This is a genomic window from Methylobrevis albus (assembly GCF_015904235.1).
GTDB classification, from domain to species: Bacteria; Pseudomonadota; Alphaproteobacteria; order Rhizobiales; family Pleomorphomonadaceae; genus Methylobrevis_A; species Methylobrevis_A albus.
The window spans coordinates 1-57,211 of the sequence record NZ_JADZLT010000050.1 but is presented as its reverse complement, the minus strand read 5'-3'; the positions used below and the strand labels follow the sequence as shown (position 1 = coordinate 57,211).

49 protein-coding genes and 1 pseudogene (1 of these 50 cut by a window edge) are annotated in these 57,211 nt (G+C 70.2%); 21 read left to right on the top strand and 29 right to left on the bottom strand.

Annotated features, from left to right (window positions below; genetic code table 11):
* Positions 1–284 carry the 3' portion of a F0F1 ATP synthase subunit B gene (locus I5731_RS10015; protein WP_197311248.1) on the top strand. Its footprint begins 280 nt before the window's first position, so 284 of the gene's 564 nt are visible here — the last part of the coding sequence; its start codon lies off the left edge, out of view; its stop codon occupies positions 282–284.
* Positions 285–298: 14 nt separating this feature from the next.
* Complete coding sequence (locus tag I5731_RS10010; RefSeq protein WP_197311247.1) at positions 299–790, top strand: F0F1 ATP synthase subunit B family protein; 492 nt, start codon at positions 299–301, stop codon at positions 788–790.
* Between the two features lie 197 nt (positions 791–987).
* On the opposite strand, the gene I5731_RS10005 is transcribed toward I5731_RS10010, so the two are convergent.
* Entirely contained in the window at positions 988–1,710 is a 723-nt protein-coding gene (locus I5731_RS10005; RefSeq protein WP_197311246.1) for a ribonuclease HII, read from the bottom strand.
* Between the two features lie 329 nt (positions 1,711–2,039).
* Here I5731_RS10005 and I5731_RS10000 point away from each other — a divergent pair, with 329 nt between their 5' ends.
* From I5731_RS10000 to cydB, 3 genes are all read left to right on the top strand, one after another.
* Positions 2,040–2,900, top strand: a complete 861-nt coding sequence (locus tag I5731_RS10000; protein ID WP_197311245.1) for a uracil-DNA glycosylase — start codon at positions 2,040–2,042, stop codon at positions 2,898–2,900.
* A 191-nt stretch (positions 2,901–3,091) separates the two neighbouring features.
* Complete coding sequence (locus I5731_RS09995; protein WP_197311244.1) at positions 3,092–4,486, top strand: cytochrome ubiquinol oxidase subunit I; 1,395 nt, start codon at positions 3,092–3,094, stop codon at positions 4,484–4,486.
* A gap of 12 nt (positions 4,487–4,498) precedes the next feature.
* Positions 4,499–5,503, top strand: a complete 1,005-nt coding sequence (gene cydB / locus I5731_RS09990; protein WP_197311702.1) for a cytochrome d ubiquinol oxidase subunit II — start codon at positions 4,499–4,501, stop codon at positions 5,501–5,503.
* Between the two features lie 191 nt (positions 5,504–5,694).
* Here cydB and I5731_RS09985 read toward each other — a convergent pair whose 3' ends face one another.
* From I5731_RS09985 to I5731_RS09975, 3 genes and pseudogenes are all read right to left on the bottom strand, one after another.
* The gene (locus I5731_RS09985; RefSeq protein ID WP_197311243.1) at positions 5,695–6,588 is read right to left on the bottom strand and encodes a DUF1194 domain-containing protein; all 894 of its coding nucleotides are present in this window, start codon (positions 6,586–6,588) and stop codon (positions 5,695–5,697) included.
* A gap of 251 nt (positions 6,589–6,839) precedes the next feature.
* On the bottom strand, positions 6,840–8,516 hold the full coding sequence (locus I5731_RS09980) for an electron transfer flavoprotein-ubiquinone oxidoreductase (protein ID WP_197311242.1): 1,677 nt from the start codon (positions 8,514–8,516) through the stop codon (positions 6,840–6,842).
* A gap of 175 nt (positions 8,517–8,691) precedes the next feature.
* Positions 8,692–9,747 (bottom strand): annotated as a pseudogene (locus I5731_RS09975) (PA0069 family radical SAM protein); the annotation flags it as partial.
* A 254-nt stretch (positions 9,748–10,001) separates the two neighbouring features.
* Between I5731_RS09975 and I5731_RS09970 the strand changes: the two are divergent.
* Entirely contained in the window at positions 10,002–10,736 is a 735-nt protein-coding gene (locus tag I5731_RS09970) for a glycosyltransferase (RefSeq protein WP_197311240.1), read from the top strand.
* Positions 10,737–10,747: 11 nt separating this feature from the next.
* On the opposite strand, the gene moaB is transcribed toward I5731_RS09970, so the two are convergent.
* Positions 10,748–11,308: a molybdenum cofactor biosynthesis protein B gene (gene moaB, locus I5731_RS09965; RefSeq protein ID WP_197311239.1), complete on the bottom strand. Its 561-nt coding sequence runs from the start codon at positions 11,306–11,308 to the stop codon at positions 10,748–10,750.
* A gap of 122 nt (positions 11,309–11,430) precedes the next feature.
* On the bottom strand, positions 11,431–12,273 hold the full coding sequence (locus tag I5731_RS09960; protein ID WP_197311238.1) for a formate/nitrite transporter family protein: 843 nt from the start codon (positions 12,271–12,273) through the stop codon (positions 11,431–11,433).
* Positions 12,274–12,457: 184 nt separating this feature from the next.
* Between I5731_RS09960 and I5731_RS09955 the strand changes: the two genes are divergently transcribed.
* The gene (locus I5731_RS09955) at positions 12,458–13,105 is read left to right on the top strand and encodes a ceramidase domain-containing protein (protein ID WP_197311237.1); all 648 of its coding nucleotides are present in this window, start codon (positions 12,458–12,460) and stop codon (positions 13,103–13,105) included.
* A gap of 12 nt (positions 13,106–13,117) precedes the next feature.
* Here I5731_RS09955 and I5731_RS09950 read toward each other — a convergent pair whose 3' ends face one another.
* Positions 13,118–15,238, bottom strand: a complete 2,121-nt coding sequence (locus tag I5731_RS09950) for a putative bifunctional diguanylate cyclase/phosphodiesterase (RefSeq protein WP_197311236.1) — start codon at positions 15,236–15,238, stop codon at positions 13,118–13,120.
* A gap of 261 nt (positions 15,239–15,499) precedes the next feature.
* On the opposite strand from I5731_RS09950, the gene I5731_RS09945 reads away from it, so the two are divergent.
* Positions 15,500–17,785 (top strand): NADP-dependent malic enzyme, encoded by a 2,286-nt coding sequence (locus tag I5731_RS09945; protein WP_197311235.1) that lies wholly within the window; start codon positions 15,500–15,502, stop codon positions 17,783–17,785.
* A gap of 82 nt (positions 17,786–17,867) precedes the next feature.
* Here the strand turns inward: I5731_RS09945 and I5731_RS09940 are convergent, their stop codons facing one another.
* The 3 genes from I5731_RS09940 to I5731_RS09930 all read right to left on the bottom strand — a co-directional run bounded on the left by I5731_RS09940 (position 17,868) and on the right by I5731_RS09930 (position 21,187).
* Positions 17,868–18,359, bottom strand: coding sequence for an SRPBCC family protein (locus I5731_RS09940; protein ID WP_197311234.1), 492 nt, complete (start codon positions 18,357–18,359; stop codon positions 17,868–17,870).
* A 136-nt stretch (positions 18,360–18,495) separates the two neighbouring features.
* Positions 18,496–19,371: a 4-(cytidine 5'-diphospho)-2-C-methyl-D-erythritol kinase gene (locus I5731_RS09935; protein WP_197311233.1), complete on the bottom strand. Its 876-nt coding sequence runs from the start codon at positions 19,369–19,371 to the stop codon at positions 18,496–18,498.
* A 28-nt stretch (positions 19,372–19,399) separates the two neighbouring features.
* Positions 19,400–21,187, bottom strand: coding sequence for a tetratricopeptide repeat protein (locus I5731_RS09930; RefSeq protein WP_197311232.1), 1,788 nt, complete (start codon positions 21,185–21,187; stop codon positions 19,400–19,402).
* A 423-nt stretch (positions 21,188–21,610) separates the two neighbouring features.
* Between I5731_RS09930 and ppdK the strand changes: the two genes are divergently transcribed.
* The gene (gene ppdK / locus I5731_RS09925; protein ID WP_197311231.1) at positions 21,611–24,280 is read left to right on the top strand and encodes a pyruvate, phosphate dikinase; all 2,670 of its coding nucleotides are present in this window, start codon (positions 21,611–21,613) and stop codon (positions 24,278–24,280) included.
* A 48-nt stretch (positions 24,281–24,328) separates the two neighbouring features.
* Here the strand turns inward: ppdK and ald are convergent, their stop codons facing one another.
* Positions 24,329–25,447, bottom strand: coding sequence for an alanine dehydrogenase (gene ald, locus I5731_RS09920; RefSeq protein ID WP_197311230.1), 1,119 nt, complete (start codon positions 25,445–25,447; stop codon positions 24,329–24,331).
* A 196-nt stretch (positions 25,448–25,643) separates the two neighbouring features.
* On the opposite strand from ald, the gene I5731_RS09915 reads away from it, so the two are divergent.
* Positions 25,644–26,102, top strand: a complete 459-nt coding sequence (locus I5731_RS09915; protein WP_197311229.1) for an Lrp/AsnC family transcriptional regulator — start codon at positions 25,644–25,646, stop codon at positions 26,100–26,102.
* 67 nt (positions 26,103–26,169) lie between these two features.
* On the opposite strand, the gene I5731_RS09910 is transcribed toward I5731_RS09915, so the two are convergent.
* The 4 genes from I5731_RS09910 to I5731_RS09895 form a co-directional block, all read right to left on the bottom strand.
* The gene (locus I5731_RS09910) at positions 26,170–26,547 is read right to left on the bottom strand and encodes a hypothetical protein (RefSeq protein ID WP_197311228.1); all 378 of its coding nucleotides are present in this window, start codon (positions 26,545–26,547) and stop codon (positions 26,170–26,172) included.
* A 324-nt stretch (positions 26,548–26,871) separates the two neighbouring features.
* On the bottom strand, positions 26,872–27,507 hold the full coding sequence (locus I5731_RS09905; protein WP_197311227.1) for a histidine phosphatase family protein: 636 nt from the start codon (positions 27,505–27,507) through the stop codon (positions 26,872–26,874).
* A complete protein-coding gene (gene fabI, locus I5731_RS09900; protein ID WP_197311226.1) occupies positions 27,507–28,325 on the bottom strand; it encodes an enoyl-ACP reductase FabI in 819 nt (272 codons plus the stop codon). Before fabI ends, I5731_RS09905 begins: the two co-directional genes overlap by 1 nt.
* A 309-nt stretch (positions 28,326–28,634) precedes the next feature.
* The gene (locus I5731_RS09895) at positions 28,635–29,903 is read right to left on the bottom strand and encodes a cell wall hydrolase (RefSeq protein WP_197311225.1); all 1,269 of its coding nucleotides are present in this window, start codon (positions 29,901–29,903) and stop codon (positions 28,635–28,637) included.
* Between the two features lie 306 nt (positions 29,904–30,209).
* On the opposite strand from I5731_RS09895, the gene acuI reads away from it, so the two are divergent.
* On the top strand, positions 30,210–31,199 hold the full coding sequence (acuI, locus tag I5731_RS09890; protein WP_197311224.1) for an acrylyl-CoA reductase (NADPH): 990 nt from the start codon (positions 30,210–30,212) through the stop codon (positions 31,197–31,199).
* A gap of 221 nt (positions 31,200–31,420) precedes the next feature.
* Here the strand turns inward: acuI and glyS are convergent, their stop codons facing one another.
* Positions 31,421–33,520 carry a glycine--tRNA ligase subunit beta gene (glyS, locus tag I5731_RS09885; RefSeq protein ID WP_197311223.1) on the bottom strand — a complete coding sequence of 700 codons (2,100 nt, stop codon included), beginning with the start codon at positions 33,518–33,520 and terminating at the stop codon, positions 31,421–31,423.
* A gap of 216 nt (positions 33,521–33,736) precedes the next feature.
* On the opposite strand from glyS, the gene I5731_RS09880 reads away from it, so the two are divergent.
* Positions 33,737–33,946, top strand: coding sequence for a hypothetical protein (locus tag I5731_RS09880; RefSeq protein WP_197311222.1), 210 nt, complete (start codon positions 33,737–33,739; stop codon positions 33,944–33,946).
* 73 nt (positions 33,947–34,019) lie between these two features.
* Here the strand turns inward: I5731_RS09880 and I5731_RS09875 are convergent, their stop codons facing one another.
* The 5 genes from I5731_RS09875 to I5731_RS09855 form a co-directional block, all read right to left on the bottom strand.
* The gene (locus I5731_RS09875) at positions 34,020–34,973 is read right to left on the bottom strand and encodes a glycine--tRNA ligase subunit alpha (protein ID WP_197311221.1); all 954 of its coding nucleotides are present in this window, start codon (positions 34,971–34,973) and stop codon (positions 34,020–34,022) included.
* 149 nt (positions 34,974–35,122) lie between these two features.
* A complete protein-coding gene (locus I5731_RS09870) occupies positions 35,123–35,311 on the bottom strand; it encodes a hypothetical protein (protein WP_197311220.1) in 189 nt (62 codons plus the stop codon).
* 211 nt (positions 35,312–35,522) lie between these two features.
* Positions 35,523–36,380, bottom strand: coding sequence for a S49 family peptidase (locus I5731_RS09865; RefSeq protein WP_197311219.1), 858 nt, complete (start codon positions 36,378–36,380; stop codon positions 35,523–35,525).
* Positions 36,381–36,520: 140 nt separating this feature from the next.
* A complete protein-coding gene (locus I5731_RS09860; RefSeq protein ID WP_197311218.1) occupies positions 36,521–37,294 on the bottom strand; it encodes a tRNA1(Val) (adenine(37)-N6)-methyltransferase in 774 nt (257 codons plus the stop codon).
* A gap of 13 nt (positions 37,295–37,307) precedes the next feature.
* Positions 37,308–37,541, bottom strand: a complete 234-nt coding sequence (locus tag I5731_RS09855; protein WP_197311217.1) for a putative signal transducing protein — start codon at positions 37,539–37,541, stop codon at positions 37,308–37,310.
* Between the two features lie 283 nt (positions 37,542–37,824).
* On the opposite strand from I5731_RS09855, the gene I5731_RS09850 reads away from it, so the two are divergent.
* Together I5731_RS09850 and I5731_RS09845 are read left to right on the top strand one after the other, a co-directional pair.
* Positions 37,825–38,838, top strand: coding sequence for a polyprenyl synthetase family protein (locus tag I5731_RS09850; protein WP_197311216.1), 1,014 nt, complete (start codon positions 37,825–37,827; stop codon positions 38,836–38,838).
* Positions 38,839–38,948: 110 nt separating this feature from the next.
* A complete protein-coding gene (locus tag I5731_RS09845) occupies positions 38,949–39,578 on the top strand; it encodes an FkbM family methyltransferase (RefSeq protein WP_197311215.1) in 630 nt (209 codons plus the stop codon).
* Positions 39,579–39,728: 150 nt separating this feature from the next.
* On the opposite strand, the gene I5731_RS09840 is transcribed toward I5731_RS09845, so the two are convergent.
* The 4 genes from I5731_RS09840 to I5731_RS09825 form a co-directional block, all read right to left on the bottom strand.
* Positions 39,729–39,887: a DUF3309 family protein gene (locus I5731_RS09840; protein ID WP_197311214.1), complete on the bottom strand. Its 159-nt coding sequence runs from the start codon at positions 39,885–39,887 to the stop codon at positions 39,729–39,731.
* A 164-nt stretch (positions 39,888–40,051) separates the two neighbouring features.
* On the bottom strand, positions 40,052–41,284 hold the full coding sequence (locus I5731_RS09835; protein WP_197311213.1) for a class I SAM-dependent RNA methyltransferase: 1,233 nt from the start codon (positions 41,282–41,284) through the stop codon (positions 40,052–40,054).
* Complete coding sequence (locus I5731_RS09830) at positions 41,277–42,035, bottom strand: TlyA family RNA methyltransferase (RefSeq protein ID WP_328838550.1); 759 nt, start codon at positions 42,033–42,035, stop codon at positions 41,277–41,279. Before I5731_RS09830 ends, I5731_RS09835 begins: the two co-directional genes overlap by 8 nt.
* On the bottom strand, positions 42,032–43,330 hold the full coding sequence (locus I5731_RS09825) for an MFS transporter (protein ID WP_235981693.1): 1,299 nt from the start codon (positions 43,328–43,330) through the stop codon (positions 42,032–42,034). The genes I5731_RS09830 and I5731_RS09825 overlap by 4 nt, the downstream gene beginning before the upstream one ends.
* A 262-nt stretch (positions 43,331–43,592) precedes the next feature.
* On the opposite strand from I5731_RS09825, the gene I5731_RS09820 reads away from it, so the two are divergent.
* Positions 43,593–45,125 carry a tetratricopeptide repeat protein gene (locus I5731_RS09820; RefSeq protein ID WP_197311212.1) on the top strand — a complete coding sequence of 511 codons (1,533 nt, stop codon included), beginning with the start codon at positions 43,593–43,595 and terminating at the stop codon, positions 45,123–45,125.
* Between the two features lie 188 nt (positions 45,126–45,313).
* Here I5731_RS09820 and I5731_RS09815 read toward each other — a convergent pair whose 3' ends face one another.
* The 4 genes from I5731_RS09815 to I5731_RS09800 form a co-directional block, all read right to left on the bottom strand.
* The gene (locus I5731_RS09815) at positions 45,314–45,568 is read right to left on the bottom strand and encodes a helix-turn-helix transcriptional regulator (protein WP_197311211.1); all 255 of its coding nucleotides are present in this window, start codon (positions 45,566–45,568) and stop codon (positions 45,314–45,316) included.
* Positions 45,569–45,795: 227 nt separating this feature from the next.
* Positions 45,796–47,709 carry a 1-deoxy-D-xylulose-5-phosphate synthase gene (gene dxs / locus I5731_RS09810; protein WP_197311210.1) on the bottom strand — a complete coding sequence of 638 codons (1,914 nt, stop codon included), beginning with the start codon at positions 47,707–47,709 and terminating at the stop codon, positions 45,796–45,798.
* Between the two features lie 221 nt (positions 47,710–47,930).
* The gene (locus I5731_RS09805; protein ID WP_328838733.1) at positions 47,931–48,185 is read right to left on the bottom strand and encodes an exodeoxyribonuclease VII small subunit; all 255 of its coding nucleotides are present in this window, start codon (positions 48,183–48,185) and stop codon (positions 47,931–47,933) included.
* 124 nt (positions 48,186–48,309) lie between these two features.
* Positions 48,310–49,236 carry a histone deacetylase family protein gene (locus tag I5731_RS09800; RefSeq protein ID WP_197311208.1) on the bottom strand — a complete coding sequence of 309 codons (927 nt, stop codon included), beginning with the start codon at positions 49,234–49,236 and terminating at the stop codon, positions 48,310–48,312.
* A gap of 406 nt (positions 49,237–49,642) precedes the next feature.
* On the opposite strand from I5731_RS09800, the gene I5731_RS09795 reads away from it, so the two are divergent.
* From I5731_RS09795 to I5731_RS09770, 6 genes are all read left to right on the top strand, one after another.
* Positions 49,643–51,028 carry a uracil-xanthine permease family protein gene (locus I5731_RS09795; RefSeq protein ID WP_197311207.1) on the top strand — a complete coding sequence of 462 codons (1,386 nt, stop codon included), beginning with the start codon at positions 49,643–49,645 and terminating at the stop codon, positions 51,026–51,028.
* A gap of 378 nt (positions 51,029–51,406) precedes the next feature.
* Complete coding sequence (locus tag I5731_RS09790) at positions 51,407–51,907, top strand: hypothetical protein (RefSeq protein ID WP_197311206.1); 501 nt, start codon at positions 51,407–51,409, stop codon at positions 51,905–51,907.
* Between the two features lie 44 nt (positions 51,908–51,951).
* Positions 51,952–53,226, top strand: a complete 1,275-nt coding sequence (locus tag I5731_RS09785; protein WP_197311205.1) for an imelysin family protein — start codon at positions 51,952–51,954, stop codon at positions 53,224–53,226.
* Between the two features lie 168 nt (positions 53,227–53,394).
* Positions 53,395–54,888: a di-heme oxidoreductase family protein gene (locus tag I5731_RS09780; protein WP_197311204.1), complete on the top strand. Its 1,494-nt coding sequence runs from the start codon at positions 53,395–53,397 to the stop codon at positions 54,886–54,888.
* Positions 54,889–54,917: 29 nt separating this feature from the next.
* Positions 54,918–56,039 carry an imelysin family protein gene (locus I5731_RS09775; RefSeq protein WP_197311203.1) on the top strand — a complete coding sequence of 374 codons (1,122 nt, stop codon included), beginning with the start codon at positions 54,918–54,920 and terminating at the stop codon, positions 56,037–56,039.
* Positions 56,040–56,085: 46 nt separating this feature from the next.
* Entirely contained in the window at positions 56,086–57,201 is a 1,116-nt protein-coding gene (locus tag I5731_RS09770) for a DUF1513 domain-containing protein (protein ID WP_197311202.1), read from the top strand.
* Positions 57,202–57,211: the final 10 nt, after the last annotated feature.

The following is a 57,211-nucleotide window of genomic DNA, read 5'->3' as shown; positions in this document are numbered from 1 at the left end:
AACGGGCGCTGGCCGAGGCGCGCGAGAAGGCGCACGCGATCGCCAAGGAGACGACCGACAAGCTCTCCGCCGACGTCGCGGCGAAGCGCGCGGTCGTCGAGGCGGACCTCGCCGGCAAGCTCGCCGCCGCCGAGGAGCGCATCGGCACGATCAAGGCCGAGGCCCTGGCCGAGGTCGGCGCCATCGCGTCGGAGACGACGTCGGCCATCGTGTCGACCCTCGTCGACATCGACGTCGCCAAGGACGAAATCGACGGTGCGGTCGCAGCCGCCCGCGCCAGCTGAGGACGACGGCACCCATGGACGCCACATCCCTCGCATCGCTCTGGGCCTTCATCGCGCTGATCGGCTTCCTCGGCATCCTGTTCGTGAAGCGGGTGCACACGTCGGCCGCCGAAACGCTCGACGCCCGCGCGGCCCGCATCGCCCGCGAACTCGACGAGGCCCGCCGCCTGCGTGAAGAAGCGCAGTCGCTGCTCTCGGAGTACCAGCGCAAGGCGCGCGAAGCCGGCCGGGAGGCGGAGGACATCATCTCCAACGCCAAGTCGGAAGCGCTGCGCCTCACTGCCGAAGCCGAGACCTCGCTCGCCGAACTGATCGAGCGCCGCACCAAGGCGGTCGAGACCAAGATCGGCCAGGCCGAGACGCAGGCGATCGCCGAGATCCGCGCCCTCGCAGCCGACGTCGCCGTCGCCGCGGCCGGCAAGATCCTCACCGAGAAGGTCAAGGGCCCGGTCGCCGACGCCCTCGTCTCCAAGGGCATCGCCGACGTGAAGGCCCGCCTCAACTGAGGCTGTCCGGATCTGGTCCGGAGCCATCGATGACGAAAGCGGCCCGGCGGCCTGATCGCCGGGCCGCTTTCGCGTTTGGGGGTGCCGTTGGAGTCCCGGGAGGACCCACGAGGGGTGCCCTCGAAGACCCGGGCGAACCATTGCGTCCCGGAAGGACGGGACGACGCGGACGACACTCCGGTCCCGTCGCGCCGCGGTCACTCGGCGGCGGCGAACTCATCCGTAAGCGTCTCGAGAAAATGCGCCGCCGCCGGACTAGCGGCCGCCGACGGCACGAGCTCACGGATCGGCCGGAACGTCATCCGGTGCAATGGGCACGGTCCGAGCTTAGCGAGCGCCGCCTGGTGCTGCGCGGTGCCGTAGCCGACGTGCGCCTCGAAGCCGTAGCCGGGCCAGACCGCCGCCATGCGCCGCATCATCCGGTCCCGCGTTACCTTGGCGACGATCGAGGCGGCCGCGATGGCGGCGACGCGGCCGTCGCCCTGGATCAGCGCCTCGCCGGGGCAGGCAAGGCCCGGCGGCACGTCCTTGCCGTCGACGAGCACGCCGGCCGGCCGCACGGCGAGGGCGCTGACCGCACGCGCCATGGCGGCGAGCGTCGCGGCGCGGATGTTGATCCGGTCGATGGTCGCCGGCGAGGCGCTGGCGATCGCCACCGTGTGGCGGGCGCAGATCTCGTCGAACAGCGCCTCGCGGCGGGCGGCCGGGAGCTTTTTGGAATCGTCGAGGCCGTCGAGCGGATGGGCGGGATCGAGGATCACCGCCGCGCACACCACCGGCCCCGCCCACGGCCCGCGCCCCGCCTCGTCGACGCCGGCCACCAGTCCGTCGCGCCGGGCGGCGAAGTCGGCCTCGATGCGGCGGTCGCAGACGAAGGCGAGGGGCAGGGCGGGCGAATCGGGTGTGCTGCGACGGGCCATCTCGGCAGGATCGGCCGGGAGGGGCGTTGGCTCAAGGGGGATGAGGAGCGCTGCCGTGGGGCCTCCCCCTCCCTGTCCCTCCCCCGCTTCGCAGGAGAGGGGACGCAGGAGGTTAAGTCGCCTCGATTAACAGCGTTTCGCATCGGCGCGACCACCGTTTTACGAAAGCCCTCTCGCCCATCGTCCCCTCTCCTGCGAAGCGGGGGAGGGACAGGGAGGGGGGAAGCCCCGCGGCACGGCGTTCGCGCGCGCTGGCCGCAAAGCCGAACCTCTCACCCTTGCCTCCCACTCCTTCCCCTGCTTAGGTCGATCCGCAACCGGAGTGTCCCATGCCCCCCGCCGCCGACCTGATCGATCTCGATCCGGCCGACCTCGCCGCTCTGATCCAGTGGTATGAGGCGATGGGCGTCGACGTGGCACTCGGCGAGGAGGCGGTGGACCGCTTCGCGGCGCCGGTGCGCGCGCCGATGGCGGCCGCCGCGGCGGGGCAGGGGCGGGCCCGCGCCGAGCCGCCGGCACCCGCCGGTCCCGCCCGTTCCCCCGCGCCGCCGCCCACCGCGCTGCCCGCGGCTGCCCCCTCCGACGATCCGGTGATGGCCGCGCGCGCGGCTGCTGCCGCTGCGACGTCGCTGGACGAGCTCCGCGCCCTGCTCGAACGCTTCGAGGGCTGCGGCCTGTCGAAGACCGCGAAGAACCTCGTGTTCGCCGACGGCAACCCGGCGGCGAAGCTGATGCTGGTCGGCGAGGCGCCGGGCCGCGACGAGGACATTGCCGGGCGGCCCTTCGTCGGCCGCTCCGGGCAACTGCTCGACAAGATGCTGGCGGCGATCGGCTTCGACCGCAAGTCGGCCTACATCGCCAACGTCGTCTACTGGCGCCCGCCCGGCAACCGCGAGCCGAGCGACCTCGAAGTGTCGATCTGCCGGCCGTTCATCCTGCGCCAGATCGAGCTCGTCGGCCCCGCCGTGCTGGTCTTCCTCGGCAACCAGCCCTCGAAGGCGCTGTTCGGACGCGAGGCCGCCGTCGGCATCCGCAAGTTCCGCGGCCGCTGGAAGAGCTTCGAGACCGGGGGTCTCACCGTGCCGACGCTGCCGACCTTCCACCCGGCCTACCTCTTGCGCCAGCCCGCCGAAAAGCGGCTCGCCTGGCAGGACTTCCTCGAGATCCGCCGCCGGCTGGCCTCGGGGTGAGGCCGGTGAAACAGCGAGCGGATTTTGTATTTTAGTGAATGCGAAAATAAATCGATTTTGGACCGAATGTCCCGTTTACGCCGGGGGCGGGGCGCGCTAGGTCGGACTGCGTGGGACGGCGCCCCCGGGCGCCTCCCGCCGCGGGCCGGCGTTCCGGCCCCGAATGCCGTCGATCGGCAGAGGAGCACTCCATGGATCTCGATCCGGTGCTGCTGGCACGCATCCAGTTCGCCTTCACCATCGTGTTTCACATCGTCTTTCCGGCGTTCACGATCGGCCTCTCGGCCTGGATCGCGACCCTGCACGGCATGACGCTGTGGACGAAAGACCCGCATCACGCCGACCTCGCCGCCTTCTGGACCAAGATCTTCGCCGTGTCGTTCGCGATGGGCGTCGTCTCCGGCATCGTGTTGACCTATCAGTTCGGCACCAACTGGAGCGGCTTCGCGACGCTCGCCGGCAACGTCGTCGGCCCGTTGATCGCCTACGAGGTGCTGACGGCCTTCTTCCTCGAGGCCTCGTTCCTCGGCATCCTGCTGTTCGGCCGCGACCGCGTGCCCCCCGCGCTGCATTTCACCGCCGCGGTGCTGGTCGCCGTCGGCACGGCGATCTCGGCGTTCTGGATTCTCTCGGCCAATTCGTGGATGCAGGCCCCCGTCGGCTACGAGATGCGCGACGGCGTCGCCTTCCCGACCGACTGGATGGCGATCATCTTCAACCCGACCTTCCCGCTGCGCCTCGCCCACATGCTGGTCGCCGCCTACATCACCACCGGCTTCGTCGTGCTGGCGATTGGCGCGCGCTACTGGATCGCCGGCAAGCACATCCGCGAGGCCGAGACCATGGTGAAGATGGCGCTCGGCATGCTGATCGTGCTGACGCCGCTGCAGATCCTGATCGGCGACCAGCACGGGCTCGACACGCTGGAGCACCAGCCCGCCAAGATCGCCGCGATCGAGGCGCACTGGGACGGCGAGCACGCCGCGCCGCTGGTGCTGTTCGCGATCCCCGACCAGTCCGGCGAGAAGAACGACTTCGAGATCGCGATCCCGAACATCGCCAGCCTGATCCTCACCCACGACTGGAACGGCCTGTTTCCCGGCCTGAAGAGCTTCGCCGCGGAGGACCGTCCGCCGGTGCTGCCGGTGTTCTTCTCCTTCCGCGTCATGGTCGGCATCGGCTTCCTGATGGCGGCGATCGCGCTCTGGGGCGGGCTCGCCTGGTTCCGCGGCAAGCTGTTCGAGGCCGGCTGGTACATGTCGGCGCTGCAGTACGTCTGGCCGCTCGGCTTCATCGCCGTGATTGCCGGCTGGATCACCACCGAGATCGGCCGCCAGCCCTGGGTGGTGACCGGACTGCTGCGCACCGAAGATGCGATCTCGCCCGTCGGCGCGCTCAACATCCTCGTCTCGCTGGTGCTGTTCGTGCTCGTCTACGCCGTCGTCTTCGCCTCGGGCATCTTCTTCATCAATCGCCTGCTGGTGAAGGGACCGATGCGCCGCACCGCCCACGATGACGAGGGCGTCGCCAGCCGACCCATCTCCGCCGCCACCGAGGCGGGCCGCGAAGCCATCAAGGGGGCCTGAGCCATGACCGGCATGGAACTCTATCTTCCGGTGATCTGGGCGGCGGTGATCGCCGTCGCCGTCGTGCTCTACGTCGTCCTCGACGGCTTCGACCTCGGCCTCGGCATCCTGTTCCCGTTCACGAAGGACGAGCGCGAGCGCGACCAGATGATGAACTCGGTCGCACCGTTCTGGGACGGCAACGAGACCTGGCTCATCCTCGGCGGCGGCGGCCTCTGGGTCGCCTTCCCGACGGCCTATGCGGTCATCATGCCGGCGCTCTACCTGCCGGTGATCGCGATGCTTCTCGCCCTCGTCTTCCGCGGCGTCGCCTTCGAGTTCCGCTGGGTGGCAAAGCCCGACCACCGGCTCTGGGACATCGCCTTTACCGGCGGCTCGACCCTCGCCGCCTTCGCGCAAGGGGTGATCCTCGGCGGGCTGCTCGACGGCATCACCGTCGCCGACCGCCAGTTCGCCGGAGGACCGTTCGACTGGGCGACGCCGTTCGCGCTGCTCTGCGGCGTCGCCGTGGTGGTGGGCTATGCGCTGCTCGGGGCGACCTGGCTCAACATGCGCGTCACCGGCGCGCTGGAGATCAAGGCCCGCGGCTGGGCGCGGGGGCTGCTCGTCGCGGTGATGCTGTTCATGGGCGTCATCAGCCTGTGGACGCCGCTGCTGTTCGAGCGCATCGCGACGATCTGGTTCTCGATGCCGAACTTCCTCTACCTCGCGCCGGTGCCGCTGCTGGCGCTCGGCTGCGCGCTGATCGTCTGGCGCGGGCTCGACCACGGCAGTGCCGCGGCGCCGTTCTTCGGCACCGTCGGCCTGTTCCTGCTCGGCTTCATCGGCCTTGCGATCTCCAACTTCCCCTACCTCGTGCCGCCGTCGCTGACGGTGTGGGACACCGCCGCCGCGCCCGAGAGCCAGGTCTTCATGCTGATCGGCGTGGTCGCCCTGCTACCGGTCATCCTCGCCTACACGGCGTTCATGTACTGGACCTTCCGCGGCCGCATCCGGCCGGGGGAGGGGTATCACTGAGGGTAGGGGTGCCGGAAATTCGGCATAGAGAGGCTACCATCCCTTCTCCCCTCGCGGGAGAAGGTGGCCGCGCAGCGGCCGGATGAGGGGGGCGGCGCCGCGGCGAGCGCTGAACTTTCCGCGACGTCGCAACCCCTCATCCGCCCTTCGGGCACCTTCTCCCGCAAGGGGAGAAGGAAAGTCGCGCCCCCCTACGGGTCCATGTAGCGGCGCCAGAGCTGCTCGCCGATCATGCAGTCGACGTTGCTGGTCTCCTCGAACAGCATCTGCGCCGGGATCGCCACCGGGGCGGCGGCGGCGATCTCGAGCACCAGCTTGCGGCGCACCGCGGCGACGAGCTGGTCGGGCCCCTGCACCGGCACGATGAACGCCCCCGGCCCGCCGATGACGCACTTCTGGTAATAGGCGTCGAGGTTCGGGATCGAATAGGGGCTGTAGCCGGGCGCCTTCAGCATGATCGGCAGCCCGTTGATCACGATGCCCTTGGCGACCACCGCATCCCGCGCCGGCGCGACCGGGGCACCGCGATTGTTCGGCCCGTCGCCGGAGACGTCGATCACCTGGCGATAGGAGCGGTAGCCGCTGCTCTCGAACAGCGCCGCGGCAGCGAGCAGGCCGGCGGAGATCGAGGTGCCGCTCGCGGTGCCGATCGTCGCCCCGGCCACCTTGTCGGCGAAGTCCGCCGCCGACACCTCATCCTCGATGATCTGCCAGGGCACCGCGACGCGGTGCTGGCCCGGCCCGGCCCATTCGAAATAGGTGACGGCGATCCGCCCGAGCAGGCCGCTGCGGATCGCGGCCATCACCTCGGGATGCTTGAGCGCCTCGACATAGCCGCTGCGCTGCAGCAGTTGCTCGTCATAGTCCATGGAGCGGGAGATATCGACCGCCAGCACCAGCTCGAGGTCGACCTCGGTCTCGGCGCGGGCCGGCGCCGACGAGAGGCCGACGGCGGCGAGCGCGGCGGCGGCGATCCGTTTGAGCCGGTGGCCGTAGCCGGTCTCCGGCGTAATCCGGCCGGTTTCGAGGTGTCGCGCTGCGGCTTTACGGCCGAGCGGATGAACGGCGTGGCGACATGTCGTCATGGCCCCTCCTCGTTCCAAGGGGCATGACGCCGGCGAGGCATCGACCCCTTGAGATCGAGTTTGGGCGGTGACGGGGGGAGGTCAACCCGCGCCGGGGTCATAAATCGGTTATCGGGCACCGGCGGCGACGGTTGATTGTCGCACTATTGCTGCAATGCAACAGTTTGATGTCGCATCGCAACAAAGTGTCGCGCGGCGCCCTGCCGCAGTTCCGCCGGCGGACGGCGGGGCAGGAAACCCGCCTCCTAAAATTACATGTTCGGGTAGTTCGGCCCGCCGCCGCCTTCGGGCACCGTCCAGACGATGTTCTGATTCGGGTCCTTGATGTCGCAGGTCTTGCAGTGCACGCAGTTCTGCGCGTTGATCACGAAGCGCGGCCGCTGCCCCGCCTCCTCGATCCACTCGTAGACCCCCGCCGGGCAATAGCGCGTGGACGGCCCGGCGAAGATGTCGAGCTCCTGGCGCTGCACCGACGGATCCTTCAGCCGCAGATGCACCGGCTGGTCTTCCTCGTGGTTGGTGTTCGACAGGAACACCGAGGACAATCGGTCGAAGCTGATCTTGCCGTCGGGCCGCGGATAGGCGATCGGTTTGGCATGCCGCTTGGTGAAGGTCGCGGCATGGTCCGGCTTGCCGTGCTTCAGCGTGCCGAACAGCGAGAAGCCGAACAGCTCGTTGGTCCACATGTCGATCCCGCCGAGGCTGATGCCCGCCAGCGTGCCGAGCTTCGACCACAGCGGCTTGACGTTGCGCACCTTGTAGAGGTCGCGGCCGATCTCGCTCGAGCGCCAGCCGGCCTCGTAGTCGGTGAGTTCGTCCTGCGCCCGGCCGGCGGCGAGCGCCGCGGCGACGCTCTGGGCGGCCTGGATGCCGGAGAGCACCGCGTTGTGGCTGCCCTTGATGCGCGGCACGTTGACGAAGCCGGCCGCGCAGCCGAGCAGCGCCCCGCCCGGGAAGACGAGCTTCGGCACCGACTGCCAGCCACCCTCGGTGATCGCGCGCGCGCCGTAGGAGATCCGCTTGCCGCCCTCGAAGACGTCGCGGATCGCCGGGTGCGTCTTGAAGCGCTGGAACTCCTCGAACGGCGAAAGATACGGATTGGTGTAGTTGAGGTGGACAACGTAGCCGACCACGACCTGGTTGTCCTCGAGGTGGTAGAGGAACGAGCCGCCGCCGGTCGAGAAGCCGAGCGGCCAGCCGAAGGAATGCTGCACGAGACCCGGCTTGTGCTTGGCCGGATCGATCTGCCACAGCTCCTTCAGGCCGATTCCGTATTTCTGCGGCTCGGCGTTGCGGTCGAGGCCGAAGCGGGCGATCAGCTGCTTGGCCAGCGAGCCGCGCACGCCCTCGCCGATCAGCACGTACTTGCCGTGCAGTTCCATGCCGCGCTGGAAGTTCGGCCCCGGCGTGCCGTCGCGGTGGACGCCCATGTCGCCGGTGGCGACGCCCTTCACCCGGCCCTCGTCGTCGTAGAGCACCTCGGCCGCGGCAAAGCCCGGATAGACCTCGACGCCGAGCGCCTCCGCCCGGGCCGCCAGCCAGCGGCAGACGTTGCCGAGCGAGCCGACGTAGTTGCCGTGGTTCGACATCAGCTTCGGCATCGCGAAGTTCGGCAGCCGCACGCTGGCGGCCGGGCCGAGCACCAGGAACTGGTCGTCGGTCACCGGCGTCTTCAGCGGCGCGTCCGGGTCGTCGCGCCAGTCGGGCACCAGCTTGTCGAGGCCGCTCGGATCGATCACCGCGCCGGAGAGGATGTGCGCGCCGACTTCCGAGCCCTTTTCGAGCACGACCACCGAAATGTCCGCGCCGGTCTCGGCCGCGAGCTGTTTCAGCCGGATCGCGGCGGCGAGGCCCGCCGGCCCCGCGCCGACGATCACGACGTCGAATTCCATCGCTTCGCGTTCCGGCAGGTCCTGCGCCTCCAGCATCCGTCTCTCCTCTCGCGGGCGGGCGCCGCAGCGCCGCCGCCCGTTTCGACCGGTTCCAAACTCGCGCCGCACCTTAGCGGCGGGGCAAAGCCCGCGCAAAGCCAACCTCGCCGGCCCGGCGCCGCATTTTGGCGCATAAGCCTTTTGGCCCTGGCGCGCCGGCGCCGGTGGCGGCTCAGAACAGGGAGAGCTGCACGCCGCCGCCGGCCGGCTTCTGGAAGAGATCGGTGCGCAGCTTGGCGCGGTCGCGGTTGAGGCCGAGCCGGCGCGCCGCGATCTCGAAGCGGCGGCCGATCTGCCAGGCGTAGGGCCCGCTGCCGCGCATGCGCTTGCCCCATTCGGCGTCATAGTCCTTGCCGCCGCGCATGCTGCGCAAGACCGACATCACATGTCGGTAGCGATCCGGAAACAGCCTGAGCAGCCAGTCGCGGAAGATGTCGGAGACCTCGAGCGGCATCCTGAGCAGCACGTAGCCGGCCTCGCGCGCGCCCATCGCGCTCGCCGCCTCCAGGATGCGCTCGATCTCCGGGTCGGTCAGCACGGGGATCACCGGCGCCACCATGACGCCGGTCGGGATGCCGGCTTCCGCGAGCTGGCGCACCGCGTCGAGCCGGCGCGCCGGGGTCGAGGCGCGCGGCTCCATCGCCCGGGCGAGATGCCGGTCGAGCGTCGTCACCGACAGGGCGACCTTGGCGAGGCCGCGCTCGGCCATCGGGGCGAGAATGTCGATGTCGCGCGTCACCAGCGCCGACTTGGTGACGATGCCGACCGGGTGGTTGGTCTTCGACAGCACTTCCAGCACCGCCCGCGTCAGCCGGTACTCGCGCTCGATCGGCTGGTAGGGATCGGTGTTGGTCCCCATCGCGATCGTCTTCGGCTGGTAGGAGGGCGCGCCGAGCTCGCGCTCGAGCAGCTCCGCCGCATTCGGCTTCACGAACAATCGCGTCTCGAAGTCGACCCCGGGCGACAGCCCCATGTAGGCGTGCGACGGCCGCGCGAAGCAGTAGACGCAGCCGTGCTCGCAGCCGCGATAGGCGTTCACCGAGCGGTCGAACGAGATATCGGGCGATTCGTTGCGCGTGATGATGGTGCGCGCCTTCTCGACCTGCACGGTGGTCTTGAACGGCGGCAGTTCCTCGTCACTCGCCCAGCCGTCGTCGAAGCCGATGACGGCGGTCTTCTCGAAGCGACCGGACGGATTGATGCCGGCGCCGCGGCCGCGGCGCCGGTCGGGGGCGATGCCGTCGTCGCCGAGCCCGTCGGCGTGACGCGTGTCGGACAGCCCGGCGTCGGGTGCGGAGGCCGGGCGGGTGCCGGTCCGCGGGATCGCGGGCGAGGCGGCGGGGCGGGGTTTGAGCTGAGGTGCGGCCATGACGCGAACATAGCTCGATCACAGGAACAAAGAAAGAACAAATGCCGGTGATCGCTGCCGCACTGCGCAAACACGCTCGCAATTGCGGCAAAAATTCGCTAGTCGAAATAGGTATGCTGAGCGTCGTCATTCCTACGCGAAATTCGGAGCAGGGGCTCGCCCTGACGTTGTCGTCGCTGGTGTCCGCGGCGGCCGACGGGACCGTGCGCGAAGTCGTCGTCGTCGACGGCGGCTCGTCCGACGGCACCGAAATCGTCGCCGATGCGGCCGGTTGTGTCTGGCTCGACGGATCGGCGGCGCTCGGCGAGCGCCTGGCGCTCGGCGCCGCCACCGCGACGCGCGGCGAGTGGCTGCTGTTCCTGCGCCCGGGCATCGTGGTCGAGCCCGGCTGGCAGCGCGAGGTCGGCAGCCTGATCGAGCGCATCGCGCGCAGCGCCGACACCGGCAAGGGCCGCGATCACGTCATCGTCTTCCGCTACGCCCTCGACGACATCGGGCTCCGGGCGCGGTTGCGCGAACTGTCGGTGGCGATCGGCAGCCGGCTGGTCGGCGTGCCGCACCGGACGCAAGGGCTGCTGATCTCGCGCGCGCATTATCGCAGGATCGGCGGCTTCCGGCCGCTGCCCGTGCTCGAAGACGTCGATCTCTTCCGTCGCATCGGCCGCTTCCGCAGCCTGACGCTGCGCGCCCGCGCCAGCGTCGTCGCCTATGCGGAAGGTAACGAGGACGGGGCGCTGCGGCGGCTGCGCCGCTCGACCTGCCGGGCGCTCGCCGCCCTCTGGGTGCCGCCGCGCTACCTCGTGCGCCTGCACGGCCCCGGCCTCTCGACCGGCGACTTCCTGCGCTGAACCAGGTCGTGTCAGACCGGCGTCGTGCGCAGCTTGCCGCGCTTCAGGTGCTCGTCGAGGCGGGGCATGATCTCGACGAAGTTGCACGGCATGTGCCGGTAGTCGAGCTGCGATTCCAGGATCCCGTCCCACGCATCGCGGCAGGCGCCCGGCGAGCCCGGCAGCACGAAGATGTAGGTCGCGTGCGCAACGCCGGCGGTCGCCCGCGACTGGATCGTCGAGGTGCCGATCTTCTCGTAGGAGATGCGGTGAAAGATCGCCGAGAAGCCGTCCATGCGCTTCTCGAACAGCGGCTCGACCGCTTCCGGCGTGACGTCGCGGCCGGTGAAGCCGGTGCCGCCGGTGGTGATCACCACGTCGACGGACGGGTCCGCGATCAGCCGCTTCACGACCGACTGGATCGCCGGGATCTCGTCGAGGACGATCTCGCGCCCCGCGACCACGTGGCCCGCCGCCTCGATGCGGCTCGCCAGCGTCTCGCCGGAGCGGTCGTCGCCCGGGCCGCGGGTGTCGGACACGGTGACCACGGCAATCCGCAGCGGCACGAACTGGCGGTCGAGATCGAGCGTCATCGGGCATCTCCATCGCGGCGTGGTTCGCTGCGCCGCGTCCCCGCTATATGGACCCTCGATCTGCGCGGCGGAAGGGCAGGCGCCGCGTGGTCCCGGTCGGCTGCCCCGATCTGGCGCCTCCCTCAGCCGCCGCGGTAGATCGCCCGGTAGACGAGCGCGACGCCGCCGGCGCCGCCGATCATGTTGCCGACGGTGGCGATGAGCAGTTGCAGGATCGCGGTGCCGACGCTGCCCTCGGCGCCGAGTGCGAGGCCGGCGGGGATCAGGAACATGTTGGCGATCGAATGCTCGAAGCCCATCGTCACGAAGGCGGTGATCGGGAAGGTGATCGCGAGGATCTTGCCGGTCACGTCGCGCGCGGCGAACGTCAGCCAGACCGCGAGGCAGACGAGCGCGTTGCAGAGGATGGCGCGGGCGAAGGTCTCCAGCGGGGACAGCGCCAGCTTGCCCTCGGCAATGCGGATCGCCGTCGCTCCCACGGCGCCGCCGTCGAGGCTGTAGGTGCCGGCGGCGAGCACCAGCGCCACCATCGCCAGCGCGCCGACGAGGTTCGCCGTATAGACCACGACCCAGTTGCGCAGCAGCGCCCGCAGCGTGACGCGCCGGTCGACGAAGGCCATCACGATCATCGCATTGCCGGTGAACACCTCGGCGCCGCCGACGACGACCAGCACGAGGCCGAGCGAGAAGGCGACGCCGCCGAGCAGCCGTGCCGGCCCGAACGGCTCGTCGGCGACCCCGGTCATCACCACAGTGAAGAACAGCGCACCGAACGACAGGAACACCCCGGCGACGGTGCCGAGCATGAACAGCGGGCCGATGGCAAGCTCCGCCTTGGCGACGCCGGCCTCGTGCATCCGGCGCGCGATCTCGCGCGGGGTGTAGGCGTCGATGCCGGTGGGGTTGCCGCCGGGCACCGGCGCTGCCCCCGTCTCGCCGGGTCCGCGCTGCGGCCGATCGGTCATCGTGTCGACACGGCTCCTGTGCTTGGTTCGGGGAATGACCCGCGGCTGGCGGCCCGGATCGCCGGGCCGATGAAGCTAGCGTCCGGCGCGGCGCTCCGCACCTGCCAAATCGGCGCAGACGGTCCGGGGCGGAACGCCGGCGCGGCCGCCGGGTTGGAGAGAACGGGTAGCGGGAGGGCGCAGCGTGGACTGGAACGGCTTCATCGACGGCTATTGCGAGCGCCTCGCGCCGGGTCTGCTCGGCGAGCCGGTCAACGCCGTGACGAACCTCGCCTTCTTCGTCGCCGCCGCCTACGGCGTCCGCCTCGCACGCCGACACGGCGATCGCGGCGTTCTGGTCCTTGCCGGCATCGCCGCCGTCATCGGCACCGGCTCGCTGCTGTTCCACACGGCCGCGACGCGCTGGGCGCTGCTCGCCGACGTGATCCCGATCGCCGTCTTCATCGCGGTTGCCTTCGGCCTCGTGCTGCGCCGGCTGCTCGGTTTTTCTCCCCTTGTCGCGGCCGTCGGCGCGGCCCTCTTCATGGCCGCTTCGCCGGCGGTCGGCGCGCTCGTCGCGCCGCTGGTCGGCTCGGGGTCGGGCTATGTCGCGCCGCTGCTGGCGATGGCGGTAATCGGGGCGGGACTCGCCCTGCGCCACCGGCCCGGCGGCGGCCCGCTGCTTTGCGCCGCTGCGGTGTTCGCGGTGTCGCTGACGCTGCGCACTCTCGACGAGCCGCTCTGCAGCGCCTTCCCGCTCGGCACCCACGGCGGCTGGCACGTGCTCAACGCGGTGGTGCTGGCGCTGGTGATGCGCGCGCTCGGCGGGCGTGGCGCGGCCCGGGGCGGCTAAGCGCCGGGCGGCTCAGGCGCGCAGGCTGGAGTGCGCTCCGGTGGCGACGAGCCTCGCTGCGTCCGCCGCCGGCACCGGCCGGCTGAACAGGTAGCCCTGGCCCTCGTCGCAGCCCTGGCCGAGCAGCCAGTCGCGCTGTGCCTCGGTCTCGACGCCCTCGGCCGTGGTGCGCATCTTCAGCGCGCCGCCGAGCCCGATCGCCGCCTTCAGGATCGCCTCCGCGTCGGCGCGGCGGCCGATGTCGCGCACGAAGGACATGTCGATCTTGATGCGATCGAACGGGAACGAGCGCAGGTAGCTCAGCGACGAATAGCCGACGCCGAAATCGTCGAGCGAGATGCTGACGCCGAGCGAGCGCAGCTGCTCCAGCATGGCGCGCATCGCGCTGTTTTCGGAGAGCGGAACCGTCTCGGTGATCTCGAGGTCGAGCCGGGCCGGCGACAGCCCCGTCTCGTGCACCGCGCGCACCACCGTCAGCACGAAATCCGGCCGGGCGAGTTGCGACGGCGACAGGTTGACCGAAACACCGATCGCCGCCGGCCAGCCGGCCGCCTCCCGGCAGGCACGGCGCAGCACGAAGTCGCCGAGGTCGGCGACGAGGCCGGCGCGCTCGGCGATCGGCACGAACTCCGAGGGCGCGACCGGGCCGCGCACCGGATGTGTCCAGCGCACCAGCGCCTCGAAGCTGAGGATCCGGCCGGAGGCGAGGTCGACGATCGGCTGGAAATGCACGTCGAGCTGCTGCTTCTCGATCGCTTCGGCGAGATCGCGTTCGAGCAGGCGCTCGGCGCGGATGCCCTCGGCCATGCGGTCGCTGAACAGGCGGTAGCGCCCGTGCCCCTCGCTCTTCGCGCGGTAGACGGCGATGTCGGCGTTCTTCAGCAACTCCGCGATGTCGTCGCCGTCGCGCGGCGAGCGTGCGGCGCCGAGACAGGCGGTGATCTGCAGCCGGTGTCCTCCGATCTGCAGCGGCGCGGCGATCGCCTTCAGCACCCGGACCGCGAGTTCCTCGACCGCGGCGTCGTCGGTCGCGCCACGCTGGATGACGGCGAACTCGTCGCCGCCGAGCCGCGCGATGTTCTCGCCATAGCGCAGGCAACCGGCGACGCGGGCCGCGACTTCCTTCAAGACCTGGTCGCCGACGTGATGGCCGAAGGCGTCGTTGACGATCTTGAAGTTGTCGAAGTCGACGAAGTGCAGCGCGAGGCCGGTGCCCATGCGGCGGACGGCTTCCAGCGCATCGCCGGCGCCGCGCTGGAAGCCGAGCCGGTTCGGCAGGCCGGTGAGGTAGTCCCGCAGCGCGAGCTCCTCGACCCGGTTGCCGGCCTCCTCGTGCTCGATCGCGATCGCCGACAGCGCGAGGCAGGCTTCGACGATGCGGCGGTCGGCCTCGTCGGGGCCGCGGCATTCGCGATAGTAGAACGCGAAGGTGCCGACGACCCGGCCGTCACCGGCCTTGATCGGGCTCGACCAGCACGCCTTGAGACCGAGGGGCCATGCCAGGTCCTTCGCCACGGCCCAGCGGGGGTCGTTCGCGATGTCGGTCACTTCGACCGGTTCGCCGAGGAAGGCGGCCGTGCCGCAGGATCCGACCATCGGGCCGATCGAGATGCCGTCGATCGCGCGGCAGAAATGGCTCGGCAGCGAGGGGCTGGCGAGGTGGCGCAGGCGGCCGGCCGGATCGACGGCGAGAACCGATGCGACGATCCCCGGGCGCATCGCCTCGACGTCGAGGCAGAGGCGGTGCATGACGGCCTGGAGCCGCTTGCCGGTGGCCACGTCCGCGAGGATGCGCTGCTGCAGCAGCGCCAGCGCCGACAGTGCGGCCGCGTCGTCGCGATCGGGCTCGGCCAGCGCGAGCACCCGGCCGTCGAGCGTGATGCCACGCACCTTCAGCGTGATGGGGTGGCCGGGAGCTTCGCCGACCGGCGCCGGAGAGGAAAGCAGGTCGGTCTCGCCGGTGGCGAGGCGGGCGAAGGCCGCGTCCCACCGCTCGGGGGCGAGGTGCGGCAGCCACTCGAAGATCGTTCGGGCGGCGCTGCCTGTTTCCGCGGTTCCTGTCGCGAGCACGATCCGCGTACCATCGGCGCCGAACAGCGCGGCACTGAAGTCCCGGATTTCGGTCTGCGGCATCTCTGGCCCTCGCATCGACCTCGGCTTGCCCCACGTCCGCCGGCCCCAGTCGGCAACCAGAGTGACGGGCAACTGTAAAGATCACATTGCCAGGCTGCGAAAATCCGACTGAAACGCCGGCGCATCCACGAGCATACGTTGCCGGGCCGCGAGGACCGACCGGCGACTAATCGGTTCAGGATGTCGCCGTCGCGGGTGATCCGATCCGTCGATGTGGTAAGAGGGCGGACAAATTGCCGCACCAAAGACGGAGCCAAGACGATGACGGAGAAACGCCTGACCGGCAGTGAACTCGACGAGGCGGCGCTGTTCTACCACCGCGCTCCCCGCCCCGGAAAGCTCGAGATTCGCGCGACCAAGCCGCTCGGCAACCAGCGCGACCTCGCGCTCGCCTATTCCCCCGGCGTCGCGGCACCGTGCCTTGCGATCCAGGCCGACCCGGCGCTGGCGATGGACTACACCTCCCGCGGCAACCTCGTGGCCGTGGTCTCGAACGGCACTGCCGTGCTCGGCCTCGGCTCGATCGGACCGCTGGCCTCGAAGCCGGTGATGGAGGGCAAGGCGGTCCTCTTCAAGAAGTTCGCCGGCATCGACGTCTTCGACATTGAGGTCGACGCGATGGACGTCGCCCGCATGGTCGACGTCGTCTCGGCGCTGGAGCCGACCTTCGGCGGCATCAACCTCGAGGACATCAAGGCGCCGGAGTGCTTCGAGATCGAGGCGCAACTCCGCGCGAAGATGAACATCCCCGTCTTCCACGACGACCAGCATGGCACCGCGATCATCGTCGGGGCGGCGGTGGTGAACGCGATGGCGCTCGCCGGCAAGTCGCTCGGCGAGATCAAGCTGGTCGCGTCGGGAGCGGGCGCCGCCGCGCTCGCCTGCCTCAACCTGCTGGTCTCGCTCGGCGTCGACCGCCGCAACATCTGGGTCACCGACCTCGAGGGCGTCGTCTACGAGGGGCGCGAGGTGCTGATGGACCGCTGGAAGTCGGTCTATGCCCAGCCGACCGAACATCGGAAGCTCGCCGACGTCATCGACGGCGCCGACGTCTTCCTCGGCGTCTCGGCCGCCGGGGTGCTGAAGCCCGAGATGGTGGCGCGGATGGCGAAGAACCCGCTGATCCTGGCGCTGGCCAATCCCAACCCGGAGATCACGCCGGAAGCGGTACAGGCGGTGCGCAGCGACGCGATGATGTGCACCGGCCGCTCGGACTATCCGAACCAGGTCAACAACGTCCTCTGCTTCCCCTACATCTTCCGCGGCGCCCTCGACGTCGGCGCGACGACGATCAACGAGGAGATGAAGCTCGCGGCGGTGCAGGCGATCGCGGCGCTCGCCAAGGAGGAACCCTCCGAGATGGCGGCGCAGGCCTATGGCGGCGACACCCAGACGTTCGGCGCGAAATACCTGATCCCGTCGCCGTTCGACCAGCGGCTGATCCTCCGCATCGCCCCGGCGGTCGCGCGCGCCGCGATGGAGAGCGGCGTCGCGACGCGGCCGATCGCCGACTTCGACGCCTATCTCGACCGGCTCACCCGCTTCGTGTTCCGCTCCGGCCTCGTGATGAAGCCGATCGTCGCCGCCGCGCGGCAGGACCGCAAGCGCGTGATCTACGCCGACGGCGAGGACGAGCGCGTGCTGCGCGCCGCCCAGGTCGTCGTCGAGGACGGCATCGCGACGCCGATCCTGATCGGCCGCCCGCAGGTGATCGAGACCCGGCTGAAGCGCTTCGGCCTGAAGATCCGCCCGGGCACCGATTTCGAGCTGATCAACCCCGAGGACGATCCGCGCTACCGCGGCTATGTCGACCTCTATTTCGAGCTCGTCGGCCGCCGCGGCGTGACGCCGGAGACGGCGCGCACCAACGTCCGCACCAATGCCACCATCATCGCCGCGCTGGCGCTGAAGCGCGGCGAGGCGGACGCGATGCTGTGCGGCCTCGAGGGCAAGTTCACCCGGCACCTGCGCGACATCCGCCAGATCATCGGCGCGGCGCCGGGCGTCTCGGACTTCTCGACGATGAGCCTCCTCATCAACAACCGCGGCGCCTGGTTCCTCACCGACACCTACGTCACCGACAATCCGTCGGCCGTCGAGATCGCCGAGATGACGCGGATGGCCGCCGCCGAGATCCGCCGCTTCGGCATCACGCCGCGCGCCGCCCTGCTGTCGCATTCGAGCTTCGGCTCGCACAGTTCGCCGAGCGCGGTGAAGATGCGCGAGGCGGTCGAACTGCTCTGGGCGCACTATCCCGAGCTCGCCGTCGACGGCGAGATGCACGGCGACGCGGCGCTGTCCGACCTCGTGCGCGAGCGGGTAATGCCGAACTCGCGGCTGAAGGGCGAGGCAAACCTGCTCGTGTTCCCGACGCTGGAAGCCGCCAACATCGCCCTGACGCTGCTGAAGACGATGACCGACGCGCTGCACGTCGGCCCGATCCTGCTCGGCTCGGCGCAGTCGGCGCACATCCTGACGCCGTCGGTCACCTCGCGCGGCATCGTCAACATGTCTGCCTTCGCCGCCGTCTGCGCGCAGGGCAACTGAGGCAGGTGCAACTACGCCGACCCGGGGACCCGGGTCGGCGCATCTTCCGAGGCGCGGTCGCGAGGGGCGCCGCGCGCGGCGGTCAGCTGCCGCTCTTCACCTTGGCGAGCAGGCCGTCGAGCCCGGCGGCGTAGATGCCCTCGATCGCGGCCTTCGCCTCGTCGTCGGTCGCGCCCTTGGCGTCGAAGGTGCCGGTCCAGCGGATGCCCGCGCCGCCGTCGTCGTCGGCTTTGGTCGACAGCGTGGAGACGTAGTTCGCCACCGGCAGCGGGCTTTCGACGATCGAGTAGGTGTACTTGTGCTCCGCGTCGCTCCAGCTCTCGAGCTTTTCGAGGATGCTGCCGCCGCCGTTGAGGTCGAGCGTGCGGAAGGTGGCGCCGTCCTTTTCGGACAGCGTGCACTTCGCCACCGCCGGATGCCAGGCGGCGATGCCGCAGAAGTCGCCGATCGCCGACCATGCGGCGTCGACCGTGATGCCCTGATCTTCCACCCGCTTCTTCGCCTCGATGGCCAGAGCCGGGGCCGTGAAGAAGAGACCGGCCGCGAGGCCGATCAGAAGTGCGCGATGTCTCATGGTTCCCTCGTCCGGCATGCGATGCCCTCGTCCCGGGGCACCCGCCGATCCGGAACGCTACGCCCGTCCCCGGGGCGACTCACCTAAATTCGCCGTTAGCCGAGAGCGGACGCAGTCGCCTGGAGAAACGCATGCATCATGCAAGCGGGCTCGCTGCGATCCACCAGCCCGGCTGCGTCGCGGCGAGCCGTTCGCCGGCGGCCGCTGCCGCCTCGGGGTCGCCGAACAGGGCAAAGCAGGTCGCCCCGGATCCCGACATCCGCACCACCCGGGCGCCGGGCAGCGCCTCCAGCGCGTCGAGCACACCGCCGATGCCGGGCTCCAGCCCGAGGGCGGCCGGCTGCAGGTCGTTGCGCATGCCGGTGAGGGTCGTGATGAGGCCCTCGACGCTGCCGAAATCGCAGTCCTCGTCGATCGGCGGGTTGGCATAGGTGCCGAGCCGGGCGAACACCGCGGCGGTCGAGACGCGCAGGCGCGGATTGACGAGCAGCAGCCCGGCCGGCGGCAGCGCGGGCAGGGGGCTGACCACCTCGCCGATGCCGCGGGCGCGCAGCGGCACGGAGGCGATGCACATCGGCACGTCCGCGCCGAGGCGGCGGGCGAGGTCGGTGATGCGCGGATCGGCGAGGTCGAGGTTCCAGAGCTCGGCGAACAGCCGGATCGCGGCGGCGGCATCGGCCGAGCCGCCGCCGATGCCGGCTTCGGTCGGCAGGTGCTTGTCGAGCGTGATCTCGATGCCCGGTCCATTGGCGACGTCGATGCCGGCGATCGCCGACAGCGACAGCGCGGCGCGGTAGACGAGATTGTCCTGCGGCGCGACCCGTTCGAGTTCGCGTGACGTCGGCCCGGAGACGATCAGGCTGATCCCGGCGCCCGCGCGGATCGCGACGCGGTCGACCACCGGCGGGAACACCACCAGCGTGTCGATCAGGTGATAGCCGTCGGCCCGCCGCCCCACCACGTGCAGGGCGAGGTTGACCTTGGCGCGCGCCGCTTCCGAGCGCGGATCCATTGTCGGATGTCTCCCTGCGGCGGCCGGGTCAGCCGCCGGACCGCGTCGTCTCGGCCTGGGCGTTGCCCGGACCTGCATCGGCCGGCAGGCCGGCCTCGAGCTTCTTCAGGATCTTCGGCAGCTCTTCCGGCTCGGGATTGCTGTCGCGCGCATGCGCCCACTGGAAGCGGGCCTCGATGCGGCGGCCGACCTTCCAGTAGGCGTCGCCGAGATGGTCGTTGATCGTCGCATCCGCCGGGCGCAGTTCCACGGCGCGCTCGAGCTGCTCGACGGCCTCCTCGTAGCGGCCGAGCTTGTAGAAGACCCAGCCGAGGCTGTCGACGATGTAGCCGTCGGCCGGTTCGAGCTCCACCGCGCGCTCGATCATGCCGAGCGCCTCGTCGAAGCGCTCGCCGCGGTCGACCATCGAATAGCCGAGATAGTTGAGGACCAGCGCCTGGTCCGGCTGCAGTTCCAGCGCCTTGCGGAAGTCCGCCTCGGCCTCGTTCCAGCGCTTGGTGCGCTCGAAGGCGATGCCACGGTAGTAGAACAGCTGCCAGTTCTCCGACGTCGGCTCCTCGATCGCGTCGATCGCGGTCGTGTAGACGTCGGCCGCCTCCTCGAAGCGCTTGCGCACGCGCAGCACGTTGCCGAGCGCGGTGGCCGCCTCGAGGTCGCTCGGGTCGGCTTCCAGCAGGCGCGACAGATGCGCCGCCGCCTCGTCGACCTCGTCGAGCGAGTTGTAGTCGAAGCCGATCTGGATCTCGGCGGTGCGCTTGAACGGCGAGGTCTCCGGCACGGCCGCAAGCACCTCGATCGACCGCCGGTGCTGGTCGGCGCGGCTCAGCAGTTCGGCCAGCGTCAGCCGCGCGACGTCGATCGCCGGATCGAGATAGAGCGCCATCTGCAGGTAGGCGGCGACGACCTCGGACTGGTCGTCCCGCGCCATCGCGTTGCCGAGGCCGGAGAGGATTTCCGCGGCGCCCGACTGCGGCCGCTCGATCAGCGGCGTCATCGCCGCGCCGGTCGCGACCGCGGCGTCGAGCTCGGTGAGCACCGGATGGCTCGGTGCGCGGGCCATGATCTCGCCGATCACGTCGCGGGCGGTGTCGCCCTGGCCGGCGCGAACCAGCGCGCGGACATAGGCTTCCGTCACCCGCACCGAGCCCCGGTCATAGGTCGCGGCCTGCGCCAGGCGCTTGACCGCCTCCTGCGAGCGGCCGGCGAAATCGGCGATCAGGCCGGCATGGTAGTTCTTGAACAGGGCGTACCACTCCGGCCCCTTCAGCGCATCGATGCGCTTCAGGCCGGCTTCCGGCCGGCCCATGCCCGCCTCGGCCCAGGCCGCGATGATCTCGGCGACGAGGCCGCTCAGCGGGTCGGCCTTGCCCTTCATCAGGTGGTCGATCGCCGGCTGCCATTCGTTGTCGGCGAAGTTCGAGATGCCGAGCGCGAAGTTCGAGAAGGAGTGCTCGGGATCGATCTCGGCCATGTCGCGCGCATAGGCCATCGCCGCTTCGACCTGCCCGTCGGCGAGGGCGAAGGTGAAGGCGCGCTCGAGCAGGAAGGGATCGGCCGGGTCGCGCGCCAGCGCCTGCGCATAGTAGCCGGCCGAGGCGGCGAGGTCCTTGGCGGCAATGGCGGAGCGGGCGGCGAGGAAATTGCCGCTCAGCGTCTCGCCCACCGGCATCGCGACCGCGTCGAGCGGCGTGGCGGCGAGGGCCGGGGCGGACATGCCGGCAACGACGCCGCCGATCGCGACCGAGACGAGGGCCGCCCGGCACAGGGCGGCGAGCGGGCCCGGCGCATGCGAACGGCGGCGGTGAACGATCGGCATCAGGTCCGTCTCCCAAACTTGGCGGGTCCGCTCCGGGCCACGCGCCGCGCCGGACACCATTCGCCCGTGCGTCGCGGCGACCCGGCTGCACAGGGGCAAGATATGGCGCCAAACACGCCGATATCGAGGCCGTCGGCGCCGTATCCCCAGCCGCCCGGCCGGATTCGGCCGAACATGGACGCATTCGCGCCCCGCTTCAAGCGCCGCACCATCCGCGCCGGCCCGCCCGCGGCAGGCGCAGGCAACAGCTTGGACCTCAAAGCCCTTGCACTGCACCATGCCGACGCGCCACAACCGTTGGCCAGCGGTCGGAGGGTGGCGGGCGGCGTCCGGTGCGGACGATCGCCGGCCCCGCGGGCGACGGGGAAGCCCGGTCCGACCGGTTCGGGAAGCCGGCGACAAGGCCGGCGCGGGAGGATGACGATGCCGCGATGGGTCTACGGCTTCGGGAACGGCTCGGCCGACGGCGACGCCGGCATGCAGGCGCTGCTCGGCGGCAAGGGCGCGAACCTTGCCGAGATGGACCGGCTCGGCCTGCCCGTGCCACCGGGGTTCACGATCACCACCGACGTCTGCCACTGGTACTATCGCAACGGCCGCTCCTATCCGCCGGGGCTGATCGGTCAGGTGCGCGACTCGCTCGCCCGGCTCGAGGCGGCGACGGGCCGCGGCTTCGGCGACCCGCTCCATCCGCTGCTCGTCTCGGTGCGCTCCGGCTCGCGCGCCTCGATGCCCGGCATGCTCGACACCGTGCTCAACCTGGGCCTCAGCGACGCCACGGTCGACGGCCTCGCCCGCGAGGCGGGCGACGAGCGCTTCGCCTGGGACAGCTATCGCCGCTTTATCCAGATGTACGCCGACGTCGTGCTCGGCGTCGACCACGACGCCTTCGAGGAGGAACTGGAGTCCTACAAGGACGAGGCCGGCTACCTGCTCGACACCGACCTGTCGGCCAGCGACCTCGCGACACTGGTCGACCGCTTCAAGGAGATCGTCGCCGAGGCGACCGACCGGCCGTTCCCGCAGGACCCCGGCGAGCAGCTCTGGGGCGCGATCGGCGCCGTGTTCGGCTCCTGGCTCAACCCGCGCGCCGTCACCTACCGCCGCCTGCACAACATCCCCGACGATTGGGGCACCGCCGTCAGCGTGCAGGCGATGGTGTTCGGCAACATGGGCACCACCTCGGCGACCGGCGTCGCCTTCACCCGCAATCCGTCCACCGGCGAGCGGGCGCTCTACGGCGAGTTCCTGATCAATGCCCAAGGCGAGGACGTTGTCTCCGGCTTGCGCACGCCGCAGTACCTCACCCGCTCCGGCGCCGCGGCGGCCGGCTCCGACGCGCCGTCGCTGGAACAGCTGATGCCGGAGCTCTTCGCCGAGTTCCGCGCCATCTGCGACCGGCTCGAGCGCCACTACCGCGACATGCAGGACGTCGAGTTCACCATCGAACGCGGCCGGCTGTTCATGCTGCAGACGCGCGGCGGCAAGCGCACGGCCGAGGCGGCGCTGCGCATCGCCGTCGAGATGGCCGACGAGGGGCTGATCCTGCCCGACGACGCCGTCGCCCGCATCGAGCCGGCGTCGCTCGACCAGCTGCTGCACCCGACCCTCGACGAGTGCGCCCCGCGCGACGTCATCGCCGCCGGCCTGCCGGCCTCGCCGGGCGCCGCCGCCGGCCGCATCGCCTTCACCGCCGAGGAGGCCGAGCGGCTGCGCTCGGAAGGCCACGACGTCATCCTCGCGCGCACCGAGACCAGCCCCGAGGACATCCACGGCATGCACGCCGCCGCGGGCGTGCTCACCACCCGCGGCGGCATGACCAGCCACGCCGCCGTTGTCGCCCGCGGCATGGGCAAGCCCTGCGTCGCCGGCGTCGGCTCGATCCGCATCGATCCGAAGGCCCGGACGCTGAAGGCATCGGGCCGCGTCTTCGGCGACGGCGACACCATCACCATCGACGGCACCACCGGCCAGGTGATGGCCGGCCTCGTGCCGATGCGCGAGCCGGAGCTGTCGGGGGCGTTTGCGACGCTGATGGGCTGGGCCGACGAGATCCGCCGCATGAAGGTGCGCGCCAATGCCGAGACGCCGTCGGAGGCGCGCGCCGCCCGGGCGTTCGGCGCCGACGGCATCGGCCTCTGCCGCACCGAGCACATGTTCTTCGACGACGGCCGCATCCTGCCGATGCGCGAGATGATCCTCGCCGAAACCGAGGAAGGCCGCCGCGCGGCGCTCGCCAAGCTCTTGCCGATGCAGCGGCGCGACTTCACCGAGCTGTTCGAGATCATGCACGGCCGGCCGGTGACGATCCGCCTGCTCGATCCGCCGTTCCACGAGTTCCTGCCGCAGGACCCGGCCGAGATCGACACCGTCGCCGCGACGCTCGGGCTCGAGCCCGAACGCCTCGCCGAGCGGCTGAAGGCGCTGAGCGAGTTCAACCCGATGCTCGGCCACCGCGGCTGCCGCCTGCTGATCTCCTATCCGGAGGTCGCGGAAATGCAGGCGCGCGCGATCTTCGAGGCCGCCCTGATCGCCGGACGGTCCACCGGCGCGCCGATCATCCCGGAAATCATGGTGCCGCTGGTCGCCGCCCGCGCCGAACTCGACTTCCTGAAAGCCCGCATCGACGCCGTCGCGGCCGCCGTGATGGCCGAAACCGGCCGCCGCTTCCGCTATCAGGTCGGCACGATGATCGAACTGCCGCGCGCCTGCCTGATGGCGCGCGAGATCGCCGAATCGGCCGAGTTCTTCTCCTTCGGCACCAACGACCTGACCCAGACCACCTTCGGCATCAGCCGCGACGACGCCGGCGGCTTCCTGCAGCACTATGGCCAGAAGGGCATCCTGAAGTTCGACCCCTTCGTCACCCTCGACCGCGGCGGCGTCGGCGAACTGGTCGAGACCGGTGTCGCGCGCGGCCGCATGGCGCGGCCCGACATCAAGCTCGGCATCTGCGGCGAGCACGGCGGCGACCCGGATTCGATCGACTTCTGCGAGGAGCTCGGCCTCGACTACGTCTCCTGCTCGCCCTTCCGCGTGCCCATCGCCCGCCTCTCCGCCGCGCAGGCGACGCTCAGGCGGCGGGCGAGGTAGCGGCGATAGGGGTGGCGACGGGGCGGCGCGCCGCCCCGATCGCGGATTTCAGGCCGCCAGCGCCCGCACCGGCGCGAGGAAGGTCTCGCCCAGCGCCTCGGCGACGGCGGCGTTGGTGATGCGGCCGGCGTGGACGTTGAGACCGTTCGCGAGATGCGGATCGTCGGCCAGCGCCTGCCGCCAGCCCTTGTCGGCGAGGGCCAGCACGAAGGGCAGGGTGGCGTTGTTCAGCGCCTGCGCCGAGGTGCGCGCGACACCGCCCGGCATGTTGGCGACGCAGTAGTGGATGATGCCGTCTACGACATAGGTCGGCTGCGAATGGGTCGTCGCGCGCGAGGTTTCGGCCGCGCCGCCCTGGTCGATGGCGACGTCGACGATCACCGAGCCGGGCTTCATCGCCGACACCATCGCCCGCGAGATCAGCTTCGGCGCCGCCGCGCCCGGCACCAGCACCGTCGAGATGACGAGGTCGGCGCGCGTGACGAGGTCGCCGACGATCTCGCGGTTGGCGTGGGCGGTCTTGACGCAGCTGCCGAAGGTCGCGACCTGGCGGCGCAGCACGTCGAGCGAGCGGTCGACCACGGTGACGTCGGCGCCGAGGCCGATCGCGATGTGGGCGGCGTTGGTGCCCGCGACGCCGCCGCCGAGGATCACCACCTGGGCCGGCAGCACGCCCGGCACGCCGCCGAGCAGCACACCCATGCCGCCGGACGCGTTCTCGAGGCAGTGCGCCCCCGCCTGCGGCGCCATGCGGCCGGCGACCTCCGACATCGGCGCGAGCAGCGGCAGCGCGCCCGCCGCGCTCGTCACGGTCTCGTAGGCGATGCAGGTGGCGCCCGACGCCAGCAACTCGCGCGCCTGCACCGGATCGGGCGCGAGATGCAGGTAGGTGAACAGGATCTGGCCGTCGCGCAGCCGCGCGCGCTCCGCCGCCTGCGGCTCCTTCACCTTGACGATCATGTCGGCGACGGCGAACACCTCGTCGGCGCCGGCGAGGATGCGCGCCCCGGCGGCGACATAGGCGGCGTCGGTCGCGCCGATGCCGCGCCCGGCGCCGGCCTCGACGAACAGCTCGTGCCCGTGCGCGACGAGCTCGGCGACGCTGGTCGGCACCAGGCCGACGCGGCCCTCGTGATCCTTGATTTCCTTCGGCACACCGATGCGCATGATGTCCTCCTCGCTCGCCGTGCCGGACCGCCGTCCTGTTGGACGTGTCTGCCGGAACGGCCCCCTGCCGCACTTTTTTTAAGGCGATCAGGATCACGCGGGATCGGCGCAATTTCCTGCCGATCCGAGCCGGCAGGGATCACGGAATTCGAATTTTATGCGATAAAGGGGCGGATTCTTCGCAGGAAGTTCGACGATGCAGCTCGATTCGCGTGACCGCGCCATCCTGAACGCCCTGCAGGAGGATGGCCGCATCTCCAACGCCGACCTCGCCGCCGGCGTCAACCTGTCGCCATCGGCGTGCCTGCGCCGCATGCGGCTGCTGGAAGAGAGCGGGCTGATCGCGAAGACCGTGGCGCTGCTCGACCCGCGCCTCGCCGGCGTGCCCGGCACGGCCTATGTCTCGGTCACCCTCGACAGCCAGGGCCGCAAGGCGCTCGACACCTTCGAACAGGCGATCCGCCACGTGCCGGAAATCACCGAGTGCTACCTTCTCGCCGGCCAGCACGACTACCTGCTGCGCATCGTCTACCACGACGCCCGCGACCTCGAGCGCATTCACACCGAGATCCTGACGCCGCTGCCGGGGGTCGTCCGCGTGCAATCGACCCTGACGCTGAGGACGGTGAAGCGGACGACGAAGCTGCCGGTCTAGCGGGCCGCGAGGAGGGCCGCGGTCCGCGCGCCAAGCCCCGACAACCGGAACCCGGCGCGCGGGCGACTCATTCGACGATGACCTCGAAGCGGTCGGACGACCAGCCCTTGCGCATGTCGCGGTCGTCGAGCTGGCGCGAATACTTGATCGCGAAACTGTCGGGGCCGCGATAGTCCTTGTTCGGCTTGTAGATGATGACGCGGGCGAGGATATCCTTGTTGAAGCAGGTCTTGCTCGGGTTGTCCTGCGTCAGCGGCAGCTTGGTGACGATGATCTCACCATGCTTCGGCTCCTCGGTCACGCGCACTTCGGCGAGCGCGCCGGCGGCGCACGTGCTCGGGTGCCACACCATCATCGAAATGGCGTGAAAGTCGTTGGCCTCGACCTTGATCGGCGCGTCGCCGCCATGCGTGGTCGCGCACGCGGAAACGAGCGAAGCCGCCACGAGAGCCGTGGCGATCCTGGTAAAATGCATATGGAACCCCCCGAAAGCACCTTTGGCTGGCGCGAGGACGGGAGGGGCGCCGGTCCCTGTCGAAAACTGACAGGGCTCTGGCATCTTCCGGCCGCTTCCAATCCGCGAAAACGGTGCGGGCCGACTATTTGCGAGCCGATGCGAAGCGGCAATCGATTTTCTACTTCTGATTGCTCGCGGGATCGGTGTGTCACCCGGACGCAACACTTCATCCTCGACGGCGAGGCCAGACGGTTTCCACCGGCGCTCGGCCTCCTTGTGCCGAACCCGCCACATGGAACCCGAACGCGAAGGTCACACCCAGCGCGCCGCTCCGTCTTCCCACACATAGAACCGGTCCTGCGGCACCGGATGGCCGACCATCTCCGCCGGGTCGGCGCGCTCGAGCAGGATGCGCAGGCCGCGGCTGATGCCGCCGTGGCCGACCATGACGGCGGGGCCGGGAAGGTCGGCGAGGGCTTCGGCGACGCGGTCGACGAGTTCGCCGTAGGTCTCGCCGCCGGGCGGGCGGAAGAAGAACGGGTCGCGGGCGCGGGCGGCGAGGCTGTCAGCCTCGGTCGCCTCGAGGTCGTCCATCGTGCGGCCTTCCCAGTCGCCGAACGAGAGCTCGACGAGCCGGTCGTCGCGGCGGAAGTCGTCCGGGTCGAGGCCGAGGCCGGCGCGCACGATCGCCATCGTCTCCGATGCGCGGCCGAGCGGCGAGGCGACGAAGACGAGGTCAGCGGCGGCGATCCCGGCGTCGGCGAGATGCGCCTTCAGCATGTCGCCGTTGCGCTTCGCCTGGCCGCGGCCGGTGTCGTTCAGCGGAATGTCGGTCCGGCCCTGCCAGCGCCGGCCGGCGTTCCAGTCGGTCTCGCCGTGGCGGATGAAGATCAACCGATGCGGAAACAGCGACAGGCCGAAGCGGCCGGCGGCGACGGGGGCGTCCATCAGTCCTTCACGACGCTGATGTCGGGGGCGTCGACCGCCTTCATGCCGACGACGTGGTAGCCGCTGTCGGCATGGTGCACTTCGCCGGTCACCGAGCGCGACAGGTCGGAGCAGAAGTAAAGCCCGACGTCGCCGACCTCGTCGGTGGTGACGGTGCGGCGCAGCGGCGCGTTGTACTCGTTCCACTTCAGGATATAGCGGAAGTCGCCGATGCCCGACGCCGCCAGCGTCTTGATCGGGCCGGCCGAGATCGCGTTGACGCGGATCTTGCTCGGCCCGAGGTCGACCGCGAGGTAGCGCACGCTCGCCTCGAGCGCGGCCTTGGCGACGCCCATGACGTTGTAGTGCGGCATCACCTTCTCGGCGCCGTAGTAGGTGAGGGTGACGATCGAGCCGCCGTTCGGCATCAGCTTCTCCGCCCGCTGCGCGACCGCGGTCAGCGAATAGCAGGAGATCAGCATCGTCTTGGAGAAGTTCTCGGCGCTGGTGTCGACGTAGCGGCCGGTGAGCTCGTCCTTGTCGGAAAAGGCGATAGCGTGGACGAGGAAATCGATCGTCCCCCACTCCTGTTCGACCTTGGCAAAGCAGGCGTCGACCGACTCGGTGTCGGTGACGTCGCAATGGCCGACCACGAGGCCGCCGATTTCGGCCGCCAGCGGCTCGACGCGTTTGCGCAGGGCGTCGCCCTGATAGGTCAGGCCCACCAGGCCGCCCTGGCCGTGGATCGCCTTGGCGATGCCCCAGGCGATCGACCGGTTGTTCGCGACGCCCAGGACGAGCCCGCGCTTGCCTGCCATCAATCCCTGCGTTTCAGCCATCGTCGTCTCCATGTCGTCTCGGCGCCGTCACGCCGGGTGGCGAACCAACCCGGCCGATCCGAGCACCGCCTTCATCGCAGCACCGCCATATGGGTGCGGCACGGCGAAGCACGCCTGCTGCGGCGCGCTCACTGTTAGCTGGTTCGTGCGGCGAGGAAAACCGGTCCGGGTGCCCGGCGGTGCGCTGCGGCTTCACGTTTCATTTCAGCGTGAAACAGCCACGGCCCCGCGCACGGCCGGCCGGACCGACGGGGCGGAGGCCGCGGAACACCGCGGCGGCGGCGCCGCAGCTCGCCGGCGCAGCCCGGATCAGCTCCAGCCGCCGTTGATCGTCTGATAGAAGATGTGCTTGCCGATCTTCGCCTGGCGGTGGAACACGCCGGCCCAGTTCGGGCGCACGTAGGTCGCGTGATAGTGGGTGGCGGTGCCGATGTCGGCGAGCCATATCCGGCCGTGCGCGACGTCGTCGGCGACCTTTTCCGCCTTGCGCCAGGCGCTGCGCGACCAGACGATGTCGGCGATGCCGTCGCAGGCGAACGAGAACTGGCAGCGGTTGCGCACCGTCTTGTTCTGGTAGACGACGCCGCACACCGTTTCGGGGTAGGCGGGGTTCTTCACCCGGTTGAGCACCACCTGCGCCACGGCGACCTGGCCGCGCTCGGGTTCGCCGCGGGCTTCGAAATAGATCGCATCGGTGAGGCAGCGCTGCTCGGCGGTGGAGAGGATCGACGACGGCAGCGGGTTCTTCGCCCACCAGTGCTCGCCCGGGCGCACCGTGAGTTCCGGCACCGCCGGCTTGCCGCGCGGCGCGGCGAACAGGGCGTCGAAGGCGTCCTGCGCGATGATCGAGCTATCGGGCGCATAGGCGGCGACCATCGCCTCCGCCGCGGCGCCGGCTTCCACCGACAGGGCGCGCACCGGATAGCTCGCCGCGACCAGCATCGTCGCGTCCTTGCGCGCGACGGGGAGCGGCGGCAGCGGCTCGAGTTCGGCGACGTCGACGGGCGCCGCCTGGCGCGGCGCGATGAAGCGGCCGACGGCGAGCACCGACAGCGGCCGCTCGGAGCCGGCAAAGGCGGTCTGCAGGCGCGGGTCGAGCACCGGCACCTCGAAACGGGAATGCTCGTCGTAGATTGAGCCGGCCGAGAACCCCTGCGGCGTCGCCGGCGTGGTGATCGACATCGGCAGGTCGCCCTTCAGCGTCCGGTCGAGCCGCTCCTCGTCGGGCAGCACCTCGATCTCCTGGCCGAGCCCGCGCGCCTTGCGGCCGATCGAGCCGGTGACGATCGGGTCGATCTCGTCGATGACGACGCTGACGCCCTCGGTGTCGCGCGCGATGGTGGCGACCGCGCCGCGCGCTTCGCCCATCATGCCCGAGGCGACATGCAGCGAGCTGCCGGCGGTTCCGGTGATCGCCATCGTCCAGCGCGTCGACGGGTCGATCTCGCGCAGCAGCAGGCTCGCCGCATCCTGGTGGGCGATGATGGAGGGCATCAGCACCGCGGCGCTGAGACCAAGGAGGCCGACGGCCCCGAACCGGCGCAGCCGCCGGCCGACGAGGGAACTCCGGATACGCATCACTGAGGGACTCCAGCCTCTCCCGTCGCCGGCGGCAATGCCGCCCTGCCGACCGCGCGGGAAGGTCCCTCGAACTTGAATGGTTAACCTTGAAATCCGGTTAAGCGGCGACGGGTGCGATGCAAGATGACCCGGCCGATCACGCGGTGGTGATCGGGGGAGGGGCGGCGCGCCGGGGCCCTCCGCCGAAAGGCGACCCGCCGAGGGCTTCTCGCCCCGGCCGCATCGGCTATGGTGCCGCGACCCTCGGCGCGCGCGGCAAGGCCGTGCCGTCCGCCGGGCGACAGCCAACGGGAGGATCCTCCGATGCAGCGCTTCAAGGCCGTTCTCGTCGAACGCGGCGCCGACAAGAAGCAGTCGGTCTCCGTCGTCGACCTCGACGAATCGCAGCTGATGGAGGGCGACGTCACCGTGCGCGTCACCCACACCACGGTGAACTACAAGGACGGCCTCGCGATCACCGGCAAGCTGCCGGTGGTGCGGCGCTGGCCGATGGTGCCGGGCATCGATTTCGCCGGCGAGGTGGTGTCGTCGAGCGATCCGGTGTTCAAGCCCGGCGACCGCGTCGTCTTGAACGGCTGGGGCGTCGGCGAGGTGCACTACGGCGCCTATGCCGGGCTCGCCCGCGTCAAGGGCGACTGGCTGATCCACGCCCCCGACGGGCTCACTCCGGCCGAGACGATGGCGATCGGCACCGCCGGCTACACCGCGATGCTGTGCCTGCTGGCGCTGGAGGCGCACGGCGTGACCCCGGCGGCCGGGCCGGCGATCGTCACCGGCGCGTCCGGCGGCGTCGGCTCGGTGGCGGTGTCGCTGCTCTCGGGCCAGGGCTGGCAGGTCACCGCCGTCACCGGCCGCGCCGAGGAGGCGGAGTACCTGAAGTCGCTCGGCGCGGCGGAGGTGCTGGACCGCGCCGAGCTCTCCGGCGCGCCGAAGCTGCTCGGGTCCGAGCGCTGGGCGGCCGGCATCGATTCCGTCGGCGGCACCACGCTCGCCAACGTGCTGTCGATGACGATGGCCGAGGGCGCCGTCGCCGCCTGCGGCAACGCCGGCGGCATGGACCTGCCGACCAGCGTCGCCCCCTTCATCCTGCGCGGCGTGTCGCTGCTCGGCATCAACTCGGTGACCGTGCCGCGCGAAAGACGCGTCGAAGCCTGGACCCGCCTCGCCCGCGACCTCGACCGGTCGAAGCTCAACGCCATGACCACGACGATCGGGTTTGACGACCTGATCCCGACGGCGCAGGCGATCGTCGAGGGCAAGGTGCGCGGACGGGTGGTGGCGGAGATCGGGTGAGGGGGTCTTGGTGGGGGGGTGTGCCGAGTGGCTTCCCCCCTCCCTGTCCCTCCCCCGCTTCGCAGGAGAGGGGACGCAGGAGGTTAGGCCGCCCGTTGAACCGGGTTTTCGGTTCGGCGCGGTCTTCGTTTTGCAAACGCCCCATCGCCCATCGTCCCCTCTCCTGCGAAGCGGGGGAGGGACAGGGAGGGGGGAGGCCCCACGACGGGCCTCACCCCACCTCACCCCGAGATCCGCGAAAAATCCGCGACGAGGTGACACGCGGCCCGAATCCCAGCCAGCATCGCCAGCCGGTTGCGGCGGATCGCCGGATCCTCGGCGTTGACCAGCACCGCCGCGAAGAAGGCGTCGATCGCCGGGCGCAGGTCGGCCAGCGCCCGCATGGCGCCGGCGAAATCCTCGGCCGCGAGCTGCGCCTCGGCCCGGCCGGTCGCGTCACCCAGCACGTCGACCAGTCGCCGTTCCTCCGGCAGCCCGGCCGTCTCCAGCAGCGCGTGGTCGATGGCGAGCGCGTCGTAGCTGACGCCGTCCTTCTTCTCCTCGGCCTTCAGGATGTTCGCCGCGCGGCGATAGCCGGCGAGCAGCGACGCGCCGTCCTCGGTCGCGAGCAGCGCGCCGAGCGCCTCGACCCGGCGCACGACGAGGACGAGGTCGTCGGTCGCGGGGGCGCTGCGCCCTGCGGCCTGCTCCGCCAGCACCGCATCGACGAGGTCGTGCCGCGCCCCCTGTTCGCGAAGCTGGACCTTGAGACGGTCGTGGAAGAAGGCGAGAAGGTCGGCGGCCATGGCGTTGGTGAAACCGGCGCGCCGCAGGAACAGCGAGATGAGCCCCACCCGCAGGCCGTTCTCCAGCACGATCCGGATCACGCCCAGCGCCGCGCGGCGGAGCGCATAGGGGTCCTTGCTGCCCGTCGGCTTCTCGTCGATCGCCCAGAAGCCGGTCAGCGTGTCGAGCTTGTCGGCGAGCGCCACCGCGATCGAGACCGGGGCGGTGGGGGTGCGGTCGCCGGGGCCTTGCGGCTTGTAGTGCTCCTCGATCGCGGCGGCGACGGCGGGGTCCTCGCCCTGCGCCGCGGCGTAGTAGCGGCCCATCAGGCCCTGCAGTTCGGGGAACTCGCCGACCATGCCGGTGACGAGGTCGGCCTTCGCGAGGTTGGCCGCGCGTTCGGCGAGGTCCGGGTCGGCGCCCACCAGCGGGGCGATCTCGCGGGAAAGCGCCGCGATGCGGGCGACGCGCTGCGCCTGGGTGCCGAGCTTCTCGTGGAAGGTGATCTTTTCGAGCTTCGGCAGGCGCGATTCGAGGCTGGCGGCGAGATCCTGCTCATAGAAGAACTTCGCGTCCGACAGCCGGGCGCGGATGACGCGCTCGTTGCCGGCGACGATCACCTGGCCGCCGTCGCGCGCCGCGATGTTCGCCGTCAGCAGGAAGCGATTGGCGAGCCCGCCGGTCGACGGATCGCGCAGCACGAAGCACTTCTGGTTGGCGCGGATCGTCGCGCGGATCACCTCGGGCGGGATCGCGAGGAAGGCCTCGTCGAACGACCCCATCAGCACCACCGGCCACTCGACGAGGCCGGCGACCTCGGCGAGCAGGCCGTCGTCCTCGACGAGCTCGAGGCCGCTCGCAAAGGCGAGGTCGCGGGCGTCGTGCAGGATGATGTCGCGGCGGCGGGCGGGATCGAGCACCACCTTCGCCTTGTCGAGGCCGGTGACGTAGTCCTCGAAGCGCTTCACACGAAAGCTCGCGGGGCTGAGGAAGCGGTGGCCGGCCGTGGTGTCGCCGGAGCGGATGCCCTCGACCTCGAAGTCGACAATTTCCGGTTCTTCGGTCTCGGGGCCGAAGGTGCAGAGGATCGTGTGCAGCGGCCGCACCCAGCGCAAGCTTCCGGCGCCCCATCGCATCGACTTCGGCCAGGGAAAGCCGCGCACCACGGAGGGCACCAGCTCGGCAATGATCGCCTCGGCCGGGCGGCCGGGCTTCTTGATGTCGGCGACGTAGAAGTCGCCCTTCTTCGGGTCGGAGACGATGCGCGCCTCGGCGATCGAGCCGAGCCCCGCGCCCTTCAGGAACCCCTCCAGCGCCTTCTCCGGCGAGCCGACGCGCGGCCCCTTGCGCTCCTCGGCGAGGTCCGGCGAGCGGGCGGTGAGACCGTGCACGGTGAGCGCCAGGCGGCGCGGCGTGGCGAACGCCTTGGCGCCCTCGTAGGTGAGGCCGGCCTCGACGAGGCCGCCGGTGACGAGCGCCTTCAGATCCTCGGCGGCCTTCGCCTGCATCCGGGCGGGAATCTCTTCGGAGAAGAGTTCGAGGAGGAGATCTGGCATGGGGACGGTCCCGAAACGCTGGCCGAACGAAGACATGCGGCGCGCCGCCGCATTTTGCGACGGTGTTAGTCGCTTCGGTGGCCGCTGTCATCCGCGTTGAAAATTATTGCGCCATCCTCGGAACAACGTCGCCCGATCGCGGTTTGACGTGCGCATGCCCCAGAACGCGAAAATGTCGCAGCAGACGACGCACGCGGCGGGCCAGGGAGAAATGCCATGCAATCGATCCAGCCGAGCGGCCGCACCGGAGCCAAGCGCTCCACGTGGCCCTACGCCACCATCGAGGCCACCTGCGGCAGCCGCGAAGCCCTCGTCGCCACCATCGCCCGCCGCTACGGCATCCCCGAAGAGCAGGCGATGCACTGGGTGGAAGACTGGGCGGAAGCGCTCCGCGCGAACCGCGGCCGGACCGCCGACGCGGCGTAAGCCGCTTCAACTTCGAGATGCGCAACTGGGCAATCGGCGTGTCGCCATGGGCGACGCGCTTTTCAGCGTTATATCACGCCGCCCCGCCCGCCTCCGTGCGCACCCAGGCTTCGCCGCAGGCTTTCGCGAGTTCGCGGACGCGCAGGATGTAGCTCTGGCGTTCGGTGACGGAGATAACGCCGCGGGCGTCGAGCAGGTTGAAGCGGTGGCTCGCCTTGATGCACTGGTCGTAGGCCGGCAGCACGCACTTGTGACGCGCATCCTCGCCCGCCGCGGCCGCGCCTTGCGCGAGCAGGGACCGGCATTCCTTTTCCGCGTCCTCGAAATGCCGCTTCAGCATGTCGGTATCGGCGTACTCGAAATTGTGCCGCGAGTACTCTTCCTCGGCCTGGTGGAAGACGTCGCCGTAGGTGACCTTGTCGTCGCCGTCGAGGCCGTTGAAGTTGAGCTCGTAGCCGTTGTCGACGCCCTGCAGGTACATCGCGAGGCGCTCGAGGCCGTAGGTGAGCTCGCCCGAGACGGGGCTGCATTCCTGGCCGGCGACCTGCTGGAAATAGGTGAACTGCGACACTTCCATGCCGTCGCACCAGCACTCCCAGCCGAGACCCCAGGCACCCAGCGTCGGGCTCTCCCAGTCGTCCTCGACGAAGCGGATGTCGTGCAGCGTCGGGTCGATGCCGATCGCGGTCAGGCTGTCGAGGTAGAGCTGCTGCAGGTTGGCGGGGGAGGGCTTCAGGATGACCTGGAACTGGTAGTAGTGCTGGAACCGGTTCGGGTTTTCCCCATAGCGGCCGTCGGTCGGCCGGCGCGAAGGCTGCACATAGGCGGCGTTCCAGCGCTTCGGCCCGAGCGAGCGCAGCGTCGTCGCGGGGTGGAACGTGCCGGCGCCGACTTCCATGTCGTAGGGCTGCAGCACGACGCAGCCATGCCCGGCCCAGAAGCGCTGCAGCGTCAGGAGCAGGCCCTGGAACGAGCGGCGCGGGTCGAGCGGGTCGGAGACATCCGGCGTGGCGGAAAGGCTGGTCATGATGAGGTCCGCGAGCAAGGTCCGCGCAACCATGCGCGGAGCGGCGCGAACCTAGGCGGCAGGGCGGCGAGGGTCAAGGCGAGACGGCCGCGGTGTCGCGGACAACTGCACGGTGTCGCCAATCGGGCCACAGGGCCGGCGGCCGCGCCTCAGCGGCGCGGGCGGTAGACGCCGGTCTCGGGATCGCGCTCGAGGCGAACCGCATCGGCGCGGCGCACCGGGATCGGCACAGGCTTCGCCGACATTTCCTGGCTGACACGCTCCATCTCGCGGCCGATGAAACGGATGGCGACGTAGAGAGCGGCACCGGCGGCGGCGAGCAGAACCAACTGAGGCATCGAAAACCCCTTTTTGCGCAAGTCCCTCTCGGGACGCGGCCGGCGGCACCCCGCGCCACCGACCTGACTGATATGGGTCGGCCAGCCCGCACCGACAATCAAATAGACAACCGCATGTGATCACGAATGTTTCACATCCGGCAAGCGGCAGATCGCCGCCGCGATGGAAAAACCCGCCATCGGACGTCTTGTTCCGCCCGGCAGCGGCCGATCAGAGCCCGTAGCGGGCGTAGAGCGCCCGTTCCTCGAGGATCGCGGCGATCTCCGCGGCCGATACGAGGCCGGTCGGCAGGGTGAGGCTGGCGGCGGCGCCGAGGCGCCGGCGCAGGAAGCCGCGCGGCTGACCGAAGATCTTCGGCGTCACCTCCGGGCCGAAGCGGCGGCGGAGGTCCGAGTGCATGTCGCCGAGGCGATCGACGAGGCCGAGCGCCCGGCCGGTCTCGCCCGTCCAGAACAGGCCCGAGAACAGCTCCTCGCTCTCCGAGAGCAGCGCGCCGCGCCGCTCGCGGACGAGGTCGACGAAGCCGGTGTGCACCTCGCGCTGCAGGCTTTTCAAGTGCTCGACGTCCTCCGGGTTCTCCGGCTGGAACGGATCGAGCACCGCCTTGCGGCTGCCGGCGGTATAGACGCGGCGCTCGACGCCGAAGCGCTCGATCGCCCGGTCGAAGCCGAAGCCGGCCGAGACAACGCCGATCGAGCCGACGATGGAGGCGGGATCGGCGATGATCTCGTCGCCGGCGCAGGCGATCATGTAGCCGCCCGAGGCGGCGACGTCCTCGACATAGACCAGCACCGGCTTCTCGTTTTCCTCGGCGAGCTGGCGGATGCGCTTGAAGATCAGCCGCGACTGCACCGGCGAGCCGCCCGGCGAGTTGACGATCAAAGCCACCGCGGGCGCCTTCTTCACCGCGAACGCCCGCTTCAGCGGTTCGGCCACGCCCTCGAAGGTTAGGCCCGGCCGGAGCGGCGACGAGATGCCGATCGCCCCGGCCAGCTTGACAACGGGCACGGTGACGCCGGAGGGGCGAAAGCGCTTCGGCAGCAGGTTGGCGAGATCGGACAGGGGCAAGGGGGCGTCTCCGGTGCGGGATCTGGGGTGCGGGATCTGGCCAACGGATATGGGGCGTCGTGCGGCGCTGGAAAAGGCGCACGGGTGCGCATCACGGGCCGCGCGGGGCGTTGCCGCTGGCGACCGCCGGCGCAGAATGGTCAGCAGCGCCAGAGCGCGGGCAGCGGGGCGCCGGCGAGCACCGCCGCGGCGGCCGGCGTGAAGCCGCCGTCCGGCTCGTGCAGCACGAAGCCGGGCAGCAGCGCCAATGGGGCACGGCTGCCGATCCGCCCGCGCAGGATGACCCGTCCGGCCGGCTCGAAGGCGTGCGGAAACAGCGGCAGCACGTCGATGCCGCCGAAGCGGCGATCGAGGGCCGCGAGCACGTCGCCGAGGCCGTCGGCGCGCCAGATCATCGTCAGCGTGCCGCGCGCGCCGAGCAGCCCGGCGGCAACCCGCACCCAGCGCTCCAGCGTTTCGGGGCCTGCGACATGCGCCTCGGCGCGAGCCGGATCGGGCGAGGCGCGGCCGCGGCCGGCGGCGTGGAACGGCGGGTTCATCAGCACGTGGTCGAAGGCGGCGGGCGTGAGCCCCGCCGCTTCGCGCACCGCGGCCGGCGCCTCGATGTCGACGGCGGCGATCGAAAAGCGGTCGCCGAGCGCCGGCGCATTGGCGGCGATGTTGCGGGCGAGCAGCTCCAGCGTTGCCGGCGCCCGTTCCGCGAAGGTGACGGTGACGTCGCCGAGGCGGGCGGCGACGCAGAAGCCGACGGCGCCGACGCCGGCGCCGAGGTCGGCGACGCGCCCGCGGCTTCCCTCCGGCAGCGCCGCGGCCAGCATGACCGCGTCGAGCCCGGCGCGGTGGCCGCGGTCCGCCGGCTGCGCGAGTTGCAGCCGGCCGCCGAGAAAGCCGTCGATCGTGGTCGGGTCGGTCATCGCCGCCGCCGGTTCAGCGCTTCGGCCGGTCGCGGAGCTCGGCGCCGAGCCCGGCGTCGGTGAGCAGCCGGCGGGCCGCCTCGGCCTCGTCGCTGTCGACCAGCAGCCGGCGCGGCAGGATGCCGATCGAGCCGTCGATGGCGCTCGCCGCCTCGTCCGCGACGATGTGGAGGATGTCGGCGTCGGTCAGCAACGCCTTGGCGAAGGACATCGCGACGAGATCGTTGGTGCGCATCAGCTCTTCCATGCGGGTCCTTCATCGCAAAGGTGGAGGGCCTCGCGGATCGAGGCGACTCGCGGAGCGTCGTCCGATCATGTTAGAGCCATGGTAACGGATCGTCGCGCTGCGTTCATCCCGGCGCGGTTTGGCTTGCCGACAGCGCGGCCGCGCCTAGTTTCCCAACGGGGCGTGCGGCCGTCGCCGGGGAACGGATCGCCCGGGAGCGGGTTGCGACGACGGGTGGTTTCGCGGCAGGGATCCGCGGGTCGGACAGGACGTCGCCGTGCGGCGACAAGGCGGAGAGCAGAGCGTGGCCATCGTGGCATCCCTCGAGAAGACGAAGCCCGAACCGGGGATTTCACTGCTGATGTCGCTGGTCGATGACGACATGGCGCGCGTCAACCAGCTGATCCTCGACATGGCCGGCGCCAACGCCGAGATGATTCCCGAGATCGCCCGTCACCTGATCGATTCCGGCGGCAAGCGGCTGCGGCCGATGCTGACGCTCGCGAGCGCCGGCCTGTTCGGCTACGCCGGCGAGGGCCACGTCAAGCTCGCCGCCTCGGTCGAGTTCATGCACACGGCGACCTTGCTGCACGACGACGTCGTCGACGAGAGCGAGATGCGGCGCGGCAAGCTGTCGGCGCGCATGCTGTGGGGCAACCAGGCGAGCGTGCTCGTCGGCGACTATCTGCTCGGCCAGGCCTTCCGCAAGATGGTCGAGGTCGGCTCGCTCGACGCCCTCTCCGTGCTCTCCACCGCCGCCTCGGTGATTGCCGAGGGCGAGGTGATGCAGCTCGCCGCCGCCAAGGATCTCGCCACCGACGAGGCGCGCTATCTGCGTGTCATCGACGCGAAGACGGCCGCGCTATTCGCCGCCGCCTGCGAGGTCGGCCCGATCATCGCGGAAGCGGGCGACGAGGCGCGCCGCGCGATGGCGCGCTACGGCACCAGCCTCGGCCTCGCCTTCCAGCTCGTCGACGACGCCCTCGACTACGGTGGTTCGTCCCAGGCGCTGGGCAAGCGCGTCGGCGACGATTTCCGCGAAGGCAAGATCACGCTGCCGGTGGTGCTCGCCTATCGCGCCGGCAGCGAACTCGAACGCGGCTTCTGGCAGCGCACCATCGAGAAGGCGACGATCGCCGACGGCGACCTCGAGCGCGCGGTGGAACTGCTGCATCGCCACGGCGCCCTCGCCGAGACGGCGGCCCGCGCCCGCCACTACGGCGAGGCTGCGGTCGCCGCCCTCGACGAGTTGCCCGACGGCGATCACCGTCAGGCGCTGATCGAAGTGGTGGAATTCTGCGTGTCCCGGGTGCATTGACCGCCGCGAATCCTGTCCCCGTAGTTGTGCTGATGGGACCTTGAACGTTCGACTTGCCGCGGAAAGCGATGTAAAGTCGTCTGGAGTTCCCGGAGCGCAGGGGGCCAGACGTGCAAGCACCGGAAGCCCTCAAGAAAAGAGGCTTCGAAGCCTCGATCATCTTCGATGTCGGCGCCAACGTCGGCGGCACCGTGGCGGCCGAGCGGGAATGCTTCCCCGACGCTGCAATCTTCGCCTTTGAACCGGTATCCGCGACCTTCCTCACCCTGAAGAACCGGCATGGCGACGACCGGCACACCTACCTGTTCCAGGAGGCGCTGAGCGACCACTGCGGCAACTCGGTGATGCGGGCGGTGCCCGGCGGGCTGGTCAATCGCTTCATGAGCCGGGCCTTGCCCGGGATTCCGACGGAAGACGTCATCGTCGAGACCGGCGATCGCTTCTGCCGCGATCACGACATCAAGCATATCGATTTCCTGAAGATCGATACCGAAGGATCCGACCTCAAGGTCCTGCACGGGTTCGACGAGTTGATCTCGTCGAAGAAGATCAAGTTCATCCAGGTCGAGTGCGGCATTCACCCCGACAACGGACTGCACGTCTCGTTCGAGCGCTTCAACGCCGCGCTCGGCGCCAAAGGCTATTGCCTCTACAATTTCTTCGACGTCCGCCGGCATCCGAAGCAGCGCGGGGCGCTGCGCGGCATCTGGTTCTGCAACGCGCTGTTCGTCGCCCAGTAGGTCGTCAACGTCCAGGCCGACACTTGCCCCGAAGCTGCGCCGACGTAGAAATGGCCAGCCCGCGGCCCCGGAAGACGGGGCAGCAGGCTGACCATTTTGCGTTCGCCGAAACATCATCGAACCCGCACCGAATGCGCGGGCGTCGCTGGTTCAGATCCGGCCCATCAACAACAGGATCAGCAGGATCACCACCACGACACCGAGCAGGCCCGAGGGACCGTAGCCCCACGAGCGCGAGTGCGGCCACGACGGAATCGCACCGACGAGCAGCAGGATGAGGATGATGAGCAGAATGGTACCGACCGACATGTGGGCTCTCCCGTCCGTTTGAAGCCAGCGCCGCGAGGCGGCGGGCGCCGTCCCTCCGCAGCCTCAACGCGGCGGCGGGGCGCCCGTTCCATGCTGCGGGCGGCAAAGGGAGATTTGCCGGCGAGAGGCTTAACGGCCACCACGGGGCGCCGTCCCCGGGACGGTCAGCGCCGGAACACGGCCACCGCCTCGACGTGCGGCGTCCACAGGAACTGGTCGACCGGCGTCACCAGATCCAGCCGGTAGCCGCCGTCGATGAGCAGCCGGGCGTCGCGGGCGAGCGTCGCCGGATTGCAGGAGACGGCGACCACGACCGGCACCTTCGACGCCGCGAGCGCGGCCGCCTGTTCGGCGGCGCCGGCGCGCGGCGGATCGAAGCTGACCGCATCGAAGACGTCGAGTTCCTTTCCCGCGAGCGGGCGGTGGAACAGGTCACGCCGTTCCGTCGTCACCGGTTTCAGTCCCGGCGCCGCGCGGGCGGCGCGGGTCAGCGCCTCGAGCGCCGGCGCATCGCCCTCGACGGCATGGACGCGGGCCGTCGCCGCCAGCCTGAGCGCGAAGGTGCCCGCGCCGGCGAAGAGGTCGGCGACGCGTTTCGCGCCCTCCGCCGCCTGCACCACCAGCGCGGCCATCGCCGCCTCAGCCGGGACGGCGGCCTGCAGGAAGCCGCCGGGGGGAGGCACCACCAGGGCGGACCCGACCGGAATGGCCGGCGGCCGGGCCGCGACGATCACCTCCTCGCCAAGCGACAGCCGGGCAAAGCCGTGGTCCATCGCTCGCACCGACAGCGGCAACCGCAGCCGGTCCGCCTCTTTCCGCCCCGCGCCGCCGATGGCGACGTCCAGCCCTTCGGGGCCGGCGACCACGGTCAGGGTCAGCTCGCCCTTCTTCGGCATCGCGATCGCGGCGATCTCGCGCAGCGCCGGCAGCGCGGCGACGATCGCCGGCACGGCGATCGGGCATTCAGCGATGTCGATGATCGTATGGCTGCGCCGGGCGTGGAAGCCGAGCACGAGGTGCCGGCCGGCACGGCCGGCGGCGAGCACCACGCGGCGGCGGCTGCCGGGCGGCACGGCCACGGTCGCGGCGATCTCCGGGACGAGGCCGCGGTCGGCGAACGCCGCGGCGACGAGGTCGCGCTTGAAGTCGGCATAGGGCGCGGGCGCCATGTGCTGCAACAGGCAGCCGCCGCAGCGGCCGAAATGCCGGCACGGCGGCGCGACCCGGTCGGGGCTGGCGGTGACGATTTCGAAAAGATCGCCGCGCTCGCCCGACACCTCGGCGCGCACGGTTTCGCCCGGCAGCGCGAAGGGCACGTAGACCGGCTGGCCGTCCGGCATGGCGATGCCGTCGCCGCGGTGGCCGAGCCGTTCGATGGTGAGAAGTGTGTCAGTCACGCCGCGCTCCGAGGAGATACTCCTCGTTACCGTCTCCGCCGGCGAGAGGCGAGGGGATCAAGCCGCTTATTCGCCAGCCGTCCCGTCCGCCGAGCCAGTCGGCGATGCGCTCCGCCGCAGCCTTGCCGGCGGCCGGGTCGCGCACGAGGCCGCCCTTGCCGATGCCCGCGCGCCCGACCTCGAACTGCGGCTTCACCAGCGCGACGAGGTCGGCGCCGGGGGCGGCGAGGGCGAGCGCCGGGGGCAGGGCGAGGGTGAGCGAGATGAAGCTGACGTCGGAAACGACGATCTCCGGCGGCGCGGCGAGGTGTTCGGGCCCGAGATCGCGGGCATTCAATCCCTCGATCGAGGTGACGCGCGGGTCGCCGGCGAGCTCGGCGTGGAGCTGGCCGTGGCCGACGTCGATGGCGGTGACGTGCGCGGCGCCGCGCTGGAGCAGCACCTGCGTGAAGCCGCCGGTGGAGGCGCCGATGTCGAGCGCCGTGCGGCCTTCGACCGGCACCGCGAAGGCGTCGAGCCCGGCGACCAGCTTCAGCGCCGCGCGCGAGACATAGGCCTCCGCCGGATCGTCGACGGCGAGCGCGGCGTCCGGCGCGACCAGTTGCCCCGGCTTCGTCACCACGACCCCGTCGACGCCGACGCGCCCGCGCAGAATCGAATCGCGCGCCCGCGCCCGGCTCGGACTGAGGCCGCGCGCGACGAGCGCGAGGTCGAGCCGGATCCGGCCGCCGCCGGCGTCGTTCCCGCTCACGCCGCGGCGCCGGTCTTCCGCGCGTCGTTGTCGGCGCGCAGCGGTTCGGGCGGCACGGCGACCATCGGATGCGAGTCTTCGAAGGCATCGGGCGTCAGCGGCCCGCCGACGGGCGCGGTCGAATAGACGTCGAAGCCGGTGCGCTCGACCGCCGAGGGCCGCGTGCGCACCGCGACGCGCAGCACGACGAACAGCAGCAGCAGCACCTCGACCGCCGCGATGTAGAAGAACAGCGCCGCCGAGCCCATCTGGTCCATCGCCAGCGAGGCGGCGAGCGGGCCGATCACCGAACCGACGCCGTTGGCGAGCAGGATGGCGGCGGCGGTCTCGACGTAGGAGTCCGGGCTGGCGCGGTCGTAGGCATGGGCCGCGGCGACCGAATAGGCCGGCAGCGTGGTGAGGCCGAAGACGAAGCCCATCGCCATTAGCATCGGCCCGGGCAGCGTCAGCGTCGCGAGCAGCACGGCGACGACCGCCGAGACCGCGAGCACCCCGACCAGCACGAAGCGGCGGTCCATCCGGTCCGAGATCCGCCCGACCGGCCACTGCCCGAGCGCGCCGCCGACGACGGCCGCGCTCATGAACATCGCGACGCCGTCGGTGCCGAGCCCGCGCTGGCTGGCGAAGACGGTGCCGAGCGACCAGAACGCGCCGTTCGCCATGCCGATCATCAGGCTGCCGACGATGGCGACGGGGGCCATGCGGTAGAGCTTCAGCGGGTTGAAGCGCACCAGCGTGATCGGCGCCGGCTGCGCCGAGCGCGTCAGCGCCACCGGGATCGCCGCCACCGAGACGAGGATCGAGGCGAGTGCGAACAGGTTGAAGGTGTCGAGCGGCGCCAGCGTCACCATCATCTGCCCGGCGGTGATCGCCACGTAGTTGACGATGATGTAGGCGCTCATCAGGAAGCCGCGGTTGGCGTTGGTGGCGCGGTCGTTGAGCCAGCTCTCGACGATCAGGTAGAGCCCGGCCAGGCTGAAGCCGGTGACGGCGCGGCAGGCGATCCAGGCGATCGGATCGACCGCGATCGGATGCACCAGCGCGATCGCCGACGCCGCCGCGACCAGCGCCGTGAAGGCGCGGATATGACCGGCGCGCAGGATCAGATACGGCCCGACCAGACATCCCGCGACGAAGCCCGCGTAGTAGCCCGAGCCCATCAGGCCGATCTGGAGCGCGCTGAAATCCTCGAGCGCGGCGCGCAGCGGCGTGAGTGTGGTCTGCAGGCCGTTGCCGGCGAGCAGGAACGAGATGCCGAGCAGCAGCGACATCACGGGGGCAAGCGTCTTCAACAAGATGGAAATGTCCGATGACCGTTCGGGGAAGGCGGGGCGCGCCGATTGGCGTACGAACGAATCTCGGGCCGGATCATGCCCGATTTGTGGCCGGGGACGCGCACGGGCCATGCCAAATTCTCAAGGCGGACGGGAGGATTAGGCATGGCGTTGGGCCTCGACCTGTTTTCTCTCTCGTCCTCTGCGGAAACCCGACCTCGCCGTCCATAGGCCGCTTGATGGCCGAGGTTTGTTCTTCGGCTCGACGTGGCGGGAGGCGGTCATGGGAATTCTGCTCAAGCTTGGTCTGTTCGGGTGCTTCAGCTTCCTCGCACTGCAGATCGCAGTGCCGCTGTTCGTCAATCTGATGCCTGTGATGTTTCCGCCGGTCGTCGAGAAATTCTGCCGGTATGTTATCTGGATGGAATCCTGCCGATCGTTCGGCGTCGAGCGGAACGTCGAAGCGGCTGATGCAGAAGACGTGATCGATCTCTGCATTTCCAACACCAAGCCCCTCGGCACTGGCGTTACTTCGGTGCAGGCGCTGCACGAGGTCCGACATCCCCGCGAGTCGCTAGCCGCCTGTGAGCGTGCCGTTGCTTTGCTGCAGGACGGCCACAAGATGTCGCCGGCTCGGGAAGCCGACGTTTCCTACGGCGAGGCGGTCGCCAGTCTTGTCGCCAATCGAAGCATCGGAGTTCACAAGCTGCTACGCGTTGCCGAGCGCGGTGACGGTCGCGCGGCTTTGACGATGTTTCACCTCAAGTACTTCGGCATCGGCGAAGATCCGGATACACGGGCTGCTTTGAAATGGCTTGTGCTGGCCGCGCTATATGATTTGCCGGACGCTTACGCGGAACTCGGGCGACTGGCCGCGAGCCGGCAGTGCATCGGCGTGTCCGGCGCAGTCGATGGTGACGTCGAGCAGTTGCTCGAAGCAAGACTACAGGAAGTCGTGGAGACGGCTGGCCCAAACGACGTGACGATGGCAGCCGGCAACCTGTTGGAAAGCAACGGGTCGAACACCAGCGGCCCGGTCTGTGGCCCTGGAGACAGCACCAGTTCTCGCGGATTGTACGCCCATGCCGCACAGCTGGGATCACTCGAAGGGATGTTCGAACTTGCGATTGTGGTGCGGCGCGAGGAAGGGGATGAAGCGGCTGGACCGCTTTTCGAGCGTGCCCTGTCGAATATGAACCCCGACTATCCCCACGATCTCGGCTGGAAGGGACATGCCTATCGCTTCGGGTATGGGGTCGAAGCAGACCTGGACGCGGCGGTGAAAGTCTTTCTGGAGGCTGCGGAGGCCGGTGATCTCTACAGCTATCTTGCCTTGGCAGAGATCTTCGATCCGATCTGCTACACGCGATGTGAGCCGGTTCTGCCGGTTAATTCGGAGCGTGCAGCGACCTATGCCGAGCGATCGAGCGACGGGATGTATGTGCGAGCGATGGTTTTCAAGGCGGAGAAGGCGCTGGGCTCCTATCTGGTGAAAAACTCGGATGTCGAAACCAACGTCGATCTTTTGACGCAGGCGAGTTTCCAAGGCTCGATCAAGGCATCGGAAATGCTTGGAGATCTTTTCTCTGGCATTCACACGTTGTCGATGGGACGGGTCAAGGAAGTGGAAGATCCCAAGCGGGCGCTTCAATTCTACTGGCGTGCGGCATCTGCCGGAAACTGCCGATCGATGAACCGTTTCGTCGACATCGCAAATGAGGTCGCGATGACGGCGCCTGGTACGCGAAACTCGGAGCTCCTGCTGAAGCGGGTGGAGGTTGTATCGTCGGCATTGAATGAAGGGATCTGCGACTGACGCGTCCCGAGTCCACTAAATTGGCCCGGTCGGCGACTGGCTCAGCCCGGTCCCGACCGCAGTCATTTGGCGAGCCAACATTCTGCGGAGAACCTTGAGCAAGCGATTGCTCGATTCGACAAAAAGACTTTCTCTCCCTCCTTGCTCCACCACTTACCCCTTCGCGGCGCGGGTGATGCTCATTGGGATCAGCCCAGGATGTCCTCGAGCGAGGGCGCCGCCGGGTCGTTCCGCGGCGCGACCTGGAATTCGAGGTCGAGCGCGGCGAGCAGGCCGAGCACGGTGTCGATGCGGGCCGCGGGATTGCCGGTTTCGATGATCGACACCGTCGACTGGCGCAGCCCCGCGCGCTCCCCGAGCTCGGCCTGGCTGAGGCCGAGCCGCTTGCGGGCGCGGCGGATGGCGTTGCCGATCTGTTGTGGCGTGCGGGCGATGGTCGACATGGTGGATTTATGCGCCAATGCCGATAACGCGTCAATATCTGTTAAATCGGATAAAATCGAATTATGCGCCAGATCGGATGAGCAAGGTGACGTTTATGCGCTGAGCCGGATACACTGCATCAGCCGGGGTGGTGGCAAGGACAAAGGTGCGATCCGGGCGGCTGATCCTGCTGAACCGGACAGCCGCACCTGGCGACCGGTGCCATCCGATACTCCCGCCCCTGCCTCTACGCCCTCACCCCCGCCACCGCCGCCGGCCGGCCGAGCGCGGCCATCACCGCCTTGACGATGCCGGCGCGGTCGAGCCCGGCGGCGGCGTACATCAGTTCCGGGCGATCGTGCTCCTGGAAGCTGTCGGGCAGCGTCAGGGTGCGCACCTTGAGATGGCCGTCGAGCAGGCCGTCCTCGACGAGGGCGTGCAGCACGAAGCTGCCGAAGCCGCCGACCGAGCCTTCCTCGACGGTGACGAGCACCTCGTGGGTGGTGGCGAGCCGGCGCAGCAGGTCGCGGTCGAGCGGTTTGGCAAAGCGCGCGTCGGCGACGGTGGTCGAAAGCCCTTGCGCCTCGAGATCGTCGGCGGCCTTCAGCGCTTCGGCAAGGCGGGTGCCGAGCGAGAAGATCGCGACCTTGCTACCCTCGCGCAGCACGCGGCCGCGGCCGATCTCGAGCACCTCGCCGCGTTCGGGCAGTTCGATGCCGACGCCCTCGCCGCGCGGATAGCGGAAAGCGATCGGACCGGCGTCATAGGCGGCGGCGGTCGCCACCATGTGCACGAGTTCGGCTTCGTCGGCCGCCGCCATGATCACCATGTTCGGCAGGCAGCCGAGATAGGCGATGTCGAAGGCGCCCGCGTGGGTCGGCCCGTCGGCGCCGACGAGGCCGGCGCGGTCGATCGGGAAGCGGACGGGCAGGTTCTGGATCGCGACGTCGTGCACGACCTGATCGTAGCCGCGCTGCAGGAAGGTGGAATAGAGCGCGCAGAACGGCTTGTAGCCCTCGGCGGCGAGGCCGGCGGCGAAGGTGACGGCGTGCTGCTCGGCGATACCGACGTCGAAGCAGCGGGTGGGGAACGCCTCGGCGAAGCGGTCGAGCCCGGTGCCGTCGGGCATCGCGGCCGTGACCGCGACGATGCGCGCGTCGCTTGCCGCTTCGGCGACGAGGCTCTGGGCAAAGACGCTGGTGTAGGACGGCGCGTTCGACTTCGGCTTCGCCTGCTGGCCGGTGATCACGTCGAACTTCGAGACGCCGTGGTACTTGTCGGCCGACGCCTCGGCCGGGCCGTAGCCCTTGCCCTTCTGCGTGACGACGTGGACGAGGATCGGACCCTTGCCGTTGTCGCGCACGTTGCGCAGTACGGGCAGCAAGTGCTCCATGTTGTGGCCGTCGATCGGGCCGACGTAGTAGAAGCCGAGCTCCTCGAACAGCGTGCCGCCGGTCCAGAAGCCGCGCGCGAACTCCTCGGCCCGGGCGGCCTTGTCCTTCCAGAACTTCGGCAGCTTGCGGGCGAGTTGCTTCGCCGTCTCGCGCAGCGACCGGTAGGTCGGGCCGGAGACGAGGCGGGCGAGATAGGCGCTCATCGCGCCCGTCGGCGGGGCGATCGACATGTCGTTGTCGTTGAGCACGACGATCAGCCGGGTGTGCATCGCGCCGGCGTTGTTCATCGCCTCGTAGGCCATGCCCGCCGACATCGCCCCGTCGCCGATGACGCAGACGACGTTGTTGCTGCCGCCCGACAGATCGCGCGCGACCGCCATGCCGAGGCCGGCGGAGATCGAGGTCGAGGAATGCGCGGTGCCGAACGGGTCGAACGTGCTCTCGACCCGGCGCGTGAACCCGGACAGCCCGCCGCCCTGGCGCAGCGTGCGGATGCGGTCGCGGCGGCCGGTGAGGATCTTGTGCGGATAGGCCTGGTGGCCGACGTCCCAGATCAGCCGGTCGTCCGGCGTGTCGAACACCGCATGCAGGGCGACGGTGAGCTCGACCACGCCGAGGCCGGCGCCGAGATGCCCGCCCGTGACCGACACGGCGTCGATGGTCTCGGCGCGGAGTTCATCGGCAACCTGACGCAGGTCCGCGTCGGTCAGGCCGCGCAGATCGGCCGGGGCCATGATGGTGTCGAGGAGAGGCGTCGAAGGCCGCATTTCATTCCTGATCGCCCGTCCGTCCGGGCTCGCCCGATCGATCGCTCCTGCTGGCGACCGGGCCGTCTGGCCATCCCGTGAGGCCGCTGGTTCGCGAAGGTCTCCGGGAGACCGCCGCCGGGGCTGCGCATACAGGAACCGGACTGCCGGTTCAATCGCCGCCACTGCCGCGGGCAGGGCCGCAGCGGGCGGGCCGCGGCGCATCGCGGCGGGGCAGGGTGTCAGTCGATGTCGAGGGGGTCGGCGCCGACGGCGCGCCCGCCCTCGCCGATGCGGATCTTCTCGACCTTGGCCTCGGCGGCCTTCAGCAGCCGGTCGCAATGGGCGCGCAGCGCATCGCCGCGCTCGTAGATCGAGATCGATTCCTCGAGCGCGACGCTGCCCTGTTCGAGCCGCGAGACGATGCCCTCGAGTTCCTTGAGTGCGGCCTCGAACGAGAGCTCCGCAATTCCGTCTGCCGCCGCCACAGTGAAAATCCGTATCCTGAAACCGTTCGCAAACAAGTGGCGCGTCTTGGCGCCGAGGGCAACCCCGAAACGCCGTCGAGTCCAGCGAAGCTCTGGCCGGGCCGGGGCCGAACCGGGGCCGGGCCGGGGCCGGTCAGTGCCCCATCAGCCGCTGCACGTGCGCGCCGACCGAGGAGGAGAGGCCCTTGAGGTCGTAGCCGCCCTCGAGCAGCGACACCACCCGGCCGCCGCAGGCCTTGGCCGCGACGTCGAGCAACTTGCCCGTCACCCAGGAGAAATCCGCCTCGGTGAGGTCGATGTTGGCGAGCGGATCGCGGTGGTGCGCGTCGAAGCCGGCCGAGATGATGACGAGGTCGGGACGGAAGCGCGTCAGCGCCGGCAGGATCGAGGTCTCGTAGGCTTCGCGGAAGGCGTCCGAACCGTCGCCGGCCAGCAGCGGCGCGTTGACGATGTTTCCGACGCCGGTCTCCGACAGCGCGCCGGTGCCGGGAAACAGCGGCATCTGGTGGCTGGAGCAGTACATCACCGAGGCGTCGGACCAGAAGATGTCCTGGGTGCCGTTGCCGTGGTGCACGTCGAAATCGACGATGGCGACGCGCTCGGCGCCGTGCGCCGCCTGCGCGTGGCGGGCGGCGACGGCGGCGTGGTTGAACAGGCAGAAGCCCATCGCCGTCGCGAGTTCGGCGTGATGGCCCGGCGGCCGGTGGGCCGAGAAGGCGTTGTCGACGCGGCCGGTCATCACCTCGTCGACGGCGCGGCAGGCAGCCCCCGACGCGCGCAGCGCCGCCTCCCAGCTGCCCGGCGAGACCACGGTGTCGGAATCGAGCCGGACGAGACCCTCGGACGGCACGGCGAAGCGGATCTCGTCGACAAAGCTCGCCGGATGGGCCCGCGCGATCTGGCTCGCCTCGGCGAGCGGCGCCTCGAGCCGGTCGAGCGCCTGGAACGCTTCCGCCTCCAGCACGAGATCGATCGCCCGCAGCCGGTCCGGCCGCTCCGGATGGCCGAGCGGCGTGACGTGGTCGAGGTACGACGGGTGGTGCAGATAGAGGGTTCGCAAGGCCGCCAGGTCTCCCGTCGCCGCTGTCCTGCGCGGCAGCGGGTCTCGGCCCGAGTAGTGGCACGCCGGCCCGCGCTGTCAATGCGACCCTCGACCGGCAGGGGAATCCCTGACGCAGCCCCGGCGCGCGGAGCCGGGCCGTGCGTGTTTGCGCCGGGAGGGGGCCTCGCCGATGAATGTATTTTCGGCAGGCAGAGGCGGCCAGGCCGCCGAATCGGCGCTCCGGGCCGGGTGCGGCGACCTCGCAGACCGGTCCGGGGCCGTGCCAGGCCGGCGTGCGGTCATGACATGCGCAGGTGGTGGCGCCAATTTGTGCGCCGGCTATCGTGCAGGCGGACCGGATTCCGGCGGATAGTCACATGCTGGCGGTTGCAGCCGGCGCCGACCTTTCGACGGAGGAACCGCCATGGCCGACCAGACCGCCGCCCGCCCGCTCGGGCTCGTCTACGGCCTCGACGATCGTCCCGCCCCCGCGACCAGCCTGTTGGCGGCGTCGCAGCACATCCTCGCCAGCATCGTCGGCATCGTGACGCCGACGCTGGTGATCGGCGGCGTCCTCGGCCTCGGCGAGCACGTGCCGTACCTCATCAGCATGTCGTTGTTCGTCTCCGGCGTCGCGACCTTCATCCAGTGCCGCCGCATCGGGCCGGTCGGGTCGGGCCTGCTCAGCCTGCAGGGCACCAGCTTCGCGTTTCTCGGGGCGGTGCTCGCGGCGGGCCTGGCGGTGAAGGGGCAGGGGGGCACGCCGGAAGACATCCTCGCGATGATCTTCGGCCTCTGCTTCGTCGGCTGCCTGGTCGAGGTCGTGCTCAGCCAGTTCATGCACAAGCTCGGCAAGGTGATCACGCCGGTCGTCACCGGCATCGTCATCACCTGCATCGGCCTCAGCCTCGCCAAGGTCGGCTTCACCGACCTCGCCGGCGGCGTCGGCGCGGCCGATCTCGGCAGTCCGGTCAATCTCGGCCTCGGCCTGCTGGTGATCGCGGTGATCCTGCTGCTGAGCTTCTCGCCCAACATGCACCTGCGCATCGGTGCCGTGCTCGTCGGCCTCGTCGTCGGCTTCATCGCGGCGATGATCCTCGGCAAGGTCAACTTCGGCGCGTTCGCTCCCGGCGCGCTGTTCGCGCTGCCGATCCCGTTCCGCTACGGCTTCGATTTCGATATCGCCCTGTTCCTGCCGATCGCCTTCATCTACCTGATCACCGCCATCGAGACGACGGGCGACTTGACCGCCAACTCGATCATCGCCGGCCAGCCGATCAGCGGGCCGCTCTACATGCAGCGCATCAAGGGCGGCGTGCTCGCCGACGGCGTCAATTCCGGCATCGCCGCGATCTTCAACACGTTTCCGAACACGACGTTCAGCCAGAACAACGGCGTGATCCAGATGACCGGCATCGCCAGCCGCCACGTCGGCCTCTATACCGCCGGCCTGCTGGTGCTGCTCGGCCTGCTGCCGAGCTTCGGCGCCGTGTTCACGCTGATCCCGAAGCCGGTGCTCGGCGGCGCCACGCTGGTGCTGTTCGGCTCGATCGCCGTCGCCGGCATCCGCATCATCGCCGGCCAGCCGATCACTCGGAAGAACATCTACGTCATGGCGGTGTCCTTCGGCCTCGGCCTCGGCGTGACGCTGGTGCCCGAGGGCCTCGCCCAGCTTCCGGCCGTCCTGCGCAACGTGTTCGGCTCGGCGATCACCACCAGCGGCCTCGCGGCCATCCTGCTGACGCTGATCCTGCCGGAAGATGCCCCGGTGCCCGCCGCCGATGCGGCCGTGCAGCAGCAGGCCGCCTGAGCGTCGGCACCGTCACAATCGCGCGGTCGCCGTCTCCGGGCCGGGCTCGCCGGGTCCTTGGCACAGGCGGCGCGTCCGAACCCGTGCACTGTCTCACCCCGCCGACGACACGTCAGTCGGGGTGAACGCCTGCGCGACCATCTCCCTCCCTTTTTTAACCTGAGTAATGAATTCCACTATGCTTGACAGGCCCCGGCCGGTTTGACACGGTCAGGGCCGACCAGCCCCCCGCGTCTCGGCGGGATCAGCCTTTGATGTCTGGGCCTTGCACCCGTTCGATTAGAGGTTTTCTCATGTACCAGCCTGACCTTGCCGAAGGTTTCCGGCGCGCGTGGTCTTGCCGGCGCGGGCCTTCCCGCCGGACGGAGGCCTGACCGCGTGGCCATCGTCCTCGCCTCCGGGCGCAATGCGCCGGTGCTTGCCCGCCGGCCCGAGCGGCTGCTCGTCGAAGGCTACCGCGCGTGGCTGAGCGGCTATGAAACCGGCAGCATCGACTGCTGGGAGATCGGCTGGCAGGTCTTTGTCGACGAGCTCGGCTCCAGCCAGGCCCGCCGGCTCTACGGGGAGATTTCCTACTGGGTCCGCGAGACCCGCGGCTGCGCCGCCCAGCAATTGCGCTGCTTCCCCTACGGCTGCCAGTGCCTGTGCCGCGACGAATGCCTGCTGCTGGCCCTCGTCGCCGCCGTGCAGAACGGCAACGACGAGTCCGTCGCCCGCGCGGTCGGCCACCTCGCGGCGGAGGAGAAGCAGGAGGCGCTGCACCGCGCCGCGCGCTGCCTCGCCGAGGCCCTCGACGACATCCACCAGCGGCTGCTGCCCGTGCCGCCGCACGTGATCGACGACGTCGCCGGTCGCCCCTGCCTCACGATGTTCCACTGACCGGCGGGCGCGCAGGGCGCGCCGCCTCCCTGACGGAGATTCACATGCGGATTTCATCCCTCCTTGCCGCCGGCGTGTCCGCGGCCTGCCTCGCCGCGTCGCCGGCGCTGGCAGCGGCGCCCGATGCCAAGGCCGTGGTCGACACCTACGTGAAGATCGCCCATGCGACCTATGAGGACGCGCTGACCACGGCGCAGGCGCTGGATACCGCCATCGACGCCTTCCTCGCCGCGCCGTCGGATGCGACGCTCGCCGCCGCGCGCGACGCCTGGAAGGCCGCCCGCATCCCCTATCAGCAGACGGAAGCCTTCCGCTTCGGCAATCCCATCGTCGACGACTGGGAGGGCCGCGTGAACGCCTGGCCGCTCGACGAGGGCCTGATCGACTACGTCGACGCGAGCTACGGCACCGAGTCGGATGCCAACAGCCTCTATACGCTCAACGTGATCGCCAACCCGAAGGTCGCCATCAACGGCGGCGAGGTCGACGCCACCACGATCACCCCGGACCTGCTCGCTGGCACTTTCCAGGAAGCGGGCGAGATCGAATCGAACGTCGCGATCGGCTATCACGCCATCGAGTTCCTGCTCTGGGGCCAGGATCTCAACGGCACCGGCGCTGGCGCCGGCAACCGCCCCGCCACCGACTTCGACACCGCGAACTGCACCGGCGGCAACTGTGATCGCCGCGCCGCATATCTCGCCGCGGCCACCGACCTGCTGGTGACCGACCTCGAGGAGATGGTGGCGAACTGGGCGCCGGACGGCGAGGCGGCCAAGGGGCTGCTGGGGGGCGATCCGAAGGCCGGCGTCGCGGCGATCTTCACCGGCATGGGCTCGCTCTCCTACGGCGAACTCGCCGGCGAGCGCATGAAGCTCGGCCTGCTGCTGCACGATCCGGAGGAGGAGCACGACTGCTTCTCCGACAACACGCATTCGTCGCACCTCAACGACGTCGTCGGCATCCGCAACGTCTACTTCGGCAGCTATGTCCGGGTGGACGGCAGCACGGTGTCCGGCCCGTCCGCCGCCGACCTCGTCGCCGCCGCATCGCCGGCCGTCGCCGAGGAACTGAAGGGCAAGCTCGACACCTCGCTCGGTGCGTTCGAGACGCTGGCGGCGCGCGCCGAGGGCGGCGAGGCCTACGACCAGATGATCGGCGAGGGCAACGCCGAGGGCAACGCGGTGGTGCAGGCGGCGATCGATTCGCTGGTCGATCAGACCCGTTCGATCGAGCGCGCCGTCGCGGCCCTCGACCTCGGCCAGATCGCCTTCGAAGGCTCCGACAGCCTCGACAACCCGGACGCCGTGTTCCAGTGATCGGCGGCGAAGGTCCGGGCGATCCGCCCGGCCTTCCGGCAAGCGCCGTCGCCCCCGGGCGGCGGCGGGTGGAGGGGGCAAGGCCCCGTTTGCAGGACGCGTGACATGCTGACGGACGAGCCTCGGGCCGGGGCTTTTGGCGCGGGCGAGGCGAGCCCCGCCTCGGGGATGCAAGGGAGGCGGGCAGCGCAGCCGCTGCGGCTCGCCGTCGCCGCGGCGCTGGTGTTCCTGGCGGGCGCGGCACTCGCGGAGGGCCTGCTGCCGCACCGCGATGACCTCAACCCGAAGGACCGCACCCGCGTCGCCGCGATCACCGCGGCCCCGACCGATTTCTCGAAGCCGGAAAAATTCGAGGCGATGCCGGGCGGCGCCACCACCAACCGCCGCGTCTTCGACCGCAACGCCTTCTCGCAGTTCTCAGGCAATCTCGATTTCGCCGGCGAGCAGCGCTTCAAGCTCGGCAATGGCCTGTTCCGCCGGCTCTGGGTGTCGGCGCCGTCGTCGACGCTCGCCTCCGACGGGCTCGGGCCGCTCTACAATTCGCGCGGCTGCCAGAATTGCCACCTGAAGGACGGCCGTGGCCATCCGCCGGGACCGGACGGCGCGGAGAGCTTCTTGATGCGTCTGTCGGTGCCGGGGCCGGACGGCCCGATGGCCGAGCCGACCTACGGCGGCCAGTTCCAGGACGTCGCCGTCGCCGGGCTGAAGGCGGAAGGGCGGATCGAGGTCTCCTACGAGGAACAGCCGGTGACGCTCGCCGACGGCACCACCGTGTCGCTGCGCAAGCCGACCTACGCGTTGACCGACCTCGACTACGGACCGATGCGGGACGACGTCATGATGTCGCCGCGAGTGGCGCCGACCATGCTCGGCCTCGGCCTGCTGGAGGCAATCGACGCGGGCGACATTCTCGAGAATGCCGATCCGGACGACGCCGACGGCGACGGTATCTCTGGGCGCGCCAATCGAGTGCTCGACGACCGCACCGGCGAGATGGTGCTCGGCCGCTTCGGCTGGAAGGCCGGCCAGCCGACGGTCGAGCAGCAGAGCGCGCACGCCTTTCTCGGTGACATGGGCCTCTCGACGCCGCTGATGCCGTTCGCCTGGGGCGACTGCACCGAGGCGCAGGGCGCCTGCCGGACGGCACCGCACGGCGACCAGGCGCAGCTCGGGCCGACCGAGATCTCGCAGGACATGCTCGATCTCGTCGTGTTCTATTCGCGCAACCTCGCCGTGCCGGCGCGCCGCGACATCGATGACCCCGCCGTGCTGCGCGGCAAGGCGCTGTTCCACGACGCGGGCTGTGCCGCCTGTCACCGCCCGAAATACGTGACGCGCCGCGACGCGGCCGAGAAGGAACAGCGCTTCCAGCTGATCTGGCCGATGACCGACCTCTTGCTGCACGACATGGGCGACGGCCTCGCCGACCACCGTCCCGAGGCCGGCGCCGATGGGCGGGAGTGGCGCACGCCGCCGCTTTGGGGCATTGGTCTCACCGAGGCGGTGAACGGCCATACGCTGTTCCTGCACGACGGCCGCGCCCGCAACCTGACCGAGGCGATCCTCTGGCACGGCGGCGAGGCCGAGGCGGCGCGGACCCGTTTCGCCGCGATGGACGCCGGCGCCCGCGCCGACCTGATCCGGTTCCTCGGCTCGCTCTGACGGCGAGGCCGACCATGGAGACTGCCGCGATGACCCGACGCCGCCTGCTCGCCCGCCTCGCGGCGCTGCTCCTCGCGCCGGCCTTCGCACTGCCAGCCTTCGCGCAGGAAACCGCGCCGACCCCGGTGACCCTCGACGAGGCGGCCTATGCCGGCATCGTCCGCCAGGTGATCGAGAACCACGTGCAGCCGACGGCCGACGTCTTCGCCGACCGCGCCGCGGCGCTGCGCGGCGTTCTGGCCGACGCCTGCGCCAGGCCGGACCCGGCCGCGCTCGCCACCGCGCGCGGCGTCTTCCGCGACACCGTCACGGCGCACGGCGCGCTGGCGACGCTGCGCTACGGCCCGCTGCTCGACGACAACCGGCTGGAACGCCTCGCCTTCTGGCCCGATGCGCGCGGCCTCGGCCTGCGCCAGGTGCAGGGCCTGCTCGCGTCCCGCGATCCCTCCGCGACCACGCCGGAGACGCTGGCGGCGAAGTCCGTTGCGGTGCAGGGGCTGACGGCGATCGAGTTCCTGCTGTTCGGCACCGGCGCCGAGGAACTCTCCGTCACCGGCGAAGCGGGCACCTATCGCTGCGCCTTCGCGGCTGCCGCCGCCGCCAATGTCGCGACCATCGCCCGCGCGGTGGCGGACGGCTGGCGCGATCCGGCGGTGCTGGCGCTGTTCGAGCAGCCCGGCCCGACCAACCCGGTGTTCCAGACCTCGAAGGAGGCAGCCGGCGAGATGTTGCAGTCGGCCGGTACCGCGCTGGAGCTGATCGCCGACCACAAGCTGAAGCCGGCGCTCGGCGAGACCGCCGCCAAGGCGAAGCCCCGCCTCGCGCCCTACTGGCGCTCCGAGGCGACGATGCCGGTGATCGCGGCGGAACTCGCCGCCGTCGCCCATCTCGTCGAGGCGAGCGGCATCGGCGACGTGCTGCCGGCCGACCGGCGCTGGCTGCCGAAGCAGATCGGCTTCGAATTGCTGCAGGCCGCCGGCGCCGCCAGCCGGCTCGCCGGGCCGATGGAGCGCCTCGTCGCCGCCGACAAGAGCCGCGACCTGATCAACTACCTGATGCTGACCGTGCGGGTGACGCGGGTGGAGGTCACCACCGACCTCGGCGCGGCGCTCGGCCTCGCCGGCGGCTTCAATTCGCTCGACGGCGACTGAGGGCCGGTACGCCGGATCGGGGCTGAACCACGGGGAGACGACCGCCATGCTGATCGATCGCCGCCGCCTGATCGGCCTCTCCGCCGGCCTGTTCGCGCTCGGCCCGCGCCGCCTGTTCGCGGCGACCGCCGAGGGGCCGCGCTATGCGAGCTGCGCCAAGTTGCCCGACGGCAGCTTCGCCGCGGTGCTGATGGACGCAGCGGGGCGCATCCTCGGCGTCCGGCCGCTGCCGGATCGCGGCCACGACATCGCCCATGATCCCGTCAGCGGCCGCCTCGTCGCCTTTGCCCGCCGGCCCGGCAGCTTCGCCGTGGTGTTCGAGGCGGATCCCGCCGTCGCGCCGATCCTGCTGCCGGCACCCGAGGGGCGCCACTTCTACGGCCACGGTGTGTTTTCGCCCGATGGCAAGCTGCTCTACACCACCGAAAACGACTATGCGGCCGGGCAGGGTGTCGTCGGCATCTACGACGTCGCGGCCGGGTTCGAGCGCGTCGGCGAGATGCCGACGGGCGGCATCGGTCCGCACGAACTGGTGCTGCTCGGCGACGGGCGCACGCTGGTGGTGGCGAACGGCGGCCTCGATACCTCGCCGGAGTTCGGCCGCCTCGATCTCAACAGCGCCGACATGGAAGCCTCGCTCGCCGTCATCGACGCGCCGAGCGGGAAGCTCACCGCCGTGCGGCGGTTGCCCGACGAGCTGCGCAAGCTGTCGATCCGCCACCTCGCGGTCGACGCCGCCGGCGCGGTCTGGTTCGGCTGCCAGTACGAGGGTGCGCCGACCGACCTGCCGCCGCTCGCCGGCCGGCTGACGGCGGACGGGACGACCGAGATGTTCGCGCTGCCGGACGCGCTGCGCGCCCGCACCCGCAACTATGTCGGCTCGGTCGCCGCGAGCCGCGACGGCGACCTCGTCGCCTTCTCGGCGCCGCGCGGCGGGCTGATCTTCGCCTTCGACAGCGCCACCGGCCGCTTCGCCGGCACGACCCGCCTCGCCGACGGCTGCGGCATCGCCCCGGCGGCGGGGGAGGGGGCGGGCGGACTGCTGGCAACCTCGGGCGAGGGCGCGGTGATCGGCCTCGATTTTACGAAAGGCGACGGCAGCGCCACGCCGATGTCCCGCGAGGATGTCGCCTTCGACAACCACCTGACGCTGATCGGGTGAGGGGGGAGGC

Bases quoted from the DNA above. Each gene is read 5' to 3' on its own strand.
- I5731_RS09795 (WP_197311207.1), top strand. From the start codon at position 49,643: ATGGCCGACCAGACCGCCGCCCGCCCGCTCGGGCTCGTCTACGGCCTC.
- I5731_RS09960 (WP_197311238.1), bottom strand. From the start codon at position 12,273: ATGACCGATCGGCCGCAGCGCGGACCCGGCGAGACGGGGGCAGCGCCG.
- glyS (WP_197311223.1), bottom strand. From the start codon at position 33,520: ATGCCAGATCTCCTCCTCGAACTCTTCTCCGAAGAGATTCCCGCCCGG.
- I5731_RS09940 (WP_197311234.1), bottom strand. From the start codon at position 18,359: ATGAGACATCGCGCACTTCTGATCGGCCTCGCGGCCGGTCTCTTCTTC.
- I5731_RS09785 (WP_197311205.1), top strand. From the start codon at position 51,952: ATGCGGATTTCATCCCTCCTTGCCGCCGGCGTGTCCGCGGCCTGCCTC.
- I5731_RS09950 (WP_197311236.1), bottom strand. From the start codon at position 15,238: ATGCCGCAGACCGAAATCCGGGACTTCAGTGCCGCGCTGTTCGGCGCC.
- I5731_RS09780 (WP_197311204.1), top strand. From the start codon at position 53,395: ATGCAAGGGAGGCGGGCAGCGCAGCCGCTGCGGCTCGCCGTCGCCGCG.
- I5731_RS09980 (WP_197311242.1), bottom strand. From the start codon at position 8,516: ATGCTGGAGGCGCAGGACCTGCCGGAACGCGAAGCGATGGAATTCGAC.
- I5731_RS09880 (WP_197311222.1), top strand. From the start codon at position 33,737: ATGCAATCGATCCAGCCGAGCGGCCGCACCGGAGCCAAGCGCTCCACG.
- I5731_RS09945 (WP_197311235.1), top strand. From the start codon at position 15,500: ATGACGGAGAAACGCCTGACCGGCAGTGAACTCGACGAGGCGGCGCTG.
- I5731_RS09915 (WP_197311229.1), top strand. From the start codon at position 25,644: ATGCAGCTCGATTCGCGTGACCGCGCCATCCTGAACGCCCTGCAGGAG.
- I5731_RS09860 (WP_197311218.1), bottom strand. From the start codon at position 37,294: ATGACCGACCCGACCACGATCGACGGCTTTCTCGGCGGCCGGCTGCAA.
- I5731_RS09775 (WP_197311203.1), top strand. From the start codon at position 54,918: ATGACCCGACGCCGCCTGCTCGCCCGCCTCGCGGCGCTGCTCCTCGCG.
- I5731_RS09985 (WP_197311243.1), bottom strand. From the start codon at position 6,588: ATGACGACATGTCGCCACGCCGTTCATCCGCTCGGCCGTAAAGCCGCA.
- moaB (WP_197311239.1), bottom strand. From the start codon at position 11,308: ATGACGCTCGATCTCGACCGCCAGTTCGTGCCGCTGCGGATTGCCGTG.
- I5731_RS09820 (WP_197311212.1), top strand. From the start codon at position 43,593: ATGGGAATTCTGCTCAAGCTTGGTCTGTTCGGGTGCTTCAGCTTCCTC.
- I5731_RS09870 (WP_197311220.1), bottom strand. From the start codon at position 35,311: ATGCCTCAGTTGGTTCTGCTCGCCGCCGCCGGTGCCGCTCTCTACGTC.
- cydB (WP_197311702.1), top strand. From the start codon at position 4,499: ATGGAACTCTATCTTCCGGTGATCTGGGCGGCGGTGATCGCCGTCGCC.
- I5731_RS10005 (WP_197311246.1), bottom strand. From the start codon at position 1,710: ATGGCCCGTCGCAGCACACCCGATTCGCCCGCCCTGCCCCTCGCCTTC.
- acuI (WP_197311224.1), top strand. From the start codon at position 30,210: ATGCAGCGCTTCAAGGCCGTTCTCGTCGAACGCGGCGCCGACAAGAAG.
- fabI (WP_197311226.1), bottom strand. From the start codon at position 28,325: ATGGCTGAAACGCAGGGATTGATGGCAGGCAAGCGCGGGCTCGTCCTG.
- dxs (WP_197311210.1), bottom strand. From the start codon at position 47,709: ATGCGGCCTTCGACGCCTCTCCTCGACACCATCATGGCCCCGGCCGAT.
- I5731_RS09905 (WP_197311227.1), bottom strand. From the start codon at position 27,507: ATGGACGCCCCCGTCGCCGCCGGCCGCTTCGGCCTGTCGCTGTTTCCG.
- ppdK (WP_197311231.1), top strand. From the start codon at position 21,611: ATGCCGCGATGGGTCTACGGCTTCGGGAACGGCTCGGCCGACGGCGAC.
- I5731_RS09995 (WP_197311244.1), top strand. From the start codon at position 3,092: ATGGATCTCGATCCGGTGCTGCTGGCACGCATCCAGTTCGCCTTCACC.
- I5731_RS09840 (WP_197311214.1), bottom strand. From the start codon at position 39,887: ATGTCGGTCGGTACCATTCTGCTCATCATCCTCATCCTGCTGCTCGTC.
- I5731_RS09935 (WP_197311233.1), bottom strand. From the start codon at position 19,371: ATGGATCCGCGCTCGGAAGCGGCGCGCGCCAAGGTCAACCTCGCCCTG.
- I5731_RS10010 (WP_197311247.1), top strand. From the start codon at position 299: ATGGACGCCACATCCCTCGCATCGCTCTGGGCCTTCATCGCGCTGATC.
- I5731_RS09855 (WP_197311217.1), bottom strand. From the start codon at position 37,541: ATGGAAGAGCTGATGCGCACCAACGATCTCGTCGCGATGTCCTTCGCC.
- ald (WP_197311230.1), bottom strand. From the start codon at position 25,447: ATGCGCATCGGTGTGCCGAAGGAAATCAAGGATCACGAGGGCCGCGTC.
- I5731_RS10000 (WP_197311245.1), top strand. From the start codon at position 2,040: ATGCCCCCCGCCGCCGACCTGATCGATCTCGATCCGGCCGACCTCGCC.
- I5731_RS09970 (WP_197311240.1), top strand. From the start codon at position 10,002: ATGCTGAGCGTCGTCATTCCTACGCGAAATTCGGAGCAGGGGCTCGCC.
- I5731_RS09815 (WP_197311211.1), bottom strand. From the start codon at position 45,568: ATGTCGACCATCGCCCGCACGCCACAACAGATCGGCAACGCCATCCGC.
- I5731_RS09930 (WP_197311232.1), bottom strand. From the start codon at position 21,187: ATGCCGATCGTTCACCGCCGCCGTTCGCATGCGCCGGGCCCGCTCGCC.
- I5731_RS09895 (WP_197311225.1), bottom strand. From the start codon at position 29,903: ATGCGTATCCGGAGTTCCCTCGTCGGCCGGCGGCTGCGCCGGTTCGGG.
- I5731_RS09875 (WP_197311221.1), bottom strand. From the start codon at position 34,973: ATGACCAGCCTTTCCGCCACGCCGGATGTCTCCGACCCGCTCGACCCG.
- I5731_RS09770 (WP_197311202.1), top strand. From the start codon at position 56,086: ATGCTGATCGATCGCCGCCGCCTGATCGGCCTCTCCGCCGGCCTGTTC.